The 56,619-nt window shown below is 65.5% G+C and carries 52 protein-coding genes, 2 tRNA genes and 1 riboswitch (1 of these 55 only partly in view); of the genes, 22 read left to right on the top strand and 32 right to left on the bottom strand.

Annotation, left to right across the window (positions count from 1 at the left end; genetic code table 11):
- From C7402_RS37745 to C7402_RS37730, 4 genes are all read left to right on the top strand, one after another.
- Positions 1–375: the end of an ABC transporter permease gene (locus C7402_RS37745; RefSeq protein WP_116614170.1), read on the top strand. The gene continues 579 nt to the left of window position 1, outside the view; the window shows 375 of its 954 coding nt (coding positions 580–954); its start codon lies off the left edge, out of view; the stop codon is at positions 373–375.
- Positions 372–1,412 carry an ABC transporter ATP-binding protein gene (locus C7402_RS37740; protein ID WP_116614169.1) on the top strand — a complete coding sequence of 347 codons (1,041 nt, stop codon included), beginning with the start codon at positions 372–374 and terminating at the stop codon, positions 1,410–1,412. The genes C7402_RS37745 and C7402_RS37740 overlap by 4 nt, the downstream gene beginning before the upstream one ends.
- A 22-nt stretch (positions 1,413–1,434) precedes the next feature.
- Positions 1,435–2,262: a phosphodiesterase gene (locus C7402_RS37735; protein ID WP_116614168.1), complete on the top strand. Its 828-nt coding sequence runs from the start codon at positions 1,435–1,437 to the stop codon at positions 2,260–2,262.
- A 125-nt stretch (positions 2,263–2,387) separates the two neighbouring features.
- On the top strand, positions 2,388–3,602 hold the full coding sequence (locus tag C7402_RS37730) for an MFS transporter (RefSeq protein ID WP_116614204.1): 1,215 nt from the start codon (positions 2,388–2,390) through the stop codon (positions 3,600–3,602).
- Between the two features lie 50 nt (positions 3,603–3,652).
- Here C7402_RS37730 and C7402_RS37725 read toward each other — a convergent pair whose 3' ends face one another.
- Positions 3,653–4,195 (bottom strand): ferritin-like domain-containing protein, encoded by a 543-nt coding sequence (locus C7402_RS37725; RefSeq protein ID WP_112176769.1) that lies wholly within the window; start codon positions 4,193–4,195, stop codon positions 3,653–3,655.
- Positions 4,196–4,249: 54 nt separating this feature from the next.
- Positions 4,250–4,411: a DUF1328 family protein gene (locus C7402_RS37720; protein ID WP_116614167.1), complete on the bottom strand. Its 162-nt coding sequence runs from the start codon at positions 4,409–4,411 to the stop codon at positions 4,250–4,252.
- Between the two features lie 150 nt (positions 4,412–4,561).
- Here C7402_RS37720 and C7402_RS37715 point away from each other — a divergent pair, with 150 nt between their 5' ends.
- A complete protein-coding gene (locus C7402_RS37715) occupies positions 4,562–4,699 on the top strand; it encodes an entericidin A/B family lipoprotein (RefSeq protein ID WP_112176816.1) in 138 nt (45 codons plus the stop codon).
- Positions 4,700–4,829: 130 nt separating this feature from the next.
- On the opposite strand, the gene C7402_RS37710 is transcribed toward C7402_RS37715, so the two are convergent.
- Positions 4,830–5,807, bottom strand: a complete 978-nt coding sequence (locus C7402_RS37710; protein ID WP_116614203.1) for an EamA family transporter — start codon at positions 5,805–5,807, stop codon at positions 4,830–4,832.
- Between the two features lie 614 nt (positions 5,808–6,421).
- Here C7402_RS37710 and C7402_RS37705 point away from each other — a divergent pair.
- The 5 genes from C7402_RS37705 (at position 6,422) to C7402_RS37685 (ending at position 12,114) form a co-directional block, all read left to right on the top strand.
- Entirely contained in the window at positions 6,422–6,829 is a 408-nt protein-coding gene (locus tag C7402_RS37705; RefSeq protein ID WP_112176767.1) for a GreA/GreB family elongation factor, read from the top strand.
- An 86-nt stretch (positions 6,830–6,915) separates the two neighbouring features.
- A riboswitch (TPP riboswitch) is annotated at positions 6,916–7,045 on the top strand.
- 100 nt (positions 7,046–7,145) lie between these two features.
- Complete coding sequence (gene thiC, locus C7402_RS37700) at positions 7,146–9,077, top strand: phosphomethylpyrimidine synthase ThiC (protein ID WP_112176766.1); 1,932 nt, start codon at positions 7,146–7,148, stop codon at positions 9,075–9,077.
- 189 nt (positions 9,078–9,266) lie between these two features.
- The gene (locus tag C7402_RS37695) at positions 9,267–9,488 is read left to right on the top strand and encodes a glycine zipper 2TM domain-containing protein (protein WP_116614166.1); all 222 of its coding nucleotides are present in this window, start codon (positions 9,267–9,269) and stop codon (positions 9,486–9,488) included.
- Positions 9,489–9,840: 352 nt separating this feature from the next.
- Entirely contained in the window at positions 9,841–10,263 is a 423-nt protein-coding gene (locus C7402_RS37690; RefSeq protein WP_112176764.1) for a hypothetical protein, read from the top strand.
- Positions 10,264–10,512: 249 nt separating this feature from the next.
- Positions 10,513–12,114, top strand: a complete 1,602-nt coding sequence (locus tag C7402_RS37685) for an L-lactate permease (RefSeq protein ID WP_116614165.1) — start codon at positions 10,513–10,515, stop codon at positions 12,112–12,114.
- Between the two features lie 125 nt (positions 12,115–12,239).
- Here the strand turns inward: C7402_RS37685 and bamC are convergent, their stop codons facing one another.
- Positions 12,240–13,487 (bottom strand): outer membrane protein assembly factor BamC, encoded by a 1,248-nt coding sequence (bamC, locus tag C7402_RS37680; protein ID WP_112176762.1) that lies wholly within the window; start codon positions 13,485–13,487, stop codon positions 12,240–12,242.
- Positions 13,488–13,866: 379 nt separating this feature from the next.
- On the opposite strand from bamC, the gene C7402_RS37675 reads away from it, so the two are divergent.
- Positions 13,867–14,340, top strand: coding sequence for a DUF2844 domain-containing protein (locus C7402_RS37675; RefSeq protein WP_112176761.1), 474 nt, complete (start codon positions 13,867–13,869; stop codon positions 14,338–14,340).
- Entirely contained in the window at positions 14,337–15,653 is a 1,317-nt protein-coding gene (locus C7402_RS37670; RefSeq protein ID WP_116614164.1) for a DUF3443 domain-containing protein, read from the top strand. Before C7402_RS37675 ends, C7402_RS37670 begins: the two co-directional genes overlap by 4 nt.
- A 55-nt stretch (positions 15,654–15,708) precedes the next feature.
- Here C7402_RS37670 and C7402_RS37665 read toward each other — a convergent pair whose 3' ends face one another.
- Positions 15,709–16,293 carry a hypothetical protein gene (locus C7402_RS37665; protein ID WP_116614163.1) on the bottom strand — a complete coding sequence of 195 codons (585 nt, stop codon included), beginning with the start codon at positions 16,291–16,293 and terminating at the stop codon, positions 15,709–15,711.
- A 153-nt stretch (positions 16,294–16,446) separates the two neighbouring features.
- Between C7402_RS37665 and C7402_RS37660 the strand changes: the two genes are divergently transcribed.
- Positions 16,447–18,252: a VRR-NUC domain-containing protein gene (locus tag C7402_RS37660; protein ID WP_116614202.1), complete on the top strand. Its 1,806-nt coding sequence runs from the start codon at positions 16,447–16,449 to the stop codon at positions 18,250–18,252.
- Complete coding sequence (locus tag C7402_RS37655; RefSeq protein ID WP_116614162.1) at positions 18,249–20,540, top strand: ATP-dependent DNA helicase; 2,292 nt, start codon at positions 18,249–18,251, stop codon at positions 20,538–20,540. Before C7402_RS37660 ends, C7402_RS37655 begins: the two co-directional genes overlap by 4 nt.
- 82 nt (positions 20,541–20,622) lie before the next feature.
- Here the strand turns inward: C7402_RS37655 and C7402_RS37650 are convergent, their stop codons facing one another.
- Positions 20,623–23,475 (bottom strand): ATP-dependent Clp protease ATP-binding subunit, encoded by a 2,853-nt coding sequence (locus tag C7402_RS37650; protein ID WP_112176757.1) that lies wholly within the window; start codon positions 23,473–23,475, stop codon positions 20,623–20,625.
- Between C7402_RS37650 and C7402_RS46560 the strand changes: the two genes are divergently transcribed.
- Positions 23,474–23,815, top strand: coding sequence for a hypothetical protein (locus C7402_RS46560; RefSeq protein ID WP_133254625.1), 342 nt, complete (start codon positions 23,474–23,476; stop codon positions 23,813–23,815). The two genes, C7402_RS37650 and C7402_RS46560, sit on opposite strands and share 2 nt — an antisense overlap.
- Before the next feature lie 155 nt (positions 23,816–23,970).
- Here the strand turns inward: C7402_RS46560 and C7402_RS37640 are convergent, their stop codons facing one another.
- The 5 genes from C7402_RS37640 to xylA all read right to left on the bottom strand — a co-directional run bounded on the left by C7402_RS37640 (position 23,971) and on the right by xylA (position 30,972).
- Complete coding sequence (locus C7402_RS37640; protein WP_112176755.1) at positions 23,971–25,170, bottom strand: sugar ABC transporter permease; 1,200 nt, start codon at positions 25,168–25,170, stop codon at positions 23,971–23,973.
- Complete coding sequence (gene xylG / locus C7402_RS37635; protein WP_482811993.1) at positions 25,167–26,708, bottom strand: D-xylose ABC transporter ATP-binding protein; 1,542 nt, start codon at positions 26,706–26,708, stop codon at positions 25,167–25,169. Before xylG ends, C7402_RS37640 begins: the two co-directional genes overlap by 4 nt.
- An 80-nt stretch (positions 26,709–26,788) precedes the next feature.
- The gene (gene xylF, locus C7402_RS37630) at positions 26,789–27,817 is read right to left on the bottom strand and encodes a D-xylose ABC transporter substrate-binding protein (RefSeq protein WP_116614159.1); all 1,029 of its coding nucleotides are present in this window, start codon (positions 27,815–27,817) and stop codon (positions 26,789–26,791) included.
- A gap of 230 nt (positions 27,818–28,047) precedes the next feature.
- Positions 28,048–29,538 carry a xylulokinase gene (gene xylB / locus C7402_RS37625; protein WP_116614158.1) on the bottom strand — a complete coding sequence of 497 codons (1,491 nt, stop codon included), beginning with the start codon at positions 29,536–29,538 and terminating at the stop codon, positions 28,048–28,050.
- Positions 29,539–29,649: 111 nt separating this feature from the next.
- Entirely contained in the window at positions 29,650–30,972 is a 1,323-nt protein-coding gene (xylA, locus tag C7402_RS37620) for a xylose isomerase (protein ID WP_116614201.1), read from the bottom strand.
- A gap of 309 nt (positions 30,973–31,281) precedes the next feature.
- Here xylA and C7402_RS37615 point away from each other — a divergent pair, with 309 nt between their 5' ends.
- Both C7402_RS37615 and C7402_RS37610 read left to right on the top strand, forming a co-directional pair.
- The gene (locus C7402_RS37615; protein ID WP_116614200.1) at positions 31,282–32,496 is read left to right on the top strand and encodes a XylR family transcriptional regulator; all 1,215 of its coding nucleotides are present in this window, start codon (positions 31,282–31,284) and stop codon (positions 32,494–32,496) included.
- A gap of 61 nt (positions 32,497–32,557) precedes the next feature.
- A complete protein-coding gene (locus C7402_RS37610; protein ID WP_116614157.1) occupies positions 32,558–33,655 on the top strand; it encodes an aldose epimerase family protein in 1,098 nt (365 codons plus the stop codon).
- A 25-nt stretch (positions 33,656–33,680) separates the two neighbouring features.
- On the opposite strand, the gene C7402_RS37605 is transcribed toward C7402_RS37610, so the two are convergent.
- From C7402_RS37605 to C7402_RS37595, 3 genes are all read right to left on the bottom strand, one after another.
- Positions 33,681–34,541, bottom strand: a complete 861-nt coding sequence (locus tag C7402_RS37605) for a 3-hydroxybutyryl-CoA dehydrogenase (protein ID WP_112176749.1) — start codon at positions 34,539–34,541, stop codon at positions 33,681–33,683.
- A gap of 199 nt (positions 34,542–34,740) precedes the next feature.
- The gene (locus C7402_RS37600) at positions 34,741–35,073 is read right to left on the bottom strand and encodes a DUF190 domain-containing protein (protein WP_112176748.1); all 333 of its coding nucleotides are present in this window, start codon (positions 35,071–35,073) and stop codon (positions 34,741–34,743) included.
- An 85-nt stretch (positions 35,074–35,158) separates the two neighbouring features.
- Positions 35,159–35,728, bottom strand: coding sequence for an acyloxyacyl hydrolase (locus C7402_RS37595; protein ID WP_224040185.1), 570 nt, complete (start codon positions 35,726–35,728; stop codon positions 35,159–35,161).
- A 493-nt stretch (positions 35,729–36,221) separates the two neighbouring features.
- Here C7402_RS37595 and C7402_RS37590 point away from each other — a divergent pair, with 493 nt between their 5' ends.
- On the top strand, positions 36,222–37,625 hold the full coding sequence (locus C7402_RS37590) for an MFS transporter (RefSeq protein WP_116614156.1): 1,404 nt from the start codon (positions 36,222–36,224) through the stop codon (positions 37,623–37,625).
- A 78-nt stretch (positions 37,626–37,703) separates the two neighbouring features.
- Here the strand turns inward: C7402_RS37590 and C7402_RS37585 are convergent, their stop codons facing one another.
- Positions 37,704–38,642, bottom strand: a complete 939-nt coding sequence (locus tag C7402_RS37585; protein WP_116614155.1) for a DMT family transporter — start codon at positions 38,640–38,642, stop codon at positions 37,704–37,706.
- Between the two features lie 258 nt (positions 38,643–38,900).
- Between C7402_RS37585 and C7402_RS37580 the strand changes: the two genes are divergently transcribed.
- Together C7402_RS37580 and C7402_RS37575 are read left to right on the top strand one after the other, a co-directional pair.
- Positions 38,901–39,227, top strand: coding sequence for a type II toxin-antitoxin system RelE/ParE family toxin (locus C7402_RS37580; RefSeq protein ID WP_116614154.1), 327 nt, complete (start codon positions 38,901–38,903; stop codon positions 39,225–39,227).
- 70 nt (positions 39,228–39,297) lie between these two features.
- Entirely contained in the window at positions 39,298–39,552 is a 255-nt protein-coding gene (locus C7402_RS37575) for a helix-turn-helix domain-containing protein (RefSeq protein ID WP_224040201.1), read from the top strand.
- A gap of 91 nt (positions 39,553–39,643) precedes the next feature.
- Here the strand turns inward: C7402_RS37575 and C7402_RS37570 are convergent.
- From C7402_RS37570 to C7402_RS37495, 15 genes are all read right to left on the bottom strand, one after another.
- Positions 39,644–39,720, bottom strand: a tRNA-Pro gene (locus C7402_RS37570).
- Positions 39,721–39,858: 138 nt separating this feature from the next.
- Positions 39,859–40,257, bottom strand: coding sequence for a MerR family transcriptional regulator (locus C7402_RS37565; protein WP_112176811.1), 399 nt, complete (start codon positions 40,255–40,257; stop codon positions 39,859–39,861).
- Between the two features lie 128 nt (positions 40,258–40,385).
- Positions 40,386–40,796, bottom strand: coding sequence for an integration host factor subunit alpha (locus C7402_RS37560; RefSeq protein ID WP_028204248.1), 411 nt, complete (start codon positions 40,794–40,796; stop codon positions 40,386–40,388).
- 91 nt (positions 40,797–40,887) lie between these two features.
- Positions 40,888–43,344 carry a phenylalanine--tRNA ligase subunit beta gene (gene pheT / locus C7402_RS37555; protein WP_112176745.1) on the bottom strand — a complete coding sequence of 819 codons (2,457 nt, stop codon included), beginning with the start codon at positions 43,342–43,344 and terminating at the stop codon, positions 40,888–40,890.
- A 109-nt stretch (positions 43,345–43,453) separates the two neighbouring features.
- Entirely contained in the window at positions 43,454–44,467 is a 1,014-nt protein-coding gene (gene pheS / locus C7402_RS37550; RefSeq protein ID WP_165842092.1) for a phenylalanine--tRNA ligase subunit alpha, read from the bottom strand.
- Positions 44,468–44,702: 235 nt separating this feature from the next.
- Positions 44,703–45,062, bottom strand: coding sequence for a 50S ribosomal protein L20 (gene rplT, locus C7402_RS37545; RefSeq protein ID WP_004192938.1), 360 nt, complete (start codon positions 45,060–45,062; stop codon positions 44,703–44,705).
- A gap of 30 nt (positions 45,063–45,092) precedes the next feature.
- Positions 45,093–45,290: a 50S ribosomal protein L35 gene (rpmI, locus tag C7402_RS37540; RefSeq protein ID WP_004191477.1), complete on the bottom strand. Its 198-nt coding sequence runs from the start codon at positions 45,288–45,290 to the stop codon at positions 45,093–45,095.
- 293 nt (positions 45,291–45,583) lie between these two features.
- Positions 45,584–46,105, bottom strand: coding sequence for a translation initiation factor IF-3 (infC, locus tag C7402_RS37535; RefSeq protein ID WP_083245567.1), 522 nt, complete (start codon positions 46,103–46,105; stop codon positions 45,584–45,586).
- A 50-nt stretch (positions 46,106–46,155) separates the two neighbouring features.
- Positions 46,156–48,063 (bottom strand): threonine--tRNA ligase, encoded by a 1,908-nt coding sequence (thrS, locus tag C7402_RS37530; RefSeq protein WP_116614152.1) that lies wholly within the window; start codon positions 48,061–48,063, stop codon positions 46,156–46,158.
- Positions 48,064–48,358: 295 nt separating this feature from the next.
- Positions 48,359–48,435, bottom strand: a tRNA-Val gene (locus tag C7402_RS37520).
- Positions 48,436–48,508: 73 nt separating this feature from the next.
- Entirely contained in the window at positions 48,509–50,758 is a 2,250-nt protein-coding gene (locus C7402_RS37515; RefSeq protein WP_116614151.1) for a RelA/SpoT family protein, read from the bottom strand.
- A 96-nt stretch (positions 50,759–50,854) separates the two neighbouring features.
- Entirely contained in the window at positions 50,855–51,208 is a 354-nt protein-coding gene (locus tag C7402_RS37510) for a RidA family protein (protein ID WP_112176741.1), read from the bottom strand.
- A gap of 88 nt (positions 51,209–51,296) precedes the next feature.
- The gene (locus tag C7402_RS37505) at positions 51,297–52,190 is read right to left on the bottom strand and encodes an alpha/beta fold hydrolase (protein WP_116614150.1); all 894 of its coding nucleotides are present in this window, start codon (positions 52,188–52,190) and stop codon (positions 51,297–51,299) included.
- Between the two features lie 286 nt (positions 52,191–52,476).
- Positions 52,477–53,118 carry a CoA transferase subunit B gene (locus C7402_RS37500; protein WP_112176739.1) on the bottom strand — a complete coding sequence of 214 codons (642 nt, stop codon included), beginning with the start codon at positions 53,116–53,118 and terminating at the stop codon, positions 52,477–52,479.
- Positions 53,119–53,133: 15 nt separating this feature from the next.
- Complete coding sequence (locus C7402_RS37495) at positions 53,134–53,853, bottom strand: CoA transferase subunit A (protein WP_116614149.1); 720 nt, start codon at positions 53,851–53,853, stop codon at positions 53,134–53,136.
- A gap of 248 nt (positions 53,854–54,101) precedes the next feature.
- Here C7402_RS37495 and C7402_RS37490 point away from each other — a divergent pair, with 248 nt between their 5' ends.
- Positions 54,102–54,674 (top strand): PAS and helix-turn-helix domain-containing protein, encoded by a 573-nt coding sequence (locus tag C7402_RS37490; protein WP_112176737.1) that lies wholly within the window; start codon positions 54,102–54,104, stop codon positions 54,672–54,674.
- A 72-nt stretch (positions 54,675–54,746) separates the two neighbouring features.
- On the opposite strand, the gene C7402_RS37485 is transcribed toward C7402_RS37490, so the two are convergent.
- Positions 54,747–55,187 carry an acyl-CoA thioesterase gene (locus C7402_RS37485; protein WP_112176736.1) on the bottom strand — a complete coding sequence of 147 codons (441 nt, stop codon included), beginning with the start codon at positions 55,185–55,187 and terminating at the stop codon, positions 54,747–54,749.
- Between the two features lie 63 nt (positions 55,188–55,250).
- Complete coding sequence (locus C7402_RS37480) at positions 55,251–56,030, bottom strand: SDR family oxidoreductase (protein WP_112176735.1); 780 nt, start codon at positions 56,028–56,030, stop codon at positions 55,251–55,253.
- A 176-nt stretch (positions 56,031–56,206) separates the two neighbouring features.
- On the opposite strand from C7402_RS37480, the gene C7402_RS37475 reads away from it, so the two are divergent.
- Positions 56,207–56,619 (top strand): NAD(P)/FAD-dependent oxidoreductase (locus tag C7402_RS37475; RefSeq protein WP_133254624.1); only part of this gene is annotated, 413 nt, incomplete at its 3' end.

Below are 56,619 nucleotides of genomic sequence, written 5' to 3'. Positions count from 1 at the left end.
GCGGCGAGCCTCGGCGCGAGCTTCTGGCAGCGCTTCACGACGATCGTGCTGCCCAACGCGCGGCCCGGCATCGTGGCGGGCGCGCTCGCGGTGCTCACGCTCTCGATCGGTGAATTCAACCTCACGTGGATGCTGCACACGCCCGACACCAAGACCCTGCCCGTGGGCCTCGCGGATACGTATGCGTCGCTGCGCATCGAGGTAGGCAGCGCCTACACGATCCTGTTCTTCCTCATGACAATGCCCTTGCTCGTGGCGATGCAGTGGCTCGGCGTGGACGTGCCCGGCACGCAAGGCAAACGGCGCATTGCGGGAACCGCCGCGAACGTGAACGTGAACGCGAGCGCAGCGAAGAAAAACAAGGATTCCGAATGAAACTCGAATCGATACCGATTACCCTCACGCGCTGCGCCAAGACGTTTCGCGGCACGCGCGTGCTCGAACCGCTCGACCTCACGATCGGCGCGGGCGAAACGCTCGTGCTGCTCGGCCCTTCCGGTTGCGGCAAGACCACCACGCTGCGCATGATCGCGGGTCTGGAAACGCCCGACGCGGGCGGCCGCGTGGCCTTCGGCGACGAAGACGTGACGGCGCTGCCCATCGAGCGTCGCAAGGTCGGCATGGTGTTCCAGAACTACGCGCTCTTTCCGAATCTCGACGTGCGCGGCAACATCGGCTACGGCCTGAAGATCCAGCGCGTTCCCACGGCTGACGCGCGCGCGCGCGTGGACGAGCTGCTCGCGATGATGCGGCTCGAAGCGCACGCCGCGAAGCCCATCGGCCAGCTTTCGGGCGGCCAGCGCCAGCGCGTCGCGCTCGCGCGCGCCCTCGCGCCCCGCCCGCGCGTGCTGCTGCTCGACGAGCCGCTGACCGCGCTCGATGCGCGCCTGCGCGACACCTTGCGCGGCGAGATGAACGCGCTGCTGCGCGAACTCGGCGTGACGACCGTGTACGTCACGCACGATCAGGCCGAGGCGATGGAGTTGGGCGACCGCATCGTCGTGATGAGCGCGGGCCGCATCGAGCAGATCGGCACGCCGCGCGAGATCTATTACCAGCCCGCGAGCCGCGCGGTCGCGCAATTCGTCGGCACGCTCAACCGCATCGCGGGACAATGGCAAGACGGCATCCTGCGCACGAGCGGCGGCGCCGTTGCGGCCGGCACGCAGCCGACGGCGGGCGCCGCCGAACTCTTTTTCCGCCCCGAAGACGCCATGCTCGCCGATCCCGCCGCCGCGCAACTGCGCGGCGTGATCGAGCAGACGACCTTCCTCGGCGAGCGCACGCGCCTCACGATCGGCGGCGCCGCCCCCGATGCCCTGCTCGTCGACGTGGCGGGCCGCATCGAGCTCGCGCGCGGCACGCCGGTCGGCATCTCGATCGCCCCCGAAGCGCTCATCGCGCTTGCGTAAATCTTACACAACGAGGTTCCCCATGCTGCTCGCCCAGATCAGCGATCTGCACATCAAGCAACCGGGCGCGCTCGCCTATCGCCGCGTCGACACGGCCGCGGGCCTCCAGCGCACCATCGCGCGCCTGAACGCGCTCGCCCCGCGCCCCGACGCGGTACTCGTGACCGGCGACCTCGTCGATCGCGGTTCGGTCGAGGAATACCGGCACCTCAAGGCGCTGCTCGATACGCTGGAGATTCCGTATTGGCTCCTGATCGGCAACCACGACGCGCGCGAGCCGCTGCGCGACGTGTTCGCCGAGCGGCCCGAATTGCGCGAGGGCGGCGCGTTCGTCCACTACGCGCTGGACCTCGGCGCGCTGCGCGTGATCGCGCTCGACTCGATGGAGCCGGGGCAAAGCGCCGGCACGCTCTGCGAAGCGCGCCTTGCGTGGCTCGCGAAGGCGCTCGACGACGCGCGCGGCAAGCCCGTGATTGTCGCGCTGCATCATCCGCCGTTCGACTGCGGCATCGGCCACATGGATGCGATCCGTCTCGACGCCCGCGCCGCGCAGGCGCTCGAAGCGCTCATCGCGCAGCACCCGAACGTCGAGCGCGTGCTGTGCGGCCACGTGCACCGGCCCATGTTCGTGCGCTTTGGCGGCACGATCGCCTCGGCCGTGCCCGCGCCCGCGCACCAGGTGACGCTCGACCTCGCGCCCGGCGCGCCCTCCACCTTCACGCTGGAGCCGCCCGCGTTCGCGCTGCACCGCTACGATCCGCACGGCGGGATCGTGACGCACCACGGCTACGTGGAGACGTTCGACGGGCCTTATCCGTTCTACGAACCCTCGGGCGAGTTGATCGACTGAAGCGCTCCCCTGACCGGCGTCGAAACCGGTCGCGGGGCGCCCAGCGCGATCGCGCGCGCTCCGGTATGATCGGCACGCTCGAAGCCTGCCTTTCCGTCCCTCCGGGCGCCGCCCGCATCACGCACATGTCCACACCCGATTCCGCAAGCGCTGGCGCAGGCCAGTCGCTGCCCGGCCTGCTGCTCCTGCTCGCAACCATTGCGGGCGTCACGGTCGCGAACATCTACTTCAACCAGCCGCTGCTCGACGACTTCCGCAAGAGCTTCCCCGCCGGCGCCGCCTGGATCGGCGCGGTGCCCGCCGCGACCCAACTGGGCTACGCGGCCGGCATGCTGCTGCTCGCGCCGCTCGGCGACCGCTACGACCGCCGCCGCATCATCCTGCTGCAAACCGCGGGCGTGTGCGTCGCCCTGCTCGTCGCGGCCACGGCGCCGACGCTCGGCGTGCTGGTGGGCGCGAGCCTCGCGATCGGCGTGCTCGCGACCATCGCGCAGCAGGCCGTGCCGTTCGCCGCCGAGCTCGCGCCGCCCGAGGCGCGCGGCCACGCGGTGGGCACGGTGATGAGCGGCCTGCTGCTCGGCATCCTGCTCGCGCGCACGGCGGCCGGTTTCGTCGGACAGTATTTTGGCTGGCGCACGGTATTTGGCGCGTCGATCATCGCGCTGCTCGCGCTCGCGGTCGTGATCGTGAAGAAGCTGCCGAAAAGCCAGCCCACTTCCACGCTCGGCTACGGCAAGCTGCTCGGCTCGATGTGGCATCTCGTGGTGGAGTTGCGCGGGCTGCGCGAGGCCTCCGCCACGGGCGCGTGCCTGTTCGCCGCGTTCAGCCTCTTCTGGCCCGTGCTCACGCTGCTGCTCGCGGGCGAGCCGTTCCATCTCGGGCCGCAGGCCGCGGGTCTGTTCGGCATCGTCGGCGCGGCAGGCGCGCTCGCCGCGCCGATCGCCGGGCGCTCGGCCGACAAGCGCGGGCCGCGCGCGGTCATCACCATGTCGATCGCGCTGATGGCGATCGCCTTCGCGATCTTCGCGTTCTCGGGCACGAGCCTCATTGGCCTCGCGATCGGCGTGGTCGTGCTCGACGTAGGCGTGCAGGCCGCGCAGATCTCGAACCAGTCGCGCATCTACGCGCTGCGCCCCGAAGCGCGCAGCCGCGTGAACACCGTCTTCATGGTGTGCTACTTCATCGGCGGCGCCACCGGCTCGGCCGTGGGCGTCGCCGCGTGGCACGCCTTCGGCTGGATCGGCGTGTGTGTGGCCGGCCTCGCATTCACCGCGCTCGCGGGCGTGATTCACTACGCGACACGCCCGCGCGTGGGCGCGGGCGCACAGGCGTCGTCCTGATGCGGGCGGCGTGAATATCGCGGGTTGCTTGCGCGCGTGATTTACGCGCGTTATTTACGGGCGTAGAGCAAGTCGGTCATGTCGTCGGCGTGCTCCTCCTCCACCGCGAGAATCTCCTCGAAAATGCGCCGCGTGGTGGTGTCTCCGTGGCCGAGATAATTGACGATCGCGCGATAGCTCTCGATCGCGATGCGCTCGGCGATCAGGTTCTCGCGAATCATGTCCTTCAGGTCCGCCCCTTCCTTGTACTCCGAGTGCGAGCGGGCGATCAGCGTGGCGGGCGAGAAGTCGGGCTCGCCGCCCAGCTGCACGATACGCGCGGCGAGCATGTCGGCGTGCTGCTGCTCCTCGTTCGCGTGCTGGAGAAATTCGGCCGCGACCGACTCCGATTCGATGCCCTTCGCCATGAAGTAGTGCCGCTTGTAGCGCAGCACGCATACCAGTTCCGTGGCGAGCGAATCGTTGAGCATCTTGAGCACGGTCTCGCGGTTCGCGGGGTAGTCCGGCGTGACCGGCCCCTGGTCGAGATTGCGGCGCGCCTCTTCGCGCACGCGCTTGAGGTCGAAATCAAACGAAGCGTGTGTCTTCGACATCTGGCTCTCCTTCGAACATGACATGCAGGAATGGGACGGGAGGGTTCGCGCGCGTCATGCGCGCAAGACGCCGAGCAGCAGCGTGACCACGAAGACCACCAGGAAGAGATAGAACAGGATCCTGGCGATTTCGGCCGCGCCCGCGGCGATGCCCGTGAAGCCGAACACCGCAGCGATGATCGCGATGATGAAAAACACGATGGCGTAATGGAGCATGGCGTCGTCCTCCTTGTGGGCGGATGTGCAGCGCTTGCGCCACCGCTTGCGCAATCGCCGGGCCCAAGGCGCGCGACGCGAGGCGGAACGAATGACCGGGCACGCAACGTGCTGAGTCACGGTTCCTTTGACACCGTGGAGGACTACCTCATGAAACGCCTGATTGCCCTCTTTCTCGTTACCGCCTCGGTTGCCGGTCTCTCGGCGTGCAACACAATGGCGGGCGCCGGCGAGGACGTTTCCGCAGGCGGCCACGCCCTCACGAATTCCGCGGAAAAGGCGAAGTAGTGAGCAGCGGCCGCTGAACGCGCCGCAACGGCCACCGCTCGCCCGCGCGTGAGCGCGATCGAGCGGTGGCTTGCGGTGTGATGGAGGGACGAGCGCCGGCGCACAGGCGCGCGCTCGAGCCCGCGTGAAATCAGGACGGGCGGCGCCGGTCGTCGAACACAAACGACAGCCCGACGCTGCCGAGAATCAGCACGGTCGCGACAACCGTGGCGCGCGTGACCGGCTCGCCCAGCAACAGCGCGCCGAGCGCGACGGCGACCACGGGATTCACATACATGCAACTGCTCGCAAGGAGCGGACTGGTGTGGCGAATCAGGTAGCCGTAGGCGACATACGCCGCCATCGTGCCGATGAAGAGCAGATAGAGAAACGCGGTAAGCGGCAGGGCATGCAGCGTCCCCATGCGCTCGCCGCTAATCCACGCGACCGCCGTCGAGATGGCGCCGCCAAGACCGATCTGCAACGCCGTCGCGATGAACAGGTCAGTAGGCAACGCCAGCCGGCCGGCCAGGTGCGCGCCGATCGCCCAGAAGAGCGCGCCGCACAGGATCGCGAGACTGCCGCCCGCCGAGTCCGCACCCGCGCCGCCGTGGCTCAGTATGGCGATGCCCACGAGCCCGAGCGCGACCGCGGCCCATTCGGCCTTCGCGACGCGCCGCCCGGTGACCGCCGAGATCACGGTGGCGAAAAGCGGCACCGTGGCGACCATCACGGCCGCCGTGCCGGTGCCCACGGTGCGCATGCCGTAGGCGAGCATGCCGCTTGAAAGACCGACCAGCAGCGTACCCACCACGCCCGCGTTGCGCACCTCGATGAGCGTCGGCATGACGGGCCGCCGACGCATCGCGAAGACAAACAGCCCGATGCCGGCAAGCAGGTTGCGCAAGCCCGAGAGCAGGAGCGGCGGGAACGAATCGAGCGCGACCTTCACGCCCAGATAGGTCGAGCCCCACACGAAATAGACGACGGCAAGCGAGAGCGCGACGCGTCCGCTGCGCGACTGCGGCAGGCGCACGGCGCGCGCGAGTCGCCAAAGCGCCGCCCCGGCGAGCAACGCCCCGCTGGCGAGATTGCGGGCGGATGAACGTGAAAACAAACGCGCAAGCATCGTCATGTCGCCGCGGTGGGTGATGGGACGGACCGCGGGCGCCCCGGCGGCAAGGCGGCGGGACGGGTCAAGCTCGACGGCATGGTGCAGGCGCGAAAAAAGGACGGAGTACGAAAGACACCCGGGCGGGCGCTCCGCATTATGCAACAACGTCTGACGTTTCGGAGGCTTTCAGAGTGCTTTACACGTGGGACTGTTGTTGCGGCGCGAAAGCGGCCAAAGGGGCGGATCGGGCAGGTCCGAAACGTGCGACTTCTCGTATGGCGCCGCGCTTCTGAGTTCGTGCTAGCATATGTAGATATCTTTCTTTTAGCTTTCAATTTCGGCCATGCGTTCGTTCGTTTCGCGCCCCAGACTCGCCCTGCCGGCGCGCCCCTCGCGCGGCGCGCCGGTGCGCGCGCGCGCCGCGCGCATGCGAACGGCCACGCGAACTTTCGCTCCCCGTCCTCTCGCCCCGCTCCCCGCCGCCCGGCGTCCGCACTGAACCCGCCTCCCCTGTTGAACCGGAGCCGTTCGGTCGGGCTCCGGGCCGATCCGTTGCGCCCTTGTTCCGCTGTCGCCCTCCAGGCCTCGCCTTTACATCGCTCCCTTTCTGGATCGCAAGGAGAACCCTCATGTCGAAGAAAATCCGTTATCTGACCGAGCTGGACCTCGCCCGCCTCGAAAAAGCCGCCGCCGAACCGGGCGCCGCGCCCGCGCGCCAAATCATGCTCGACGAGCTGCTCGAAAATACCGTGATCGTGGAGCCGCGCGAAGTCGCGGCCAATGTCGTCACGATGAATTCGCAGGTCACGCTCGTGAACGAGCGCAACGGCGAAACGCTCACGTACACGGTGGCCTACCCGCACGACGCCAACCTCGACGCGGGCCGCCTCAACGTGTTCTCACCCGCGGGCCTCGCGTTACTCGGCGCGAAGCGCGGCAACGCCGTGCGATTCACCACGCCGGGCGGCGCGGTGGAGACGCTGAAGATCGAGCGCATCCTGTTCCAGCCCGAAGCGTCGAACGATTTCACGCTGTAAGGGGCGAATGCGCCGCGCGCCGCGTTTAGCGCATCCCGCGCGACAAGGCACTTGCCAGATCGTCGCAGCGCGGTGTATCGTTTGGCCTGCTTACGCGGGGGTCCTGCGTCATGCGCCGCTTCGATCGAAAGTCGTGCAGCGTATTTCGCGGGTGAGAAATACCCTTTGAACCTGATCTGGATAATGCCAGCGCAGGGAAGCGTCCGGACTTCGCAGCATCACCGCCTCACCTCGTCACAGCGAAGTCCGTCCACGTTCCGTCTCATCTCCTGCTAAGCCGCTGTTCCCACTTTGCTTTGCATGGAGAGAGAGACGCATGAACGCGAATCCGAAGTTCATTTCCGCCAACGCGCACGTCGACGAAGCCGCGATCGCGCCGCTGCCCAATTCCCGCAAGATCTATGTGACCGGTTCGCAGCCCGACATCCGTGTGCCGATGCGCGAGATCACGCAGTCGGATACGCCCACGGGCTTCGGTGGCGAGAAGAACCCGCCGATCTACGTCTACGACACCTCGGGTCCGTACACCGATCCGGAAGCCAGGATCGACATTCGCGCGGGCCTGCCCGCTCTGCGCCAGGGCTGGATCGAAAAGCGCGGCGACACCGAAGCGCTGCCGGGCCTCTCCTCCGAATACGGCCGCGAGCGCGCCGCCGATGCGGCCACGGCCGAGCTGCGCTTCCCCGGTCTGCACCGCACGCCGCGCCGCGCCAAGTCCGGCAAGAACGTCACGCAGATGCACTACGCGCGTCAGGGCATCATCACGCCCGAGATGGAATACATCGCGATTCGCGAGAACCAGCGCCGCGCCGAGTATCTGGAAAGCCTCAAGTCGAGCGGCCCGAACGGCGCGAAGCTCGCCGCCATGATGGGCCGCCAGCATCCGGGCCAGGCGTTCGGCGCGGCAGCCTTCGGTGCGAATGCGCTCAAGGAAATCACGCCCGAATTCGTGCGCGAGGAAATCGCGCGCGGCCGCGCGATCATCCCCGCGAACATCAATCACCCGGAAAGCGAGCCGATGATCATCGGCCGCAACTTCCTCGTGAAGATCAACGCGAACATCGGCAATTCGGCGGTCACCTCCTCCATCGGCGAGGAAGTCGACAAAATGACGTGGGCGATCCGCTGGGGCGGCGACACGGTCATGGATCTCTCGACCGGCAAGCACATTCACGAAACGCGCGAGTGGATCATCCGCAACTCGCCGGTGCCCATCGGCACGGTGCCGATTTACCAGGCGCTCGAAAAGGTCAACGGCAAAGCCGAAGACCTCACGTGGGAAATGTTCCGCGACACGCTGATCGAACAGGCCGAGCAAGGCGTGGACTACTTCACGATCCACGCGGGCGTGCGTCTGCAATATGTGCCGCTCACGGCCAACCGCATGACGGGCATCGTCTCGCGCGGCGGTTCGATCATGGCCAAGTGGTGCCTCGCGCATCACAAGGAGTCCTTCATTTATGAGCATTTCGAAGAGATCTGCGAAATCATGAAGGAATACGACGTGAGCTTCTCGCTTGGCGACGGCCTGCGTCCCGGCTCGATCTACGACGCCAACGACGAAGCCCAGCTCGGCGAACTCAAGACGCTCGGCGAGCTCACGCAGATCGCATGGAAGCACGACGTGCAGGTGATGATCGAAGGTCCGGGCCACGTGCCGATGCAGCTCATCAAGGAGAACATGGACCTGCAACTGGAATGGTGCGACGAAGCGCCCTTCTACACGCTCGGGCCGCTCACCACCGACATCGCGCCGGGCTACGATCACATCACCTCGGGCATTGGCGCCGCGATGATCGGCTGGTTCGGCACGGCCATGCTCTGCTACGTCACGCCGAAGGAACACCTGGGCCTGCCGAACAAGGACGACGTGAAGGAAGGCATCATCACGTACAAGCTCGCGGCGCACGCGGCCGATCTGGCCAAGGGCCATCCGGGCGCGCAGGTGCGCGATAACGCATTGTCGAAGGCGCGCTTCGAGTTCCGCTGGGAAGACCAGTTCAACATCGGCCTCGATCCGGACAAGGCGCGCGAGTTCCACGACGAAACGCTGCCCAAGGACTCGGCCAAGGTCGCGCACTTCTGCTCGATGTGCGGCCCGCACTTCTGCTCGATGAAGATCACCCAGGACGTGCGCGACTTCGCCGCGAAGCAAGGCGTGAGCGACGACGAAGCCCTGAAGAAGGGCATGGAAGTGAAGGCCGTCGAGTTCGTCAAGCAAGGCGCGGAGATCTATCAGCGTCAGTAAGCCGGTCGGCGCCAACCCGGTGCAGGCGGGCGCTCGCCGTCCGCCGAAACATTTTCTAACGACTCCCACAACTCTCTGACAAGCGCACACACCCGGATACGGGTCGTGTGCCTACGATGGGGGTACTGGAGGTGCGACGTGCGAGCAACCCGCATGCCGCACCGCACACTCAATTTGGGGAGTCGAACAATGAGAACCTTCAAACGAACCCGCACGCTGCTCACGGTGACGACGCTCGTCGCCGTGCTGGGCAGTCTCTCGGCTTGCGACAACATGTCGAGGCGCGACCGCGACACGGTGATCGGCGCAGGCGTTGGCGGCGTCGCGGGCGCGGCGATCGGCGGCAATGCGCTTTCCACGCTCGGTGGCGCGGCGGTGGGCGGCGTTGTCGGCAATCAGGTCGGCAAGTAAGCCGGGCATCGGCTGACCGGGATTCATCGCACCAGGATTCACAGAACCAATACGCCGATACGCATCGACGATGCGGCCGCGTCATCCACGCACTTGGCTGCACGATCGAAGCGACGGTACAGAACACAAACGATACGACAGGCAACACGCCCGCCGGGCGTGCATCAGGGAAGGATGCGCGGCGCAGTTCCTCACAAGGGCTGCGCCGCGTTTGCTTGGCGCGCCCGGTACGAAACATTCCGTTATCGGGACGCAACACAAAACACGCGCGCACAGCGTAAGCTCAAACGATCACGGCCCGATCCAGACGCGATGCATCTGCGCGGCCGTTCGCCCAATCGCGGAGCCCGCCATGAAATGCCCGTCCGTGCCAGTGATCGCCGCCGCGTGCTCGCTCCTCACGCTTTCCGGCTGCTACTACTATTACCCCTACGGTTACGGCCCTTACTACACGGGCGTGGTGCCTGCGGCGAACACCCAGCAGGAAACCGCGGTCATGCAAACCGCGCCTAACCCCGCGCCCGCCGCCGTGGCCGATGCGCAATATCCGGGGCCGCTCTATCCGTCGCCGCCTGTTGCAATCGCCGCGCCCGCGTGGCCTGCTTATCCGGCCTATGCCGCGTACCCCGCTTATCCCGCTTACCAGGCTTACCCGGCCTATTCGGCCTACCCCGCGTATTACCCTTATCCCGCATACGGCTGGGGCTGGGGCGCGCCTGCCATCTCGTTCGGCTTCGGCTACTGGGGCGGAGGCGGCGGGCACTGGCATCACTGATTCCCCGGCAACGCCGCCTCATTTCCCGCTATCGCACCCGCTTTCGCCGCACTGCAAAACGGTGCCGGACCGTACTTTCCCTCCTTGACGCTCGCGCCCGGTTTTCTATTCTCCAAGTGGGCTACCGGCGTTTGAAGCACAGCCTTAATAAGCCCGCCTGCCGGACGAAGCACGCCTCAGCCAACGACGCGCCCCGGCGCTCCGAGCCGCACCGCTGCGCCGATAACAAACCAGCACAAAGGAGACGTCATGTTCCACCAGTTGTTGACCCCAATCGGCAATTCGCTGCTGTTTTCGTTCCTCGTAGCCGTGCTGCCTATCGTCACCGTGCTCGCCCTGCTGGGCTGGGCGCGCCGGCCCGCCTGGCAGGCTTCGCTCGCGGGCCTCGTGGTCGGCCTGATCGTCGCGATCGCCGGCTGGCAATTCCCGGTCAATCTTGCGATCAGTTCGGTGCTCGCCGGCGTGGTGTTCGCGCTGTGGCCCGTCATGTGGATCGTCGTCACGGCCATCCTGCTCTACAACATCGCGTTGCGCTCGGGCCGCTTCGCGGCCTTTCGCATGTGGCTGCTCGAGAACCTGCCCAACGACCGGCGCATCGTGCTCGTCGTAGTCGGCTTCTCGTTCGGCGCGCTGTTCGAAGGCATTTCCGGCTTCGGCACGCCGATTGCCATCACGAGCTCGCTGCTCATCATGCTCGGCTTCCCGACGCTCGAAGCCCTCACCTTCACGCTCATCTTCAACACCGCGCCGGTGGCCTTCGGCGCGCTCGGCGTGCCGATCACCGTGCTCGGCGCGGTCACGCATCTGCCCGCCGACGTGCTCGGCCAGATGGTCGGCCGCCAGTTGCCGTTCTTCGCGCTGCTGCTGCCGTTCTACGTCATCGCGATCTATGCGGGCGTGGGCGGCATGCTGCGCATCTGGCCGGTGCTGCTCGTCTCGGGCGGCAGCTTCGCGATCACCCAGTTCGTGACCTCGAACTTCATCAACTACAGCCTCACCGACGTGCTCTCGTCGCTCGTTTCGCTCATCCTCACCATCGTGTTCCTGCGCGTGTGGAAGCCCGCGCCCGACCCGCGCTTCGCCATCAAGGTCGATCGCACGAAAGAAACGCGCGGCGCGGTAACGGGGGCGCAGGGCTGGTATCCGTGGATCATCGTCGCGGCGGTCGTGATCATCTGGACGGTCGCGAAAATCTTCACGATCGGCGACATGAAAGTGCCTTGGCCGGGTCTCGACAAGGCCGTCTTCATCACGCTGTACAAGACGCCCTACGGCGCGATCTGGGACTTCCAGCCGCTCGCCACCGGCACGGCCATTCTCGTGGCCGCGATCATCACCGCGTTCGTCGTGCGGCTGAAGCCCGCCGACTTTGGCGGCGCGATCGTCGATACATGGGTGCAGACGCGCATCGCCATCCTGACCGTTGCGACCATCGTCGGCCTCGCGTTCCTCATGAACTACTCGGGGCTCACCTACACGCTGGGCCTCGGCGTTGCTTCAGTGGGTGCGTTCTTCCCGCTCGTCTCGGCTTTCCTCGGCTGGGTGGCGGTGTTCCTCTCGGGCAGCGATACCTCGGGCAACGCGCTGTTCGGCAACCTGCAAGTGGTGGCCGCGCAGCAACTCAACCTCAACCCCGTGCTGATGGCGGCGACCAACTCCTCGGGCGGCGTGATGGGCAAGATGATCTCGCCGCAGAACATCGCGACGGGCGTCGCCACCACCGACCTCAAGGGCAAGGAAGGCCACGTGTTCGCGAAGACCTTCAAGCACTCCATTCTGCTGACGGTGCTGCTGGGCATCCTCGTGTGGCTCCAGCAGAACGTGCTGACGTGGATGATTCCGCCGCACTGAACGCGCGGCGAATGTCCCGGGCGCACCAGCGCACCCGGTGTGTGCGCATGAAAAAACCCGCCGGCGCCGTGAAGCGCGGGCGGGTTTTTTGCGCGTGCCGGCGCATGCCGGCGCGAGCGCGACGCTTAGTGCAGTTCGCCGACCACGAGATTCATGATCTCGCGCGCCGGGCGCGACGAGTCGATCTGGCCGTTGTCGTCCACGATCGCCACGCGCGTCTGGCTCTCGGTCACGGCGCGCACGTTGAGCTTGTACTGCTTCGCGACCTTTTCCTTGCGGCCGTGGAAGATCTGGTTCCAGAAGCCCTGTTCGTCGGACGACATGTCCTTCGGATCGACGTAGCGCACGTAGTACATGCCCTTCGAGCGGTCGCGGTCGTCCACCGTGAAGTTCGCGCGGTCGAGCGCGATGCCCACGCGCACCCACGCGCGGTCATACGGCTCGCCGAGCGTGAGCTCCGTTGAGCTGTACTGGCCCGAGGTGCCTTCCGCGCCCGCCTTCGAATCCGACCCGCTGCCCGACTGCTGGCCGACTGCCGCGACGTTCTGCGCGGCGACGGCGGCGGCTGCTGCATCCGGAGCCTTCGACTTCGCGTCGGTGCCCTTGCTGTTCGCCTTGGCGTCGGCTTCGGCCGCGACTTGCGCGTCGGGCACGCCCGGCTTCGCGTTCGCGAGCGTCATCATGAGGCGCTTGAGGTACTCGGCCTCGAGTGCGGGATCGTTGGGCTTGGGCACCCACTTGCTGGTGTCGTTGTTCGTGCCCGTGAGCTGCTCGCTCAGGCCCTTCTGGCTGATGAACACGTAGGTGCCGCCCGCGGGCGACGTTTCGAGACGCGTGCGGTACTTGTTGCGCTCGGCCGTCACGTACGAGTTGCCCGTGGCCCACGAGAGCGTGTTGCGGATGAGACCGTCGCTGATCTTCGGGTGCGTTTCGTTCCAGTCCGTTTCCATCACGCCCTTGTTGCGCTGGTCGACCACCAGCAGGAAGCCCTGCTCCTGCCAGAAGCGGCGTACCTGCGCCCAGACCTGGTCGGGCGTGCGGCTGTCGATGACGAGCCAGCTTTCCGTACCGTCACGCTGGATATGCATGCCCGGCACCTGCGGGAGCACCTGGGTCTGATCGGACGGCGCGGCTTCGGCCTGAGTCTGCTTGAGCGCGGACAGCGAGGTCTCGCCGCCCTGCGGCGCCAGCGAACGCTGGTCGGACGCTTCGTCGAGCATGTTCGGCGGCACGGCAAGCGAGGACTGCTTCGCCTTTGCGTCACTACGGTAATCGATCTTGCCTGGCGTCGGCGAGCTACATCCGGCGACCAGCCCGCCCGCCATCAAGAGCACAAGCGCGCGCGCGGCAAGACGTTGATGAAAATCACTCATGTTCGGGTAATCCCTTCGGCTACGCCACGGCCAGTTTCCGTGGATCAACCAGCCATTTTACCGGGCCGACGGCCCGCTGTGCAAAAACCGCGTCCTGACTCCGTTTCCATTCGCTACGAAGATCGCCGCCAGGCGGCTGCGCGGCCCCTTCGGCTCCTCCAGAGAAACATTCATCAACATTTGAATCGTCGACATCCGTGCCCGTTCGTATGCGTATTTTTCTTTTGGATCAATACATTAGCTACTGATCGCGGCGAAACGCCACGTTGCGCCCGACAGCCCTGACGGCGCGAGCCTCTTGCGAAAACGACCCCGGTGCTAATTTCCCTCTGCAAATCTCAAAAAAAGAAGTTCACAAAGAGCAGGACCGGAGAGCGTCATGAAAACTTGCAGCCTCATCCAGGCGGGCCGCGCCGCGGCCTGCGCCTGCGCGCTCAGTTGCCTGAGCCTCGCCGCCGCGCCGGCGCATGCCGCGCTCGGCGACGCCCCCACGGTGCCTCCCGGCGCCAGCAGCCATCCCCTGGCGGGCGGCGCCGCCCGTGTCGTCAGCTACGTCGACGACGGCGGCGCCACTGTCAACGAGTACGTGGCGAGCGCCAGCGGCACCGTGTTCGCCTACACATGGCAAGGGCCGACGCAGCCCAACCTGGAGGCGCTGCTGGGCCGCTACGCGGCCGACTGGCGCAGCGCCGCGGCCGCCCAGCACGCCGCGGGCCGCGACGATCTGCACGGCGCGCGCGTGGTCGGCGCACAGGTCGTGGTCGAGACGGGGGGCCACATGCGCGCGTATGCAGGCCGCGCCTGGCTGCCCGCCGCGCTGCCCGAGGGCGTCGCCGAAGGAGACCTGCAATGAGCGCCCTTCCGCAACGCCTTTCGCGCGTGTCCGCTTTCGCGGGATTCGCCGCCTTCGCGCTTTGCGCGGTGCTCGCCGCCTGCGGCGGTGGCGGCGGTGGCGGCACGGCTGCCGCGAGCCCCACCTCGCCCGTGGCCGCGAGCGCCCCGGCCGCCGCCAGTGCGGCAAGCCCGGTGAGCGCATCCGCGCCCGCCAGCACCACCGGCACCGTGCCGCAATCGAACACGCCCAACGTGCTGGCCGTGACGGTCGGCCCCACGCCCACCTCGACGCGCAACATGCTCATGACGAGCGTCACGCTCTGCGTGCCGGGCACCGCCAATTGCGCGACCATCGACAACGTGCAGGTCGACACCGGCTCTCAGGGCCTGCGCGTGCTGGCCTCGGCGCTGCCCGCGGGCTTCGCGCTGCCGGCCGTCACGACCGGCGGGGGCGGCGCGAGCGGCGCCATCGCGGGCGAATGCGCGGCGTTCGGCACGGGCTATACATGGGGGGCGGTGCGCAGCGCCGATGTGAAGCTCGCGGGCGAAGTCGCCGCGTCGCTCCCGATCCAGGTGATCGCCGACGCGGCGGTGCCCGCCACGCCATCGGGCTGCACGGGCTTCGGACTCGCGATGAACAGCCCCGCCACGCTGCGCGCGAACGGCATTCTCGGCGTGGGCCCGTTCAGCGCTGATTGCGGGGTGAGCTGCGTGAACGCCGCGCTCGCCGGCTGGTACTACGCGTGCCCGGCGAGCGGCTGCATGGCCAGCGCGCAACCGCTCGCGCAGCAGGTTGGCAATCCGGTCGCCGCCTTCGCCACCGATAACAACGGCGTCCTGATCGACCTGCCCGCCGTGGCGGACAGCGGTGCGTCGTCGGTGAGCGGCTCGCTTGTCTTCGGCATCGGCTCGCAGGCGAACAACGCGCTCGGCGGCGCGACCGTGCTGCGCGCGAACACCGGCACGGGCTACGTGAAGACGACGACGTCGGACGGCACCGTCTATTCGCAAAGCTATATCGACAGCGGCTCGAACGCGCTCTACTTCAACAACTCGACGCTCACGCGCTGCGGCCTCTGGTATTGCCCGAGTTCGCCCGCGAGCCTCGGCGCAACGATCAGCGGCCTCGACGGCCTGGGCGCTTCAGTGAACGTTACCGTCTCGAGTTCGACGACGCTCCTCGCGAGCGGCAACTGGGCGTTCAATGACCTCGCGGGCTATAACGCCCACGCGTTCGGCTGGGGACTGCCGTTTTTCTTCGGGCGGCGCGTATTCACGGCGATCGAGGCCCAGGTCACGCCTGCGGGGACCGGGCCGTACTTTGCGTTCTGAAGGACAGTGGCGGGGATAGCGGCAACGGCACAGCGAGCGCCCCGCCCGAGTCGGCTTACTCGCTGTCGTCGTCCGGAGCGGGCGTGGTCTTCGCGAGCACCGGCGGCGCCAGCCAGCGGAACGTCGAGAGACCCGTTTCGTTGAAGGTGCACTCCGCGGCGGCGGCGGGCCGCACGGCCTTCTTGATGCCGAGCTTTGCGGCAAGCGCCCCGATCGGCGTGGTCGGCGCGGCTTCGGTGCTCTGGGTGGCAACCGGTGCCGTGGGAACCGCCATCATGCCGGGCACCACCGTGGCCACATTCGCCGGCGCCGCGAGTGCGTTCGACTCAGGCGAGCCCGAGTTCTGCGCCGACGCCGCGCGCGCCGCTGCCGACGCGGGCTGCGCAGCCCGCGCCGCCTGCGCGGACGATGCCGGCTCGGCAGGCGCCATGCCGTGATCGAGTTGCCCTTCGATCACGACGCGCGCGCCGCGATAGGTCGTCGCGCTATGCGTGACCTTCAGCTCGCCGAACGTGGTGTCGGCCAGCCGGTTACGCATCTCCTCTTCGCAGGCGCCGGTATTGCGGTATTGCGCCGCGCATCCCGCGAGCAGGGTGACCGCGGCGGCGAGGCCGGCGAAGCATGCGTTCCGTTTGTTCATCGCTCTTCCGTTTTTCAGGCTGCGGCAATTGTAGCGTACGGGCCGGGGAATCCCTTAGGCCACTCGCGTGAACGGCGCTAACCGGTCTACTGAGCCCGGCAAGCCCCCGCGAGCCTGCTATCATCGCCGCTGTATATCCGTACAGTGCCACGCGTGCTTCCCGACTCTCCCGATCCGTTCTACTACCTCGCGAACTTCGAGCGCGCGCTCGCGTGGCTCGACGCCCGCTGCGCCGACCTGTTCGGCGAGGCCGAGCGCCGTTTCGTCGACGATTTCGCCCGCCTGCCGCAGCCCGCGCGCGCACTTTTCGTGCGCATGCTCATGCGCCTCGGCCCGCACTTTCGCGCGAGCCGCCTTCAATACGACGAAATCGGCTGCCCGCGCGCGGCCGCCGCGCCGCTCGTCGCGGCGGGCTGGCTCGACGGCGCGCCCACGCTCGAGCTCGGGGCGCTCGCGCCGCTCGTGACGAAGGCCGAGCTTCAGGCGCTCGCGTCAAGCCTCGGCATCACGTTCGAAGCGCGCGCCACCCGCGCCGCCACGCTCGAGACGCTGCACGCCGCCGCGCCCGAGCCGCGCGCGTGGCATGCCTGGTTCCCGGCTTCGCCCGATACCGTGCTGCTGTTCGCCGCCGCGCCGCTTTGCGAGCGCCTGCGCCTCATGTTTTTCGGCAACCTGCATCAGGACTGGACGGAGTTCGTGCTCGCCGACCTCGGCGTGTATCGCTACGAGAGCGTGCCGCTGGACGACGCCTCGCGCGCGTTCCAGCGCCGCGACGATATCGACGCGTATCTCGCGCTGCGCGACTGCCGCGAGGCGCTGGACAGCGCGCTCCGCGACGCCGCCAGCAACGCGGCAGCGCCGGCCGATGCCGATGCGGCCATCGCCACGACGCTCGCCACGCTCGACGGCCTCGCTGCGCGCACTCATGCCAACCCCTGGCTGCGCGCACGCCACGACAAGCTGCGTCACGCCGTGGGGCTCGCCGCCGAGCGCGTGGGCGCGGCCGAACTGGCCTGGCGCGCGTATCTCGACTGCGGCCATCCCGAGTCGCGTTACCGGCGCGTGCGCGTGCTCGAACAACTGGCGCGACGCGACGAAGCGCTCGCGCTCGCTCAAGCCATTGCCGCCGCACCCGCGAACGAGGAAGAAGCCCAGCGGGCGACTCGCACGCTCGGGCGTCTCGCGCGCACACGTGCCAGGTCGAAGGCCACGCCATCGGCCGCCGCCGCGCCGGCATTCGCGCAACGCGAACTCACGCTGCCCCGCGCACCCATGGGCCTGCGCGTCGAGGAAGCCGCGCGCCTCGCGCTCGCCACGACGGACGCGCCCGTGTTCTACGTCGAGAACACGCTGATCAACGCCCTCTTCGGCCTGCTCTGCTGGCCCGCGCTGTTCGCGCCGCTGCCGGGCGCGTTCTTCCATCCGTTCCAGCGCGGCCCCGCCGATCTGCACGCCGCCGATTTCGTCACACGCCGCGCCACGCAGTTCGAAGCCTGCCTCGGCGAACTCGATACGCAGGCGTACCGCGAATCGATCGTGCGGCGCTATGCGGAGAAAGCCGGCATCCAGTCGCCGTTCGTCGCGTGGCCCGCGCTGAGTGACGACTTGCTTGCGCTCGCGCTCGACTGCTTTCCGGCTGCGCACCTGCGCCTGTGGTTCGAGCGGCTGCTGCGCGAGCCCGTGGCGAACCGCTCGGGCCTGCCCGATCTCGTGCGTTTCTGGCCACAGGAGCGGCGCTATGAGCTGATCGAAGTGAAAGGCCCTGGCGACCGGCTACAGGACAACCAGCGCCGCTGGCTCGCGTATTGCGCGACGCATGACATGCCGGTCTCGGTGCTGCAAGTACGCTGGCCCGGCGAATCCGCCGAATCGGACGAATCGGACGAATCGGACCAGAGCGACAAGACCGACGAAAGCGGCGGCGCGAGCGCCACCGCGCAGGCGTCGAACACGCCATGAGCTACACCGTCGCCGTGCGCACGCTGTGCGAATTCACCGCGAAGCGCGGCGACCTCGATCTGCGCTTCACGCCCTCGCCCGACGCCGCCGACGGCCGCGCGGGCCACGCCGCCATCGCTGCGCGCCGCCCGCCCGGCTACGAAACCGAAATCGCGCTCAGCGGCACGTTCGCAACGCTCACCGTGCGCGGCCGCGCCGACGGCTACGATCCCGCGCGCCGCAGGCTCGAAGAGTTCAAGACCTATCGCGGCGACCTCGATGCGATGCGCGAGAACCAGCGCGCGCTGCACTGGGCGCAACTACGCGTTTATGGCGCGCTCATGTGCGAAAAGCTCGGCGTCGATGCGCTCGAACTCGCGCTCGTTTACTACGACATCGGCTCGGGCCGCGAGACGGCGCTCGTCGAAACAGCCAGCGCCGCGGACTTGCGCGCCGCATTCGAGGCACAATGCCACCGCTTCGTCGCGTGGGCCGAGCAGGAAACCGCGCACCGCGCCGCGCGCGACGCCGCGCTCACCACGTTGCGCCTGCCGCATCCGGCGTTTCGCCACGGCCAGCGCGATCTTGCCGAGGCGGTCTGGCGCGCGGCAACGCAAGGACGCTGCCTGCTCGCCCAGGCGCCCACGGGCATCGGCAAGACCATCGGCACGCTCTTTCCCCAACTGAAAGCGTGCCCGCGCTCGGCGATCGACAAGGTGGTGTTTCTGAGCGCGAAAAGCTCGGGGCGGCAACTGGCGCTCGACGCCCTCGCCACGCTCGCGGGAATTCGCGAGGAACCGCACGCGTCACCGCAATCTGAGCGCCTGCCCCTGCGCGTGCTCGAACTCGTCGCGCGCGAGAAGGCTTGCGAGCATCCCGAAGCGGCGTGCCACGGCGAATCGTGCCCGCTCGCGCGCGGCTTCTACGACCGGCTGCCCGCGGCGCGCGCGGCTGCGCTCGAACGCGTGCGGCTCGATCGCGCCACGTTGCGCGACGTGGCAAGCGAGCATGCCGTCTGCCCCTACTACCTCGGCCAGGAACTCGCGCGCTGGAGCGACGTGATCGTCGGCGACTACAACTACTGGTTCGACACGAGCGCGATGCTGTTCATGCTCGCCGCGCACAACCAGTGGCGTGCGAGCGTGCTCGTGGACGAGGCGCACAATCTGCCCGAGCGCGCCCGCGCGATGTACTCGGCCGAACTCGTGCAAACGCGCATCGACACCGTACGCCGCAACGCGAGCGCGCCGCTCAAGCGCGCGCTCGCCCGCCTGCAAAAGCACTGGAACGCACAGAACGCCCTGCAACCGGACGCCTGGCGCGCAAGCGACACGCTGCCCGACGGACTCGTGACGGCGCTGGGCGACGTGATCGGCGCGATGGGCGACCAGCTCGCCGAGCCCGCGCTCGTGCGCGACCCCGAGCTGGAACGCTTCTATTTCGACGCCCTGCATTTCACGCGCATCGCCGAGCGCTTCGATACCCATTCGCTCTTCGATGTGACGCCTGTGCCGGGACAACCCGCGCGCCGCCCGCGCTCGACGCTCGCGATCCGCAACATCGTGCCGGCGGACGCATTGCGCGCGCGCATTGGCGCGACGCACAGCATCACGCTCTTTTCGGCGACGCTCTCGCCCACGCATTACTACACCGACATGCTCGGCTTGCCCGCCAACACGGTGAGCATCGATATCGACACGCCGTTTCGCGCCGAGCAGCTCGACGTCCACATCGCCCGCCATATCTCGACGCGCTACAAGGACCGCGAGCGTTCGCTCGAAGCGCTTGTGGCACGCGTGGCCTCGCAATACGCCGAGCGCCCCGGCAACTATCTGTGCTTTTTCAGCAGCTACGACTATCTCCAGCAAGCCGCCGATGCGTTCATGCTGCGCCACCCGCAGGTGGAAGTCTGGCTGCAATCGCGCACGATGGACGAAGCGGGCCAGCAAGCCTTCGTCGCGCGCTTCGCGCAGGGCGGCTGCGGCATTGGCTTCGCCGTGCTCGGCGGCGCGTTCGGCGAAGGCATCGATCTGCCCGGCACGCGCCTTATCGGCACGTTCATCGCGACCCTCGGCATGCCGCAGGTGAACCCCGTGAACGAAGCCATGCGCGCGCGCATGCAAGCGCTTTACGGCGCGGGTTTCGACTACACCTATCTGATTCCTGGCCTGCGCAAGGTCGTGCAGGCCGCGGGCCGCGTGATCCGCACGGAGGACGATCGCGGCGTCGTGCATCTGCTCGACGACCGCTTCGGCCAGCCCGGCGTGCGCGCGCTGCTGCCCGCGTGGTGGCGCATTGCCGCCGGTTGATCAAGAGTCCGAATCATTTTGCAATGAAAAAACGGCTGGCGCGACGAACAGCGCCAGCCGCATCAGCCGTGCCACGAACGCGTCAGGCCGGCTTCGCCTTGCCCGCACCCTTGCTGTTCTTCTTTGGCGGCGGAGGCGGATCGCCTTCCAGGTCGTCGGCGGCCAGCTCGGAGGCGACCTCGTCAACGGGCGGCGTATCGGCTTTCTTCGCCTTCTTCGCGGGCTTGCCCTCCTTCACGTCGGGCGGCACCGCGATCTTGTTGACCGTCACCTCGTCGTTGGTCTTGTCGTAGCCGATCTCGACGGTGTCTCCCGACTGCAACGCGTCGCCGAGTATCTCTTTCGCGAGGCGCGTCTCCACTTCCTGGCGAATCTGCCGCTTGAGCTCGCGCGCGCCGAACTCGGGCTGATAACCCGCTTCCACGAGATGATCGACAAGCGCATCGCCCATACGGAGCGTGATGCCCTGCGCGGCCGCCGTGCGCGTGACACGGTCGAGCTGGATCTGCACGATCGCCCGGATGTTGTCGCGCGAGAGGGCATGAAACACGATGATCTCGTCGATCCGGTTGAGGAACTCGGGCCGGAAATGCCCCTTGAGCACCTTCATGAGTTCCGCACGAATCGTCTTTTCGTCGAGCCGCGACTTCTCGGGGCGCTCGAGGTTGTCCATGATGATGGACGCGCCCAGGTTGCTCGTGGCGATCAGGATCGTGTTGCTGAAGTCCACCACGCGTCCCTTGCCGTCGGTCAGGCGACCGTCGTCGAACACTTGCAGCAGGACGTTGTAGACATCGGCGTGCGCCTTCTCGATCTCGTCGAGCAGGATCACGCTATAGGGGCGGCGGCGCACGCGCTCGGTGAGCTGGCCGCCTTCGTCATAGCCGACGTATCCCGGCGGCGCGCCGATCAGGCGAGCCACCGTATGACGCTCCATGTACTCGCTCATGTCGATGCGGATAATGGCCTGCTCGTCGCCGAACACGGTTTCCGCCAGCGCCTTCGCAAGCTCCGTCTTGCCGACGCCCGTGGGCCCGAGGAACAGGAAGGTCGCGATCGGCCGGTTCGACTGGCCGAGACCCGCGCGCGACAGACGCACGGCGTCGCTGACCGCCACCACCGCATCTTCCTGACCCACCACACGCTCGCGCAACGTCTCCTCCATCTTGAGCAGCTTCTGGCGCTCCTCCTGCGTGAGGTCGGCAACCGGAATGCCGGTGAGACGCGAGACGACCTCGGCAATGGAAGCCACCGTCACTTCCAGCGTTTCCGAACCCGTCTTGCGTTGCCAGGCCTCGGTGAGTTCGTCGAGCTTTTCCTGCTTCTCCTTGATGCGTTCTTCGAAGCCCTTGGCTTCGTCAAAGCGCTTGCGCGAGGCCGCATAGTCCTGCTCGCGCTTGAGCTGCACGATCTCCGCTTCGAGCTCCTGAATGTCGGCGGGCCGCGAGGTGGCACCGATGCGCACGCGCGCAGCCGCCTGATCGATCAGGTCGATCGCCTTGTCGGGCAAGAAGCGCGACGTGATGTAGCGATCGGACAATTCGGCGGCAGCCACGAAGGCGTCGTCGGCGAAGGTCACCTGGTGGTGGGCTTCGAGCTTGTCGCGCAGCCCGCGCAGGATCACGATGGTCTGCTCGACCGTGGGCTCCGGCACCAGCACGGGCTGAAAGCGCCGTTCGAGCGCCGCGTCCTTCTCGATGTACTTCTGATACTCGTTGAGCGTGGTCGCGCCAATGAGGCTCAACTCGCCGCGCGCGAGCGCGGGCTTGAGCACGTTCGCGATATCGAGCCCGCCTTCGCCACCGCCCTGCCCCGCGCCGACGATCGTATGCAACTCGTCGATGAAAAGAATCAGTTCGTCGTGCTTCGCCGTGACCTCGTCGATCAACTGCTTCGCGCGCTCCTCGAACTCGCCGCGATACTTCGCGCCCGCGACCATCGAGTTGATGTTCACTTCGACCAGGCGCTTGCCGCGCAGCACTTCGGGCACGTCGCCGTTGACGATACGCTGCGCGAGCCCTTCCACGATGGCGGTTTTGCCCACGCCCGGCTCGCCGATCAGCACCGGGTTGTTCTTCTTGCGCCGCGCGAGCACCTCGATCGTGCTCTCGATTTCCTGTGCGCGGCCGAGCACGGGGTCGAGCTTGCCTTGCCGCGCCATGGCCGTGAGGTCGCGGCCGAACTTGTCGAGCGTCGGCGTGCCCGTGGGCGCATCGACGCGGCCATCCTCCGCGCCCTTGCCCACCACCTTCACGACCTTCTGGCGCAGCGCCTCGGGCGTCACGCCGTACTTCTTGAGCAGCGCGCCCGCAATGCTGTCCGGCACCGCCGCGAGACCGATCAGCAGATGCTCGGGGCCGACATACGAGTGGCCGAGATCGCGCGACGCCTGGAACGCGAACTGAAACGCCTTCTTCAGCCGCGGCGAGATCGTCATCTTGTCGATGGGCGAATCGGGCGAGGCCGAGCCCTTTTGAGCATGCTGGTCGATATAGCCTTTGATGTCCTGCGGCGAGAGCTTCAACTCCTTCAGGAGTGCTGCGCAAACGTCGGTGTCCGCGAGCACGTAGAGCAGATGCTCCGTGTCGAGTTCGTTACGTTGCAGTTCGTGGGCTTTTTCCGCGGCGCGCTGGAGGATTTCGAGCGTCTGCTCGCTGAACGCGTCGGTGGCGTCCACGGATTCGCGCGGCACCTCGGCAGCGAGGCCCGGGCCTTCGTCGTCGTCATGCTCGCCCTCGCCGCCCATGCCGCCGAAAAAACGCGACAGGCCGCTGCCGCCCAGCAGCGAATCGAACGGGTTGAGCATGCTTTGGTGACGCATCAACTGGCGGTAGTCGTAGTCGCATATCGACATCGACTTGCGCTGGCCGTTCTGGACGACGGTGACGCGTGCGACCGCGGGACGGGTATTACAGATTTCGCAGAGGGTGGGCATGGTCGGCTTATCTCCGGAGGATCGCCATCACGCCGCGCAACGAAGCATGCCACGAGCACGCGCACGGCGCGATGTGCCACGCGCCGGCCGCGCGAACAGGCACGGGCAACGGCTGCGCCGGCAGAGCGGGAAAGCGGCGGCCGCGCACGATGCTTTCGGCGCGGCGCTGCGACGAACGATGACCGTGCGGGCGGCACAACACTCGCGCATCGCCTGCGCGAACCACCCCGCATCGGTGGAAATGATTGTGGCAGGATTCGCCGGCCCACGCATCGAGCGTGCAATGCGGCGCATACGCGCGCGGATCGCGCACGCAGCGAAGAAAAAGGGCGGGACGTGAGTCCCGCCCCGAGAACGCGCTGTGGGCGCGCGAGGAGAGCAACTACGCGTGACGACCAACCTTGCGTGAAGCGACGCAATGTCACACGCGGTGCAAGAACACGGTCATCTATCTGACGACGAATGCAGGTTTGCAATCGTCGCGACACGGCACGCTCAACGGCGGTTCGATCCCGACACCACATCGATCCACACGGCGAGCACGAGAATGCCGCCCTTCACGATCATCTGCCAGTAGGCGTCGACGTCGAGCATCGACATGCCGTTATCGAGGCTCGCCATCACGAGTGCGCCGATCAGCGCGCCATACACGGTGCCGGAACCGCCGCGCATCGAAGTGCCGCCGATGAAGCACGCCGCAATCGCGTCGAGCTCGCCCATCGTGCCCGCCGAAGGCGAACCGGCGGCAAGACGTGCCGTGTTGACGATGCCCGCGAATGCGCACATGAGGCCCATCAGCGCGAAGATCGCAAGCTTCACGCGGTTCGTGTTGACGCCTGAAAGACGTGTCGCCTCGAGGTTCGAGCCCACTGCGTAGATACGGCGACCGAACACCGTTTGCGTGGCGATCCATGTGAAGATACCGAGCAGCGCGAGCAGCAACAACACGGGCACGGGTATGCCGCCATAGCTGTCGAGCATCAGCACGAACGCCAGCAGGATCGCTCCCGCACCCACGATCTTCACGCCGTCCTGCCAAAGCGGCACCACGCTCAACTGATAACGCCTGCGGTTCGCGCGCTGGCGCACCGTGAGCACCGCGAGCAGCACGAACATCGCGAGCGCAAGCACGTCGCCCGCCACGCGCGGCAAATAGCCCTGCCCAAGGAACACGAAGTGATCGGACACCGGCGCGATGGTCGAGCCGCCCGTGATGCCGAGCAGCACGCCGCGAAACGCGAGCATGCCGCCCAGCCCCACGATGAACGACGGCACGCGCCGATAGGTCGACCACCAGCCGTTGAAGAGACCCACGAGCACGCCGAGCGCGAGCACCACCGGCACGGTCACGCCGATGGGCCAGCCCCGGTTCACGTCGAGAATCGCGGCCACGCCGCCTAGCAGGCCGAGCAGCGACCCGACGGAAAGATCGATCTCGCCCGCGATGATGACGAACACCATGCCGCAAGCGAGCATGCCCGTGATCGACATCTGCCGCAGCAGGTTCGACACATTGCGTGGCGTGACGAACGCGCCATGCGTGAGCATCGAAAAGAACAACCAGATCACCGCCACCGCGAGCAGCAACGCGAGGATCTTGTAGCGTGCGAAGAGTTGCTGGAAACGTAGCGCGAAGCCATTGCCGCCTGGCTGCTGGTTTTCGCGCGCGCCCTGGGTCGTGACGTCCGGTGTCATGCTGCACTCGCTCTTTCGGGTTGGGCGCGCGCGCTCTGGATCGCCGCGCCGAGAATGTCTTCCTGCGTAAGGCCAACGTTCGCGAAGTCGCCGCGCAACTCGCCCTCGCCGATCACGAGCACGCGGTCGCTGATGCCGAGCACTTCGGGCAACTCCGACGACACCATCACGATCGCCACGCCACGTTTGGCCAGCTGGAAGATCAGCTTGTAGATTTCATACTTCGCGCCCACGTCCACGCCGCGCGTCGGTTCGTCGAGAATCAGCACCTTCGGGTCGGTGAGCAGCATCTTGGTGAGCACCGCCTTCTGCTGATTGCCGCCCGACAGGCTCGCGATCGACAGCATGGGATTCGCCGCGCGCACCGAAAGCCGCTGCATCTCCGTGCGGATCGTGTCGAGCTCGGCGGCCGTGTCGATGCGGCCGTGCTTCGAAAAGCGTTGCAGCACCGAAAGCGTGATGTTGTGGCCCACGCCCAGTTGCGGCACGATGCCGTGGCGCTTGCGATCCTCGGGCACCATGGCGATACCGGCGTGGATCGCGTCGAGCGGCGAGCGGATTTTCAACGGCTTGCCTTCGAGCCGCACCGTGGCCGTGCAGGCGCCTGCATACGCGCCGAAAATCGCCTGCATCGTCTCTGTTCGGCCCGCGCCCACGAGACCCGCCACGCCCACGATTTCACCGCGTCGCACCGCAAACGACACATCGTCCACGCGCTTGCGGCGCGGATTCGTCACGTCGTAGCACGTCACGTTGCGCGCCTCGAACACGACGTCGCCGATATCGTGCGGCTCGCGCGGAAAGAGATTGCGGATCTCGCGCCCCACCATCATCGCGATGATGCGGTCGGTGTCGAGCGTCGCCATCGGCTCGGTGGCCACGTGGCGGCCGTCGCGAATCACGGTGACGGTGTCGCACACGGCCTCGACCTCGTCGAGCTTGTGCGAGATATACACGCACGCCACGCCGCGCCGCTTCAGGTCGCGCACGATGTCGAGCAGAATCTTGGTTTCCGCCGCCGTGAGCGACGACGAGGGCTCGTCGAGTATCAGCAGCTTCGCGCGCTTGTTCAGCGCCTTCGCGATCTCGATGAGCTGCTGGTGGCCGCCGCCGTAGTTCATCACCGGCTGCGCCACGTTGATGGCGTCGATGTTCAACTCGCGCAGCAGTTCGTCGGCGCGTTGGTACATCGCCGCGTAATTCATGCGCCCGCCCCGCAGCGTGATTTCGTTGCCGAGGAAAATGTTCTCGGCCACCGACAGCTCGGGCACGAGCATCAGTTCCTGATGGATGATGACGATGCCCGCACGCTCGGTGTCGCGCACGCTCTGCGCTTCGAGCGGCGCGCCCTCCCAGCGGATCTCGCCGCTCCAGGTGCCGTGCGGGTACACGCCCGAGAGCACTTTCATGAGCGTGGATTTGCCGGCGCCGTTCTCGCCGCACAGCCCCACGCATTCGCCCGGCCGCACCGTGAGGTCGATTCCGTCGAGCGCCTTCACGCCCGCAAAGGACTTGACGATGCCGCGCATCGTCAGCAAGGGTTCACTCATACGCTGGTTCACTCGCTGCGATGGCCCGCGCGCCGCCGTGGCGCGCGCGGGCCGTCTGGCCAAGGACGTTACTGGCTCGCCAGTTGCGCCTGCGTATAGAAGCCGTCCTTCACGACGACGTCGACATTGCCCTTCGTGAGCAGCGTGGGTTGCAGCAGCACCGTGTCGACCTTCTTCTTGCCGTTGTCGTACTGCGCGTTGTAGGCGGGCTTCTGTCCCTTCGCGAGATCGACGGCGAGCTTCGCAGCTTCACCCGCGATGAGCTTGAGCGGCTTGTAGACCGTCATGGTCTGGGTGCCCGCCACCACACGCTTGACCGCCGCGAGATCCGCGTCCTGGCCCGACACCGGCACCTTGCCCGCGAGATGCTGTGCGGCGAGCGCCTGGATCGCGCCGCCCGCCGTGCCGTCGTTCGAGGCGACCACGGCGTCGATCTTGTTGTTGTTCGCGGTGAGCGCGTCTTCCATGATGCGCAGGGCCGTGGAAGCGCTCCACTCCGGCACCCACTGCTGACCGACCACCTTGATATCGCCGCGATCGATCGCCGGCTTCAAGACCTTCAGTTGTCCTTCGCGCAGCATTTTCGCGTTGTTGTCGGTGGGCGCGCCGCCCAGCAGGAAGTAATTGCCCTTGGGCTGTGCGTCGTACACGCCCTTCGCCTGAAGCTCGCCGACCTTTTCGTTGTCGAACGAAATGTAGGCGTCGATATCGGCGTCGAGAATCAGGCGGTCATACGAGACGACCTTGATGCCCGCCTTCTTCGCTTCGGCCACCACATTGCCGAGCGTTTTCGAATTGAACGGCACGATCACGATCACATCCACGCCGCGTGAGATAAGGTTTTCGATCTGCGAGATCTGGCGCTCCTCGCTCGCGTCGGCGGACTGCACCGAGACTTTCGCGCCCAGCTTTTCCGCCGCCGCGACGAAATAGTCACGGTCGCGCGACCAGCGTTCCACGCGCAGGTCGTCGATGCAGAAGCCGATTTCGGGATGATCCTTGCTTGCGTGCGCGAGCGGCGCGGCAAGCGAGAGACTCGCAAGCACGGCGCCACAAATGAGCGAGCCTAGAACCGAACGACGTTTGGCGATTTTCATGTCTCCACACTCCTCTTGATTGCCGCTGCACGGTCATGCGCTGGCGCTGCCGGCGCGGCGACGGGTTGCCAGATCGTTATTGCCTGGACGTTATTACCTGAGCCTTACTGCCTCTACCTGGATAGCTCCGGGGCGCACGCCAAGCAGCATAGCGCGCGGTATAACTATAGGACTGCCAATCGACTGCGTGGCTACGCCGGCCGCGCAGCTTTTTCTTCACCCGCGCCTTTTCAGGCGTCGGTTGCGAAAACCGGTTCTAGCGCACGGTAGAGCGCACGAAAGGTCGGACGGCGCGCATCGCGATACCACGCGTGACGCGCGGCGTGCGGCTCGCGTACCGCGAGCACGGGCGGTTGCGGGCACACCTCGTCGAGCGAGGCGCCGGGTTCGAGCGCAAGATGCGCGAGCCGGGCGGCGCCAAGCGCCGGGCCGACCTCGCCGCCCGCGCGCAACGTGAGCGCGCGGCCGCTGATATCGGCGAGCATTTGCGTCCACCAGGCGCTGCGCGAGCCGCCGCCGATCACGGTGATCGTCTCGGGCACGAGCCCCGCCGCATGCAGCGCGTCCATGCCGTCGAGCAGCGCGAAGCCCACGCCTTCGAGCGTCGCATTCGCGAGATCGGCGCGAGAAGTCTGTGGCGTCATGCCGTAAAACACGCCCTTTGCGTTGACGTTGTTGTGCGGCGTGCGCTCACCGCTCAGATACGGGAGGAACCAGGGCCGGCGCGCATCGAGATCGGCGTTCGAATTGGCTTCGGCGTCGGCAAGCAATGCGGCGACGCTTTCGTAATGCGTGAGCCGCGCCGTAAAGTCGAGGCAACTCGCGGCGTTGAGCATCACGGACATCAAGTGCCACGTGTGCGGCAATGCATGGCAGAAACTGTGCACGGCGGAATCGGGATTGGCGAGAAAGCCGTCCGAGACCGCGAAATACACGCCCGAGGTGCCGAGCGAAAGCATCGCGTCGCCCGGCCTCACGATGCCCACGCCCACTGCACCCGCCGCGTTGTCGCCGCCGCCCGCCACGACCGGAATTTCACGCAGACCGAATTCCCGCGCGAGTTCCGGGCGCAGCGTGCCGGTCACCTGATTGCCTTCGTGCACGTCCGGCATCTGCTCGCGCGTGAGGCCGCACGCCGCGAGCAGCGTGTCGCTGTAGTCGCGCCGGGCAATGTCGAGCCACAGCGTGCCTGCGGCGTCCGACGGGTCCGTCGCGAATACGCCAGTGAGCAACCAGCGCAAATAGTCCTTGGGCAGCAACACATGCGCGATGCGCGCGAAAATGTCCGGCTCGTGCTTGCGCACCCATAGCAGCTTCGGCGCGGTGAAGCCCGGCATCGCGAGATTGCCCGCAACCGCATGCAGTTGCGGCGCGGCGCGCTCCAGCTCGATACATTCGGCATCCGAACGACCGTCGTTCCACAGAATCGCGGGGCGCAGCACTTCGCCTTGCGCGTCGAGCAGCGTCGCGCCGTGCATCTGTCCGGTGAGTCCCAGCGCCTCGATACGCGCAGCGTCGATACCGCGAGCGCGCGCCTCTTCGATGAGCGCGCGCAGTGCGCCACGCGTGGCGAGCCACCAGTCTTGCGGCGCCTGTTCGGACCAGCGTGGCTGCGGCCGGCTCACCGTGAGCGGCGCGCTCGCGCTGGCGAGCACGTCGCCCGCACGGTCGAGCAGCACGGCCTTCACGCCCGACGTGCCGAGGTCGATACCGATGAACATGTCTCCTTCCTTCTTTTTTGCGCCAGTTTGCCTTCAACGCAAACTGGCGCAATTGCGAATTTGACGGCGCGCGCTAATGTTTTTTCGCGGCTTGCACGCGCCGTGGCGCGCCTAGCGCTGACCGTAGATCGCCTGATTCACGACGTTTTCGAGCCGCTCCTGCTGGCCGCTCACGTGCTGCGGATTCATGCCGTGCGCAAGCGCGTCGGCGGCGAGCGACGAAAGCGAATAGCCGCCCGAGAGAATCTTGCGCCCGAACTCGCTGTCCCAGCCCGCGTAGCGCTGGCTGCGGAACTGCTCAAGCCGGTCGTTTTCCACGAGCACGGCCGCGCGCTCCAGCGCGAGCGCGAGCACGTCGATCGCGCCGACGTGGCCGTAGAACAAGTCTTCAGGATCGACGCTCGGGCGGCGCACTTTCGCGTCGAAGTTCATGCCGCCCGTGGTGAAGCCGCCGTGGCGCAGGATCTCGTAGAACGCGAGCGTGAGTTCTTCGACACTGTTGGGAAACTGATCGGTGTCCCAACCGTTTTGCGGGTCGCCGCGATTTGCGTCGACGCTGCCGAAGATGCCCAGCGCGTAGGCCGTCGCAATCTCGTGATGGAACGAGTGACCCGCGAGCGTCGCGTGATTCGCCTCGATATTCACGCGGATCTCATTCTGCAAGCCGTATTGCGTGAGGAAACCGTGCACCGTCGCCACGTCGTAGTCGTATTGGTGCTTGGTCGGCTCCTGCGGCTTGGGCTCGATCAGCAGCGTGCCCGTGAAGCCCGTGCGCTGCTTGTGCTCGACCACCATCGAAAGAAAGCGCGCGAACTGATCGCGCTCGCGCTTGAGGTCGGTGTTGAGCAGCGTCTCGTAGCCCTCGCGACCGCCCCACAGCACGTAGTTTTCACCGCCGAGCTTGCGCGTGGCGTCGAGCGCATGGCAGACCTGAGTTGCGGCATAGGCGAAAACTTCGGGGTTGGGATTCGTCGCCGCCCCGCCCGCATAGCGCGGATTGGAAAAGAGGTTCGCAGTGCCCCAGAGCAGCTTCACGCCGCTTGCCTGCTGGCGCTCGCCGAGGTAGTCGACCACGCGTTTGAAATTCTCCGTGTAGTCCTTCAGGTTCTTGCCCTCGGGCGCGACATCGGTGTCGTGGAACGTATAGTAAGGTGTACCGAGTTTCGTGAAAAATTCGAACGCGGCGTCGGCCTTCTGGCGCGCGCGCTCCATGGCGTCGCCCGGCTGCTGCCACGGCCGGTGAAACGCCGCCTGGCCGAAAATATCGTTGCCGGGCCAGACGAACGAATGCCAGTAGCACACGGCGATGCGCAGGTGCTCTTCGAGCGTCTTGCCGAGCACCTTCTTCGTCCGATCGTAGTGATGGTACGCAAGCGGGTTGTCCGATTGCGGGCCTTCGTATCGAATTGCGGGGATGGATTCGAAATACGACATGATGTCTCCAAGGTTGTTGCGGCGCAGCGGCGCGGCGCACACCGGTCTGTGTGACGCCATACTGCCCGTTGTGCGCAAAGCGCGGCAATTGCGAAATTGCGTGAGACCTTTAATGTTTCCTGCCGACGCACGCAACCGTTACGCCCGCAAGCCCGCATGTGGGCCTAAAATGACCCGACGCTTAAAACGACGCGCCACTGGCGTGAGAGACATCGTAGCGCGGCGCCTGGCGGCATGCACCGCGCCCGAACCGGAGACATGGCAGCGAACGCGCGCGCACCGCGCCCGCCCGAACGCCGCCGAAACGATATGACCCGCGCCCCCGCTTCCCAGACGCCTCACCGCATTGCGCTGCTCTTCAACGCCAACAAGGTCTACGACCGCGAGATCATTGCCGGCATCGGCCACTATTTGCGCTCCACACGCGTGGCGTGGGACCTCTTTCTGGAAGAAGACTTCCGCTGCCGCCTCGCCGGCATCGAGCGCTTCGACGGCGACGGCATCATCGCCGACTTCGACGACCCCGCCGTGGCCGACGCGCTGCGCGGCTGCCCGCTGCCGGTGGTGGCCGTGGGCTCGTCGTTCGAGGACGCGACGCAGTACCCGGCCGAACTGCCCTATATCGCGACCGACAACCGCAAGCTCGTCTCACTCGCGTTGACGCACCTGATCGGCGCAGGCTTGCCCAATCTCGCCATGTACAGCTTGCCTGTCGCACAGGAAAACCGCTGGGCGCAGGAGCGCGAACTGGCGTTCCAGGCGCTCGCGCGTGAGGAAGGCATGGAGGCGCCGGTGTACCGCGGGCTGGCCACGAGCGCGGTCGCGTGGAACCAGGCCGTCGAACAATTGAGCGTCTGGCTGCATAGCCTGCCCAAGCCGGTGGGCGTGATCGCCGTGACCGACGCGCGGGCGCGGCATTTGCTTCAGGCTTGCCTCATCCACGGCATCGCGGTGCCCGAGCAGGTGGCGATCATCGGTATCGACAACGACCCGCTCACCCGCACGCTCACACGCATTCCGCTTTCGTCAGTGATCCAGGGGACCGAGGAAATGGGCAAGACGGCCGCGCACCTGCTGCACCAGATGCTACGCGGTGCACGTTTTCCGGGACAACGCATTCTGGTTCCGCCCGTCGGCATCAATGTGCTCGAATCGACCCGCCATGAACCGCTGTCGAGCCCGCATGTCATGCGTGCGCGCCACTTCATCCGCCAGTACGCCTGCCAGGGGATCAAGACCGAGCAGGTGGCCGACTATGTGGGCGTGTCGCGCTCGTCGCTGGAAGAATATTTCCGGCGTGAACTCCAGTGCACGGTCCACCAGGAGATCCTGCGCCACAAGCTCGACGCGGCGAAGGCCATGCTCGCGAGCCGCGACGCCGCGAGCGCCGAGGTGGCGATCCGCTGCGGATTCACGTCGTTGCAGTACATGTATGCGGTGTTCCGGCGCGAACTGGGCTGCACGCCGCGCGAATATCAGGACCGCGTGGCGAACGCATCCGGCGCGCGCGTGTCCACACCTTGAAGGCGGCATTGTCCGCCCGGTCATTCAGGCTACCTTTACTGCTCACTTTCCACTTCACCTCATGAACAGTCTTGCCCAACTGACTTCCGGGCCGTGGGGCGCACTGCCCGGCGGCGACGCCGTCCGGCTCTACACGCTGCGCAACGCGCAAGGCATGAAGGTGACGGTCAGCGACCTCGGCGCGACGCTCGTCTCATGGCTCGCGCCGGACCGCGCGGGCCGCCTCGCGGACATCCTGCTCGGTCACGACACGCCCGCCGCCTACCTCGAAGCGACCACCTACATGGGAGGGCTGGTCGGCCGCTGGGCCAACCGCATCGCCGGGGCGCGCTTCACGCTCGCCGGCATCGACTATGCACTCGATCGCAACGAGAACGGCAATCTGCTGCATGGCGGCGCGAACGGCTTTCACCGGCAGCTCTGGCAGGTGGAAGACGACCGCGGCTCGCTGCTGCTGCGCCTCGACTCGCCCGAAGGCGACGGCGGTTTTCCCGGCAATGTCGGCGTGCAGGTGCGCTATACGCTCGACGACGACGGCACGCTCACGATCGAATACGAGGGCGTGAGCGACGCGCCCACGCCGCTCAATCTCACGAGCCACGGCTACTTCAATCTGACGGGCGAGCCGGGCGCCGATATTCGCGGCCACGTGCTCACGATCGATGCGGACGCGTTCCTCGAAGTCGATCTTCAGATGATTCCCGTGCGCATCGCCGACGTCTCGGGCAGCGCGTTCGATTTCCGCCACGGCGCGCCGCTCGGCGCGCGGCTCGACTGGCCGCACGCGCAGCTCTCCCGCGCGCACGGATTCGACCACTGCTACGTGCTGCGCGCGCCGGAAAACACGGCGGGCACACTGCACGCGGCGACGGGCCGCTGGCCGCTGCGCACCGTGGCGCGCGTCTACGAGCCGGGCAGCGGGCGCGAGCTCGCGGTCTCGACCGACCAGCGCGGCTTGCAGCTTTATACGGGGAACTATCTGGAAGGACAGCCGGCGCGCCGGGGCGCGCCGTGCGTGCGCTACGCGGGGCTGTGTCTGGAAGCGGGCGGTTTCCCGAACCAGATCAACATGGAAGCGCCCGCGTGCGAAGAGGTGGTGCTACAGCCTGGCAAACCGTACCGCCAGGTCACGCAGTATCAGGTGAGCGTACTCGCCTGAAGCCGGGTGCAAGCGCCGGCGTGGATCAGGACACCTTGTCGTACTGATACACGCCGCGGCCGGTCTTGCGGCCGAGCTGACCCGCCGCGACCTTTTCACGCAGCAGCGGACAGGCACGATACTTCGAGTCGCCGAAGTCCTTGAGGAACACGTCCATCACCGACAGGCACACGTCGAGGCCGATCAGGTCCGCCAGCGCGAGCGGGCCGATCGGATGATTGGCGCCAAGCTTCATGCCCGCGTCGATTTCCTCGGCGCTCGCAATGCCTTCCGCGAGCACGAAAAACGCTTCGTTGATCATCGGCACCAGAATGCGGTTCACGACGAAGCCCGGGGCGTTCTTCACGGCGATCGGCGTCTTTTCGAGGCGCACCGCCATCTCGCGCACCGACTCGGCCACCTGCGGGCTCGTTTGCAGGCCGCGAATCACTTCGACGAGCGGCATCATCGGCACGGGATTGAAGAAGTGCATGCCGATGAAGCGCGACGGGTCGGCGAGCGTCGTGGCGAGCGCCGTGATCGAGATCGACGAGGTGTTCGAAGCGATGATCGCGTCGGGGCGGGCCGCGGCCTCGATCTGCTTGAGGATGCGCGTCTTGAGCTCGGCGTTCTCGGTCGCCGCCTCGATCACGAGATCGACGCCGGACAGGCGCTGGTAATCGGTGGACGTCTCGATGCGCGCGAGCGCGGCATCGCGCACGCCGGCATCGAGCTTGCCCTTCGAGACGAGCCGCTCGAGGCTGTGCGTGAGCGCGGCGACGCCCTTGGCGAGCGCCGCGTCGGTCACGTCGATCATCACCGCCTTGAGCCCCGCCACCGCCACCGCCTGAGCAATGCCGTTGCCCATCGTGCCCGCGCCCACGATCCCTACAGATTCGATTGCCATCCTTCGCTCCTCACTCCTTGTCTGCGACGCCGGCGTGTCGCCTATGGAAAATGCCGGTCATGCGGCGCGTGGTGCACCGCACCAAAGCCCACAGTGTAACGGGTTGGGAGAAACGACCGGAACTCACTTGACAGGGGGGCGTGCACGATACTGCCGCCGCCGCAAAGCGCGCGGCGCCGAAGCCTGGGAGCGCAAACGCTCAGGCGCCGGCGAGGCGGCCGTACTCGATCGCGCTGCGGGTATAGAAAAGCTCGATGCCGCCCGCTTCCAGCGTGACGAGGAGCGCGTCGATGCTGGGCTCGTCGGCGACGATCAGCACTACGGCCGGTTCGTCGGCCAGATCGAAGAAGTGAGCGGCGTGCAGCTTGCCGTGGGCATCGAGACCTTCATAGCCTTCCAGCACGGTGATGCCGAAACAGCCCTGGGCGCGCGCGATGTCGATGATCCACGAGACCGCGGACTTGTGGCCCTTCTTGTGCTTGCGGCTCGTGTAGAGCGTGAGTTGACTGCCTGCGGGCACGGGAACCTCCATGCAGCCGCTCGTGCGGCGAATGGCCGCCGCGCAACAGGCGGCATACGAAAAAATTCTAGCACGCACCCGTGCGGGCGCTGCCGCGCTAGAAGTTGTACTGGAAATAGATCTGGCTGAAGTTCAGGCCGGGGTCCGGCTGCTCGATGTCCGCATTCGAAATGTGCTCGAAGCGAAATCCCAACTGATAGTTGCCGTGCTCGCCGAACTGCGCGCCCACGCCCACCACGTCGGCGAACTGGAACGACGACGACATCGTGCGAAACGGCGTCTGGCGCACGTGCGAGAGGAAACGGATGCCGATGCCCGCCTCGAAAAAGGGCTTGAACCAGCCGGTATCCTTGATGATGCGAAAAACCGGCGTCAAACCGAATTCCCAGGTGTTGGCATAGATGGCGTTGGGGTCGTCGAGCTTCCAGTACGCGACGTGCGCCTCGCCCACCAGCGTGAAGTGATAGCCGCCGAAGTGCCACCATTGCAGACCCGGATCCCACACGAGGCCGAGGTCGAGCTTCTTCACGTCGTTATCCGCAACGCCCGCGCCGAACTGGATGCCGAACGTATTCTCCGCATGGGCGCTGACCGCGGCGAACGCGCAGCACGCGGCGGCCGCCCCGCTCACGATCCGGCCCCGCCAGGCCGACTTTCCTGGTCTCACGTTTGCCCCGACTCGAACGATCCGGCACGACGCGCTGGATAAAGCCTATCGACTACGGCAGTGCGAATGACAGCCAAAAGCACACATGTTCACTAATGACCGGCGCACCTATCAGTCGGGAGTGTAGCCTCGAAAAACGAAGGTGCCCGTTACCGCGCCCACACAATCCTGGCGGGAGCCAGGCATGCCCGGAGCGCATGCGCGCTTCTTGACCCATCGCTTTCTTTCTAACGACTGCATGGGATAAATGGGGAGCACCGGCCATTCTGCGGAGGAATTTCCGGCAATTGGCATAGGCCGCTGTTAGTGGCATCGCCGCTATTGCCGCGAGTGCTGCCATCGCACTGTTGAGACGTTCAATCGTGCGTTGTACCCAAATTGAGGACAGACAACGCCCAGGGCCCTCGCATAATCCGCCTAAATTGTGATCCGCGGCAAACAACAAAGGTATAACCCTTGCCCCGCTCACGTCCCGGTGCTTCGGAGGAGACCCATGAGCCCAATCCCGCAAGGGCACGCGTCGCGCGTGCCGCAATCGTGCGCGCAAGCGCAGTCCAGCCATGCAGCCGCCACCGAGCAGGTCACGCGCAAAGTCTCGCGTCATCTGCTCGGCTTCCTGTTCCTGCTGTTCGTCGTCTCGTTCCTCGACCGCATCAACATCGGCTTCGCGGGATTGACGATGATGAAGGACCTCGGCCTGTCGAGCACGCAGTTCGGCTTCGCCACCACCCTCTTCTACGTGGCTTATATCGCGTGCGGCATTCCGGGCAATCTCATGCTCGCACGCGTGGGCGCACGCCGCTGGATCAGCTTCATCATGATCGCGTGGGGCCTCGCCTCCACCGCGACGATGTTCGCCTCCAACGCCACCACGCTCTACTGGCTGCGCATGCTGGTCGGCGTGACCGAGGCGGGCTTTCTGCCCGGCATGCTGCTCTATCTCACCTGCTGGTTCCCGAGCGCGTGGCGCGCACGCGCCAACGCGCTCTTCATGATCGCCATGCCCGTGACGGCCGCGCTCGGCTCCGCGGTCTCCGGCTACATCCTCAAGCTCGACGGCCACGCAGGGCTCGCGGGCTGGCAATGGCTCTTCGTGCTCGAAGGTATGCCGGCGGCGCTGCTCGGCTGCGTGGCGTTCTTCTATCTCGACGACACGCCGCGCGCCGCGCGCTGGCTCAGCGCCGAAGAGAAAAGCACGCTCGAAGCCGCGCTGGCCGAACCGGGCGAAATGCACGCCATGCACGCAGCGCATACGACGCCCGGCACCCAGCCGACGCAGCCGCCCGGCCTCTGGCAGCAACTGCGCTCGCCCGTAGTGCTGCGTTTCGCAGCGGCGTACTTCTGCCTCGTCAACACGCTCGCGATGGTCGCCGTATGGGCGCCGCTGATCGTGAAGGGCTTCAGCGCCGGTGCGAGCAACGTGACGGTGGGCCTCGTCGCGACGATTCCGCAGCTCGTGACCATCGTCGCGATGATTGCCTGGGGCCGCCGCTCCGACCGCCTCCAGGAGCGCAAATGGCACCTCGCCGCGCCGATGCTGCTCTCCGGCCTCGGTTGCGTGCTGACCGCGCAAGGCGGCGCACCGCTCGTGCAGTTGCTGGGCGTATGCCTGGCCTCGGCGGGCTCCTATACGGCGATGTCGATCTTCTGGACCACGCCCGACCAGGCGTTCACGCCGCAGGCACGCGCGATTGGCATTGCTGTGATCAACGCGATCGGCAATATCAGTTCGGCGGCGAATCCGCTCGTAGTGGGCTGGCTCAAGGATGCGACGCACAGCTACGCCGCAGGGCTCATCTATTCCGCCGTGCTACTCGTGCTCGGGGCCGTGATCGTCGCGACGCTGCCGCTCGGACGCGAGAAGGAAGTGAAGGCCGTGCCGCGCGCGGCAGGCTGAGGGCAAACCCCGCGCGATGGCGCGGGGTGCCTGACGTGAAGCGCTGACTGTCGGCCCGCCTTGCGCGGGCCGAATCGTTTAGCGCTCCGCGCCTGCGCCGCTGCGGCGCGTCGTGAAGCCAGGCAAACGCTTCACAAAACCGGTGGCCAGCGCGGTGCCCACCAGAATCGCGGCGCACGCCTCGACCATCCCCATCGAGACGCGCTCACCGAGAAAGAGCGCGCCCCACAGAATGCCGAAGATCGGAATCACGAACGTCACCGTGATTGCGCGCGCCGGGCCGATGGCTGCGATCAGCCGGAAAAACAGCAGATACGCCACGCCCGTACACGCCACGCCAAGCCCCAGCACCGCCGCCCACGAATGCAGAGAAATGGGCGCGGCCGGCCAGGTCGCCACGGCGAACGGTGCGAGCACGAGGCTTGCGCCCGTCATCGTGCCGGCGGCCACCGTGAGCGGATCGACGCCCGTGAGGTGACGCTTCGTGTAGCTCGCGGCAACGCCGTAGAGCGCCGCCGCGACCAGTGCCGCGAGTGCGGCGAGCGCCGCGCTCGTCGACGACGCGCCATCGCCCGCGTGCGTCGAGATCTGATCCCAAACCAGCGCCAGCACGCCCGCGAAACCGATCACAAGTCCGACGACGCGCAGACCGCTCAGCCGGTCCTTGAGCCAGAAGTACGCAACCACGGCGCCCCACAGCGGCGTGGTTGCGTTGATGACGGACGTGACGCCGGCCGACAGCGTGAGCTCGGCCCATGCGAACAGACAGAAAGGCGCGGCCGAATTAAGGATGCCGACGACGAAGAGCGGCCAGGCGCGCTCGCGCAGCGAGCCGATCGCCTCACGCGCGGGACGTCGCGAGAACAGCACGATGAGCAGAAACAGCGCGCCGATGCCGACGCGCAGCGCCATCAGCGGCGCCACGCCGAAGTCGGTCACGCCGACACGGATAAACAGAAACGACCCACCCCACAGGGCGGCGAGGACGATGAGTTGCGCGAGTTCGATGGGATTCATGGTTTGAGGTGCTGGGTGAGCACGGCATTGCGCGCGCGGGAGTACGCGTATCGTAAGGCGAGTGAAGCTCGCCGTATAACGAAGGATTCTCACCGATATGTGAGAAAAATTGACAGCCGGATCTTGCGGTGTCATCGATCCGCGCGCTTGAGCCCTATTCGCACGCAATTGATCAAATCCTGCGCGCGCTCATGGTTCACGATGTCGTGCTCTGGCAAACTTGCTCGAATTTCGCAAATTTGCTAATATTTCCCGGGCATGTGGACGATTACGTACTACAGCGAAGCGACTCGGCAACAAGTCGCCAGGCTCCCAGCGGGCATTCTGGCCAGTTATCTCAGACTCGCGGCGGCGATGCAGGCCCATGGCGTCGATTTGCGCATGCCACACTCACGCGCAATGGGTAACGGACTGTTCGAGCTGAGACCCCGTGGGCCCGAAGGTATTGGGCGCGTGTTCTACTGCACCCAAGTCGGCCACCGGATCGTCGTTCTGCACTCATTCGTCAAAAAGGCGCGCGAAACGCCGGAGGCCGAATTGCGCATTGCCCGCAAACGCATGAAGGAGGTTCAAGGAAATGGCTAAGGCCAGGCCGGGTCGCGAGGCCACCGGACAATTCAAGCCGGTACCGCATGACGAGGCGTTCGTGAAGAAGATGTTGACGAACCCTGAAGTCAAAGCAGCGTACGAAGCTCTCGATGAAGAGTTCTCGGCGCTGGATGCCCTGCTCACCGCACGCAAAGAGGCCGGCCTCACCCAGGCACAGGTCGCTCAACGCATGGGCACGACAACTTCAGCCGTTTCCCGCCTGGAGGCATCGCTCGCGAGCGAGAAGCATTCGCCGTCGTTCTCTACGCTGCGCAAGTACGCTGCGGCCTGCGGCAAGAGTCTGCGGATCTCGCTCGTGTAACTTCCAGGTGGGTACGCGGAGCGTGCCACCGATTTTTCTCGCACAAAAGACAAAGCCCGCGCAATCTTTCGATTACGCGGGCTCTATTTTCTGGTCGGGGCGAGAGGATTTGAACCTCCGACCACCTGCACCCCATGCAGGTACGCTACCAGGCTGCGCTACGCCCCGAGAGCTAGAAAGTATAACAGAGGCTTTCTCTAATTAGAACCACTTCGCGAGTAAATCTTGAACAATCCGCATGACTGATTCGCATGAGCGCGAACGGCCCGTTCGAACAACCCGCATGCAGGCGTTCAGAACGACGCCTCACCGACCCAGCGCATCGAGCACATGCAGCAGCTCCTTGCGCAACTGATCGACATCAACCAGCGCCATCGTGCCTTCAACAACGGGCTCACCCGATGCTTCGGATTGCGCGCCCTCGCTGACCATCGCACCATGCGAATCAAGACGATTGCGCGCACCGTTGATCGTGAACCCCTGCTCGTAAAGCAGCTCGCGTATGCGCCTGATCAGCAAGACCTCGTGATGCTGGTAATAGCGGCGATTGCCTCGCCGCTTCACCGGCTTCAACTGCGTGAACTCCTGCTCCCAATAGCGCAGCACATGGGGCTTCACGCCACACAGTTCGCTCACCTCGCCAATGGTGAAGTAACGCTTGGCCGGTATCGGAGGCAAGACGACCTTTTCGCTTGTCGATGTCATCGCCGGGTTGCCGTCGTGGTGGTTGCGCAATTAGGCGTTGCCGCCTGGGTCCTTGTAGCCCGCTCATTCCGCTCAATCCATACACGCCCGCCATCTTGCCACCAGCGCGGGCGCGCTAACTCAAAGCGTCAACGCGGGAAGCTCGCCTCGGCGCCGCTCTCCACGAGCGCCTTCAGCTTCTGACTCGCATGGAACGTCACGACGCGGCGCGCGGCGATAGGAATCGCCTCGCCCGTCTTCGGATTGCGGCCAGGACGTTGCGGCTTGTCGCGCAACTGGAAATTGCCGAAGCCCGACAGCTTCACGCTGTCGCCGCTTTCAAGCGCGTCGCGAATCACTTCGAAGAAGGCTTCGACCATGTCCTTCGCTTCGCGCTTGTTGAGACCGACGTTGTCGAACAGCAGCTCAGCGAGTTCGGCTTTCGTCAGCGTGGGCGTGTCGTTCGTGGCGCTTGCCGACGAGGCAGGAATGTCGCGAATCATGGCGCTACGCTGTGCCGCGAGAAGGGCTTCGAAATCACTCGAGTTCATTTCGTTCATCTATCTATGAAATGGCGCGCTTCCGGTTGCAAGAACGTCTTGCAACCTCGCAAACCGGAAGCCGATGTCGGTAGGTGATGAGCCGTGGAGCTTATCCGCGCAACCGGGCGCCATGCACTCGAGCCAGGCGATCCACCAGGGACTTGATGGCCGCATCGACCGTTTCGTCCTGAAGGGTTCCGCCAGTATCTTGCAGGGTCACCCGGAAGGCAAGGCTTTTCTCGTCCGCGCCAAGTCCGGAAGTATTTGATTTTGCACGAAATTCATCGAACAACGCAACCCTCTGCACAATCCGGCAAGGCTCGTCTTGCATGCCCTTCTGGAACTCGTCGAGCAGCGCTTGCACTTCAATCTTTTGATCTACGACAAGAGCAATGTCACGACGGACAGGCGGGAATTTCGAGACGTCGCCAGGCGCTGCCAGCTCGCGCGCCATCAGCGCCTCGGCTTCAACCTCGAAGAGGATCGGTGCGTGCGGCAGATCGTACTTCTGCATCCAGCGCGGATGCAGCTCGCCGATCCAGCCCACGGCACGGCCATCGACTTCGATGCGCGCGCTACGTCCCGGATGCAGCGCAGGATGCTCGGCCTTCACGAAACGCGGCGCTTTTGCCACGCCAAGACCCGCGAACAGCGCTTCGAGATCGCCCTTCATGTCGAAGAAGTCCACGCCGCGCGTCTGCGCGCCCCACTGCTCTTCGAGCGCGGGACCGTAGGCGAGCGCACCGATCATCTTCGGTTGTGCGAAGCCTTCCACCGTCATCTCGCCTGCCTTGATCGACGGATCGTTCAGGAACACGCGGCCCGACTCGAACACGCGCACGCGGTCAGCGCGGCGGTTGAGGTTGTGGCGCAGCACGTTGATGAGGCTGCCGAACAGCGTCGTGCGCATGACCGAAAGCTGGCTTGCGATCGGGTTGAGCAGCTTCACGGGATTCGCATTGCCCGCGAAGTCCTGCTCCCACTCGGCGTCGACGAAGCTGAAGTTGATCGTCTCGGCGTAGTCGCGCGCGGCGAGCGCGTGGCGGATCGCGTGGATCGAGCGGCGCGTTTCGTTCGTCGCGCGCATTTCGCTGCGCGCAACCGGCGGCAGCGCCGGAATCTTCTCGACGCCGTAAATACGCGCGACTTCCTCGATCAGGTCTTCCTCGATCTCGATGTCGAAGCGGTACGGCGGCGGCGTCACGCTGAAGCTCTCGTCGCCCGCATTGTCAACGCTACGTTCGAACGTGAGGCCGAGGCGCGTGAAGATTTGCGCGATCTCGTCGGCGCTGATCTTCACGCCGATGATGCGGTTCGCGCGCGCGACGCGCATCTTCACCGCTTCGCGCTTGGGCACGTTCACGGTTTGATCGTCGATCGGGCCGGCTGCGCCGCCGCAGATGTCGATGATCAGTTGCGTGATGCGCTCGATGTGCTCGACGGTCGTCGACCAGTCCACGCCGCGCTCGAAACGATGGCCTGCATCGGTCGAGAAGTTGTAGCGGCGCGAGCGGCCACGAATGCTGTCCGGCCACCAGAATGCGGCTTCGAGATAGATGTTCGTGGTGTCGAGCGTCACTGCCGTGCTGTCGCCGCCCATGATGCCCGCGAGGCTTTCGATCTCGCGGTCGTCGGCGATCACGCCGACGGTTTCATCGACTTCGACGGTGTTGCCGTTGAGCAGCTTGAGCGTTTCGCCCTTCTTGCCCCAGCGCACGTCCATCGAGCCGTGGATCTTGTCGAGATCGAACACGTGCGACGGGCGGCCGAGTTCGAGCATCACGTAGTTCGAAATATCGACGAGCGCCGAGATGCTGCGCTGGCCCGAACGCTCGAGGCGCTCGACCATCCACATCGGCGTCTTCGCGTGCGCGTTCACGCCGCGAATCACGCGGCCCGAGAATCGCCCGCACAAATCGGGCGCCGAGATCTTCACGGGCAGCTTCTCATCGAGCTTGACTTCGACCTTCGGGTACACGGGCGCTTCGAGCGGCGCGCCGGTGATCGCGGCCGTTTCGCGCGCGATGCCGTACACCGAAAGGCAATCGGCCTTGTTCGGCGTGAGCTTGATTTCGAAGATGGTGTCGTCGAGATTCAGCGCTTCGCGGATGTCCTGACCGATCGGCGTGTCTTCCGGCAGGATCATCAGACCGCTATGGTCTTCCGAGAGCTTCAACTCGCGCGCCGAGCACAGCATGCCCTGGCTTTCCACGCCGCGCAGCTTCGAGAGCTTGATCGCGAAGGGCTTGCCGCCCTCTTCGGCAGGCGGCAGTTCCGCGCCCACGAGCGCCACGGGCACCTTGATGCCGGGCGCGACATTGGGCGCGCCGCACACGATTTGCAGCGTCGCGCCGGTGCCGGCATCGACCTGCGTGACGTTGAGCTTGTCCGCGTCCGGGTGCTTCACGACTTCGAGCACGCGGCCCACGACGATCTTCGTGGTGGGCGGCGCGGCCGGGCTCAGGCCTTCGACTTCGAGGCCGGCCATGGTGAGTGCGTGGGCGAGTTCATCGGTCGTGAGCTTCGGATCGACAAAGCTTCTCAGCCAGGATTCGGGGAATAGCATTTGGTTTTACGTTCCAGACAGATTGTGACCGTCGCGAAGGCGGGTTCCCGCGCACCTTTTTTCAGGTGCAGCGTCCGCCTCGCGCACTGCTAACGCGTGCGTCGCCGTTTCAGGCGAACTGACGCAGGAAGCGCAGATCGCCTTCGAAGAACAGGCGCAGGTCCTGCACGCCATAACGCAGCATCGTCAGGCGTTCGAGGCCGCTGCCGAACGCAAAGCCGATATAGCGCTCCGGGTCCAGACCCATGTTGCGGATCACGGTCGGATGCACCTGGCCCGAGCCCGAGATTTCGAGCCACTTGCCGGCGTTCTTGCCGTGCTCGAACATCATGTCGATTTCGGCCGACGGTTCCGTGAACGGGAAGTACGACGGGCGGAAACGCACCTGGATGTCGTCGCGCTCGAAGAACTTCTTGAGGAAGTCGGTGTAGACACCCTTCAGGTCTGCGAAGCTGATGTTCTCTTCGATCCACAGGCCTTCGACCTGGTTGAACATCGGCGAGTGCGTGGCGTCGCTGTCCACGCGATACGTGCGGCCCGGCACGATCACCTTGATGGGCGGCGTGTGCGCGCGCGCGTAGCGCACCTGCATCGGACTCGTGTGCGTGCGCAACAAAAGCTGACGGCCATCGGCGTCCTTGCCGTCCACGTAGAACGTGTCCTGCATGGAGCGCGCCGGATGGTTTTCCGGGCTGTTGAGCGAGGTGAAGTTGTACCAGTCGGTTTCGATCTCGGGACCGTCGGCCACGTCGAAGCCGATCGAGCCGAAGATCTGCTCGACGCGTTCCCACGTCTGCATCACGGGGTGCAGGCTACCCGTGCCCGTGCCGCGGCCCGGCAGCGTGACGTCGATCGCCTCGGCGGCGAGACGCTGGTTGAGCAGCGCGTCGGCGAGCGCCTGGCGGCGCGCGTTAAGCGCGGCTTCCACCTGCTGCTTGACGGCGTTGATGCGCGCGCCCTCGGTCTTGCGCGTTTCCGGGTCGAGCTTGCCGAGGCCCTTGAGCAGTTCGGTCAGCGCGCCGGACTTGCCGAGAAAGCGGGCCTTTTCGTTTTCAAGCGTGTTGACGTCGGGGGCGCCAGCGAACGCGCGTTGCGCGTCGGCGACAATCTGGTCCAGATCCATTGATCCCATCTTTTCAGCGTCAGAGTTTGAGACTTGGAGCCTCTCCGCGCTCGCGGCACGCCATGGTGACACCTGGCAATGACCGCGCGAAGACACTCCATGAAGCGGCGCAAGAAGCGTAATTACCAACAAAAACGGGGCTCGGTGAGGAGCCCCGTTTTTGTTGCAGCATCACCGAAACGACCGGAATGTCTGCTGCAACGAACCTGCGCAATACCTAATTCAGTGACTGAAATCAGGCAGCGACGGCGGCCTTCACCTGCTTGACGATCGCAGCAAATGCAGCCTTGTCGAACACAGCCATGTCAGCCAGAACCTTACGGTCGAGTTCGATCGAAGCCTTCTTCAGGCCGTTGATGAACACGCTGTAGGTCATGTCGTGCTGACGCACCGCCGCGTTGATACGCGTGATCCACAGTGCGCGGAACACACGCTTCTTGTTGCGGCGATCGCGGTAGGCGTACTGGCCTGCGCGCATGACCGCCTGCTTGGCGATGCGATAGACGTTATTGCGACGGCCGCGGTAACCCTTGGCCAGGTTGATGATCTTCTTGTGGCGGGCCCGTGCGGTAACCCCACGTTTGACTCGAGGCATGTTTCGCTCCTATGAGTTATCGGTTGAGGATTACGCGAACGGCAGCATTGCGCGCACGGAGTTCAGATCGGAATCATGAACGGCCGTTGCACCACGCAGATGACGCTTGTTCTTGGTGGTCTTCTTGGTCAGGATGTGACGCTTGAAGGCTTGACCGCGCTTGACGGTACCGCCCGGACGAACCACGAAGCGCTTTGCAGCGCTCTTCTTGGTCTTCATCTTCGGCATGACAGACAACTCCATTATTTGATGGACATGGGTGTGCGGTTGGCACGGTGTTCACACACCTGGCCGGGACTCCGCCCTTCGAAACCCACTCCACTTGTTTTGGCGACTGGCTGGCTTTTGAAAAACAAGCTTGCCGCCGCTTTCAGGAAAAACGCCCGTTTGCCGCACTTCACGTGCAGCGCGCGGGCGCCGTTCCGGAACCTGCTTCCCGCCTTCTCCATGCACTCACGGAAAAGACGTCTTTCAAAACTTCATTTGGCCGCCACGCAGGTCGAACCGCGCGGCACGCCGGATTACTTCTTCTTCTTCGGCGAGAGCACCATGATCATCTGGCGCCCTTCCATCTTCGGCATCTGCTCGACCTGACCGACTTCTTCGAGGTCGGTGCGCAGGCGCTCGAGCATGCGCATGCCGATTTCCTGGTGGGCCATTTCGCGGCCGCGGAAACGCAACGTGATCTTCGTCTTGTCGCCGTCATCGAGGAAGCGGATCAGATTGCGCAGCTTGACGTTGTAATCGCCGTCGTCGGTACCCGGGCGGAACTTGACTTCCTTGACCTGGATGACCTTCTGCTTAAGCTTGGCTTCGTGCTGCTTCTTCGATTCCTGGTACTTGAACTTGCCGTAGTCCATCAAGCGGCACACGGGCGGCACCGCCTGGGGGGCAATTTCAACCAGATCGACGTCCTGCTGTTCCGACATGCGGAACGCATCGGCCAGCTTTACGATGCCGAGCGGCTCGTTCTCGATTCCGACGAGACGCACCTCGGGTGCAGTGATTTCACCGTTGATGCGATGCGACTTATCCGTAGCGATGTTACGTTTCCTCTAAAAATTAAAAAAACGAGCCGCGCTGCCGCAGTGGCTTACTTGAACGTCTTGACGTCTTCCGCAAGACGCGCAGTAAAGGCTTCGACGGGCATGACACCCAGATCGACGCCGCCACGGGCACGCACGGCTACCGTTTGTGCTTCACGCTCCTTGTCGCCGACGACAAGCAGGTACGGGACCTTCTCAAGCGTGTGCTCGCGTATTTTATAGCTAATTTTCTCGTTGCGCAAATCGGCCGTCACTCTAAGCCCTTGTTTTTGCAACGATTGGGCCACATTCGCGGCGTATTCGGCCTGATTTCCCGCGATATTCATCACAACGGCCTGCACCGGAGCGAGCCACGGCGGCATCGCGCCGGCATGGTGCTCGATCAGAATGCCGAGAAAACGCTCCATCGAACCGAGGATGGCGCGGTGCAGCATGATCGGGCGGCGGCGGCTGTTGTCCTCGGCCACGTACTCGGCGCCAAGGCGCTCCGGCAGCACCATGTCGAGCTGCAACGTGCCGCACTGCCACGAGCGGCCAAGCGCGTCCTTGATGTGGTACTCGACCTTCGGGCCGTAGAAGGCGCCCTCGCCCGGCAACTCTTCCCATTGCAGACCGCAGGCCGTGAGCGCCTCGCGCAGACCCTGCTCGGCGCGATCCCACGTCTCATCCGTCCCCGCGCGCGAATCCGGGCGCAGCGAGAGCTTGATGTCGATGTGATCGAACCCGAAATCCTTGTAGATGCTCATCGCCAGCGTGTTGAAGGCGATCGACTCGCTGATGATCTGGTCTTCGGTACAGAAGATGTGAGCATCGTCCTGAACGAAGCCGCGCACGCGCATGAGGCCGTGCAGCGCGCCAGACGCCTCGTTGCGGTGGCACGAACCGAATTCCGCGTAACGCAGGGGCAGATCGCGGTACGAGCGCAGGCCGTGGTTGAACACCTGGACGTGGCCCGGGCAGTTCATCGGCTTGATCGCGTAGTCGCGCTTTTCCGACTCCGTCGTGAACATGTTTTCACGATAGTTCTGCCAGTGACCCGACGCTTCCCAGAGCGAGCGGTCCATGATCATCGGCGTCTTGATCTCGTCGTAGCCGGCCACGCGCAGACGGCCGCGCATGTATTGCTCGACCTGCTGCCAGAGCGTCCAGCCCTTCGGGTGCCAGAACACCATGCCCGGCGACTCGTCCTGCATGTGGAACAGGTCGAGTTGCTTGCCAAGCTTGCGGTGGTCGCGCTTTTCGGCCTCTTCGAGCATGTGCAGGTACTGATCCTGGTCTTCCTTCTTCGTCCAGGCCGTGCCGTAAATGCGCTGAAGCTGCTCGTTCTTCGCGTCGCCGCGCCAGTAGGCGCCTGCGACCTTCATCAGCTTGAAGACCTTGAGCTTGCCCGTGGACGGCACGTGCGGGCCGCGGCACAGATCCGTGAAGCCACCATGCGAGTACAGCTTGATTTCTTCCGCGCCCGGAATCGACTCGATGATCTCGGCCTTGTACTTCTCGCCGATGCTCTTGAAGTAGTCGACCGCCTCACCGCGCGTCACGACACGGCGCGACACCGGCTCGTCCTTCTTCGCGAGTTCCTGCATGCGGTTTTCGATCTTTTCGAGATCTTCGGGCGTGAAGGGACGGTTGTAGGCGAAGTCGTAGTAGAAGCCGTTGTCGATGACCGGCCCGATGGTGACCTGCGCTTCGGGAAACAGCTCCTTGACCGCGTACGCCAGCAAGTGCGCCGTGGAGTGACGGATGATGTCGAGACCGTCGGCGTCCTTGTCCGTGACGATGGCGAGCGATGCGTCGCGATCGATCAGCGTCGACGTATCGACCAGTTCGCCGTCGAGCTTGCCGCCCAGCGCCGCCTTGGCGAGACCGGGACCGATCGAAGCCGCCACTTCGGCGACCGTGACGGGATGATCGTACTGTCGAACCGAACCGTCGGGCAGACGTATCGCAACCATTCTTTTCTCCAAAAGTGCCATGCGGGCACGTCGAATTTCTTGTGAGGACAGACCCGCGCAGAATCTCGCGGCGAAAAAAAAATGCGGCCCCGCTTTCGAGGGGCCGCATTCACTTTTCAAACCAGACAGCAGAGGCGAAAGAGGTCCTCGACTAGCGTCGCTCCGAAGTTGTTTCGGTAAACGTTCGCGGTGTCATAACCGTATTCGCCTTTTGGCGCTTCCTTTAAGGATCCAGCGCTTACTGCTCACTGCATTTTTAAGCTCCCGGCAGCCTGCACCAGGAACCCGATTTCGTTGGTAGGCTCGATTGGACTCGAACCAACGACCCCCACCATGTCAAGGTGGTGCTCTAACCAGCTGAGCTACGAGCCTGAAGAAGAAAGATTATATGAAGTGTTCACAGACTTGGCAAGTCTTTTTTGCAGCGCGGCAATGAAAAGCCGCCCTAGCCCCTGCGCGACGCACGCAACACGCCAACCACCTCGCCCAGCAGCACGCAGGCGCGCTGGATTTGCGCGGAGTTCGACACTTCGACCGTGAACTGCATGAATGCCGCATTGCGGCGCGATTGCGTCTTCACGCCGATCACGTTCATCTTCTCGCGCGCGAACACTTCGGAGATGTCGCGCAGCAAGCCCTGGCGGTCGGTGGCCTCGATCGAGATATCGACGGGATAGACCGACTGGCCGCGCCCGCCCATCACGTCGGCGGACCACGTGGTGTGCAGCACGCGCTCGGGCGCGCGGCTCGCCATGCGCAGGAAGGTCGGGCAGTCGCTGCGATGGATCGACATGCCCTTGCCGCGCGTGACGAAACCGCTGATGTCGTCGGGCGGCGCGGGGCGGCAGCAGCGCGCGAGCTGCGTGAGCAGCGCGTCCACGCCCACCACCAGCACGCCCGACGACCCGCCGTGCGCCACGTTCGCGCCGCTCGCGCGCTTGGTGAGTTGCTCGGGCGTCTCCTCTTCGGGCTCGGCCGGGGGCGCGTCGTGCAGCGCGTGCTCGACGTTGCGCAGACTGAACTCTTCCTTGCCGACCACGCTGAACAGATCGTCGGTCGACTTGAAGCCGAGCTTCGCCGCGAGCTGATCGAGATTGACGGACGTGCGGCCCTCACGCTGCAACGTCTTTTCCACCATCGCGCGGCCGTTGGCGATATTTTCCTGCGCCTCGATCGAGTTGAACCACGCGCGCACCTTCTGGCGCGCGCGCGGGCTATGCAGATAGCCGAGCTGCGGATTGAGCCAGTCGCGCGAAGGTCCGCCCTCCTTCACCGAGACGATTTCGACCGTCTGGCCGTTGCGAAGCTGCGTGTTGAGCGGCACCATCGCGCCGTCCACGCGCGCCCCGCGGCAGCGGTGGCCGAGCTCGCTGTGCAGGTGGTAGGCGAAGTCGAGCGGCGTCGCGCCCTGCGGCAGCGCGATCACGCGCGCCTGGGGCGTCAGGACGTAGATGTGGTCGTCGTCGAGCGTGGCCTGGCGCAACTGCTCCCACGGCTGGCGCCCGTCCGACACGTCGTCCTTCCAGGCGAGCAACTGGCGCAGCCATGCGATCTTCTCGTCGTAGCTGCTGCTCGCGCTGAACTGCCCGCCATAGCCCTTCGAGCCGGCTTCCTTGTAGCGCCAGTGCGCGGCCACGCCGTATTCGGCAAATTGATGCATCTCCTGCGTGCGGATCTGCACTTCGAACGCGCGACCGTCGTCGCCGACCACCACCGTGTGCAGCGAGCGGTAACCGTTGGCCTTGGGGCGCGAGATATAGTCATCGAATTCCCGCGGCACCGGCTGCCAGAGGTTGTGCACGATGCCGAGCACCGTGTAGCAATCCTTGATGTCGGGCACGATCACGCGAAACGCGCGCACGTCGTAAAGCTCGGAGAAGTCGATCTCCTTGCCGCGCATCTTCTTCCAGATGCTGTAGATGTGCTTGGGCCGCCCGCTCACTTCGGCCGGGATGTGCGCCGCCGCGAGTTCCTGTTGCAGCCGCGCGATCGCCTCGGACACATAGCTCTCGCGCTCCACGCGCTTTTCGTCGAGCAGCTTCGCGATGCGCTTGTAGGTGACCGGCTCCTGGAAGCGGAACGCCAGGTCTTCGAGCTCCCACTTCAGTTGCCAGATGCCGAGGCGGTTGGCGAGCGGCGCATAGATTTCGAGCGTCTCGTGCGCGATTTCCGGCGCCGGCGTGACTTTCGCCGCCGCGTAGTAGCGCAGCGACTGCAAGCGCGACGCCAGCCGGATCAGCACCACGCGAATGTCCTGCGCGAACGCCAGCAGCATTTTGCGCAGCGACTCGACCTGCGCGCGCCGCGCCGCCTGGGCGTCGCGCCCTTCGCGCCCCGACTCCGGCATGGCCTGCTGCGCCGCGCGCAGGCTCACGCTGCCAAGCCGCAAGAGCTTGCGCACGTCGAACACGAGCTTCGCGACCTCCGCGCCGAAGCGCGCCTCGAGCATGGCTTCCGGATCGTCCAGATGCGGCGCGAGATTGAAGAGCGCCGCGGCGAGCACCGCGGGCGGGTCGACGTTGAGCCGGCCCATGATGGACGCCGTGCCCTGCGCGTGCTCGATGAGCGGCTCGCCGGTGGACAGGCGTGCGTCGCCCGCGTGCTCGCGCACAAACGCAAGCGCGTCGTCGAGCGACGGCAGCGCAACGGAATCGGCGGGAAGCGCGGGAGCGGGAGGTACGGTGTCGCTACTCATGAGGCGATGCCCGCCGGCAAACCGGACGGGCGACAACGGAACGGATCAAATAAACAGAGAGTCTGCGCGGGTTGCGTGGATCGCGCCGGAGCGCACTCAATCGCGCTGCGCGGCCACCACGACGATCTCGACCAGACACTCCGGATTCGCGAGCTTGGCTTCCACCGTCGCGCGCGGCGGCGTCGCGCCCTGCGCGACCCACTTGTCCCACTCGGCATTCATGCCGGGGAAATCCTTCATCTCGGCGATATAGATCTGCACCGAGAGCAGCAGCGACTTGTCGCTGTTCGCTTCGCCCAGCAGGCGGTCGATGTGGCCGAGCACTTCGCGCGTCTGGCCGGCGATGTCCTGCTTCGTGTCCTCGGCGATCTGGCCCGCGAGGTAGACGGTGCCGTTGTGGATAGCGGTTTCCGAAAGACGCGGGCCAACGTGGTGACGAATGACTGCCATGAAAATTCCTGTCTGGGAGTGGAAAACGCGGGCCGGTGCAACCCGGTACGCACGAACGCCCACCGGTTACACGCCGACCAATCTCATATTATGACCCGCGAAGGGCCTCGCCGTCGAAGAAACGGCGCGCGATCGCAATCTGGTCCGCCGAGAGGAACGCGGGTGCGTGCCCCACGCCTTCGATTTCGACGCTCGACACGTTGCGCCCCGTTTCGACCATCTTCGCGACCGTTTCGCGCGAAAGCAGGTCCGAAAGCGCGCCGCGCACGACCAGCACCGGCCCTTCGAACGCCGCAAGCGAGCGCCACAGGAACTTCTCGCCCTCCTCGCTCTGTTCCGGCGTGAGTGTCTTGAAGGGCTCCGCAACGCGCGGGTCATAGCGATAGCGCCACTGGCCCTCCACCTCGTGCAGCAACGGCGTATTGATCTCGCGCCAGTCCTCGGCGCTCAGCGGGCCAAACGAGGCCGCGAGCAGCGCCGCATTGTCGATGCCTTCCTGAAGCGTGGCGAAACGCTCGTCGCGCCCGACATACTGGCCGATGCGCTCGAGCGACGAAGGCTCGATATGCGGACCGACATCGTTGAGCAGCAAGCGGCGAATGGGCGCGCCCGGCAACCCCGCGAGCGCCATGCCGATCAGGCCGCCCATTGAGGTGCCGAACCAGTCCACCTGCTCCGCGCCCGTGCGCGCGATCAGCGTGACCATGTCCGACACGTACTGCGCGACGCCATAACCGCGCGCATCGAGCAGCCAGGACGACAACCCGCGCCCGGCCACGTCCGGACACACGACACGATACTCGCCCGCCATCGCGGCGGCGAAACGGTCGAAGTCGCGGCCCGAGCGCGTGAGCCCGTGCACGCACACGAGCACGCGCGGATTGGCGGGGTCGCCCCATTCCGTGTACGCGATGCGGTGCAGGCCCGTGGGGCTGATGCACTGGACGGACTGCTGGCGCGGCGCGGCGGTCGATTCGGTCATCGCAGGATCCTCGCTGAAAGGCGCTTCAAGGCGTTCGGCCGATTGTAAACGGCTTTGCCCCGCGGCATGGGCGGCATAGCCGCACGCGAAAATCTCGCAGAAGGACTGGCGGCCGGAGTCGAAGCGCCGCCTGGCCGCGCTTCGACCGGCGCGCCTTCGGCCATCCGGCCTATGCCGTCCGGCCGAGGTTTCAAGCGAGCGTGCTCGCGCAACAATTCAGGCACCGCAAATGAAACGGGCGGGACCGAAGTCCCGCCCGCCGCGAATCATGCCAATGCAACGACGCTTACTTCACCGCGCTCACATCGAGCGGCGCGCCGGTCTTCGCCTGGATCTCGTCCACCGTCACACCCGGTGCGAGCTCGGTCACCTTCAGACCGGCGTCGCTCACTTCCATCACGCCGAGGTCGGTAATGATCAGGTCGACGACGCCCACGCCCGTGAGCGGCAGCGAGCACGCTTCGAGAATCTTGTGCTGGTCGCCCTTGGCCACATGCTCCATCAGCACGACCACGCGACCTACGCCCGCCACGAGGTCCATCGCGCCGCCCATGCCCTTGATCATCTTGCCGGGGATCATCCAGTTGGCGAGGTCGCCCTTCTCGCTCACCTGCATCGCACCAAGAATGGCGAGGTTGATATGGCCGCCGCGAATCATCGCGAACGAGTCCGCCGACGAGAAAATCGACGAGCCCGGCAGCGTCGTCACCGTCTGCTTGCCGGCGTTGATCATGTCGGCGTCCACTTCGTCCTCGGTCGGGAACGGGCCGATGCCGAGCAGGCCGTTTTCCGACTGAAGCCACACTTCCATGCCGGTGGGCACATGGTTGGCCACGAGCGTCGGCAGGCCGATGCCGAGGTTCACGTAGAAGCCGTCCTGAAGTTCTTTCGCCGCGCGGGCGGCCATTTCGTCACGATTCCATGCCATGGTCGGTCTCCTTCCTCAGTTGCCCGCAGGGTTGCCCGACGCTGCGCGCACGGTGCGTTGTTCGATGCGTTTTTCCGGGTGCGCGTTGAGCACGATGCGCTGCACGAAGATGCCCGGCGTATGGATCGTGTCCGGATCGAGTTCGCCGTTCTCGACGATCTCCTCCACTTCCACGACCGTGATCTTGCCCGCCATCGCGCACATCGGGTTGAAGTTGCGCGCCGTGCGGCGATAGACCAGGTTGCCCGACTTGTCGGCCTTCCAGGCCTTCACGAGCGCCACGTCGGCGGTGAGCGAATGCTCCATGACGTAGTGCTTGTCGCCGAACTGGCGCGTTTCCTTACCTTCGGCGATCAGCGTGCCGTAGCCGGTGTTCGTGAAGAACGCCGGAATGCCCGCGCCGCCCGCGCGCAGCTTTTCCGCCAGCGTGCCCTGCGGCGTGAATTCGAGCTCGAGTTCGCCCGAGAGGTACTGGCGCTCGAATTCCTTGTTCTCGCCCACGTAGGACGAGATCATCTTCTTGATCTGGCGCGTTTCCAGCAGCAGGCCAAGGCCGAAGCCGTCCACGCCCGCGTTATTGCTGATGCAGGTAATGCCCTTCACGCCCGTCTCGCGCAGGGCGCCGATCAGTGCTTCGGGAATGCCGCACAGCCCGAAACCGCCGACCGCGAATGTCTGGCCGTCCTTGACGATGCCCTCGAGCGCGGCTGCCGCGCTTTTGTAGACCTTGTTCATCAGTGTGTCCCTTCCTCGAATGGAAATTCGCCAATCCGGTTTGGCGCGCGGACGTCTGGCGCGCCCGGATGTTCAATTCTAGTCATGCCCCGGTGGCGTTGCCGTGAAGCCGGCCGCCCGGGCAATCCGTGCGCGCGGACTGAAAAACCACCGCGCGCCCGGCCCTCCGATGGGTGCAAAGCGTACGCTGGCAGCCTGTTGCGGCACAATACGCAAAACTACATAAAGCGATACCCGCATCGCCTGCCATGCCCTCTCCAATCGAACCCGCAGAACGCTCCGCCCTCGACTATCAGACCGCGTTCCATCTCGCGCCCATCGGCCTCGTGCTTTCGCGCGAACGCACGATCATGGACTGCAACGACCAGGTCGCCGCCATCTTCCGCTGCCCGCGCGAAGCGCTGATCGGCCAGTCGTTCCAGGTGCTCTACCCTTCGGCGGACGAGTTCGAGCGCATCGGCGCGCGCATCCCGCCCATCATGACCGCCCAAGGCAGCTACGCCGACGACCGCATCATGAAGCGCGCCGACGGCGAACTCTTCTGGTGTCATGTGACGGGGCGCTCGATCGACCGCGCAGCGCCCCACGCGGCGGGCGTCTGGACTTTCGAGGACCTGAGCGCGACGCGCCGGGTGGCGGTCGAACTCACGCCGCGCGAGCGCGAAATCGCCGCGCAGCTCGTCACGGGCAAGACCAGCAAGCAGATTGGGCGGATTCTGGCGATCAGCTCGCGCACCGTGGATGTGTACCGCGCGCGGCTCATGCGCAAGTACGACACCGGCAACGCCACCGAATTGCTTCAGCGGCTGCTCGGCCAGTGAATGCGCGTTTTCCCGGCCAAGCAGGCGCGCGAAAAAGCGGCCGGGCGGCCTGCTGGCGCACGGCCTGCGGGCTCAGCCCACGCGCCCGGACTTGACGAGCCCCGCGTGCTCGATCGTCGCGCGCAGCGTGTCGGGAATCGGCACCGATTTGCCGGCCGCGTAGTCGACCCATACACAGCGGGCGTTGCCACGCGCGTAGAGCGTGTCCGGCTCGTCGGCGCGGCGCAGCTCGAAACCGGTGTCGAAGCTGCTGCGGCCGGGCTGCCCCACGGTCATCGTGCAGACGATGTCCCCTGGGTAATGGAGCTGCTTGAGGAATTCCATCGAAGCGTTGACGATCACGGGCCCTTGATCGGCGCCGCCCTCGGCCACGACGCCCAGATGCTCGAACCAGGAAATCCGCACCTGCTCCATGTAGCGGAAATAGACCGTGTTGTTCACGTGTCCGAACGCGTCCATGTCGCCCCAGCGGATCGGCATGGTCATTTCAAATACCGGGTGGTAATCACTCATTGCACTTCAACTTCTGTAGGTTCGAGAAAACAAATTGCCGGCAACGGCCGGGCTCGCCGGCGCTCAGGCGAGCCCGAAACCGTCGTCGGCGGTGATGATTGCGCCGTTCATGAAGGCCGATTCGTCGGCGGCGAGCAGCAGCAGCAGGCCGTCCAGGTCCTCGGGCTTGCCCACGCGGTGGCGCGGCAGCATCGAAACGAGCTTCTGCCCCTGCTCGGTCGACCAGTGATGGTGGTTGAGCTCCGTGTCGATGTAGCCGGGGCAGATCGCGTTCACGTTGATGCCGTGGCGGCCCCATTCGAGCGCCATCGACTTCGTCATGTGCACGACCGCGGCCTTGCTGATCGCATAGAGGCCGATCTGCGGCAGCACGCGCAAGCCCGCCACCGAGGCGATGTTGATGATCCGGTACGCTGGTTTCGTACTGCCGCCGTTGCCGCGCATCATCATGCGTTTGGCAACCTCCTGGGCCACGAAGAAAGCGCCGCGCGTGTTGGTGTCGAACACGTATTCGAAGTCGGCGGGCGTCACGTCCGCGAGCTTTTGCGTCGTCGACACCCCCGAATTGTTGACGAGGATGTCGATCGTCCCCGCCTCGGTTTCCGCGTGCGCCACCGCCGAGCGGATGCTCTGATAGTCGGTCACGTCGAGCGAGACGACATGCGCGGCGCCCCCGCTGGCTTCGATTTCGGCGCGCAGCTCCTTCAGGCGCTCCACGCGGCGGCTCGCCAGCACGACCTTTGCGCCCGCCTGCGAGAGCACCTGGGCAAAGCGCTTGCCAAGCCCGCTGGAAGCCCCCGTGATCAGCGCAACCTTGCCTTCCAGATTGATCGAACGGCCCATTTCCGGTTCCTGTTCAGAGGTGAAAAAGCGCCAGAACGCAGCGTTGTACGCACGTCAAATCGGGGGTCACGGAATAGCACGATCGTGCTAATGTTAGCCCGTTGGGTTGCGGCACGGGGAACGTTACCCGACAATACGAACCCGAAAAAAGCATTCTAATGGCAAGAGGAGCATAGATGACCCCCGCAAGTCTTTTGGAGCAGTACGGTCCACGCGAGTCGATGGAATACGACGTGGTGATCGTGGGCGGCGGCCCGGCCGGGCTTTCCGCCGCAATCCGCCTGAAACAGCTGGCCGCAGAGAAAGGCGCCGAAATTGGCGTGTGCGTGCTGGAAAAAGGCTCGGAAATCGGGGCGCACATCCTCTCCGGCGCGGTCATGGATCCGCGCGCGCTCAATGAACTCATTCCCGACTGGAAAGAACAGGGCGCGCCGCTGAACGTGCCCGTAACCGAGGACAAGTTCCTTTTTCTTTCTGAAACGGGGGCTAAATCTGTGCCGAACTGGGCACTCCCCGACAACTTCAAGAATCACGGCAACTACGTCATCAGCCTCGCGAACGTCACGCGCTGGCTGGGCCAGCAGGCCGA

Source organism: Paraburkholderia unamae (assembly GCF_003096875.1).
Taxonomy (GTDB): domain Bacteria; phylum Pseudomonadota; class Gammaproteobacteria; order Burkholderiales; family Burkholderiaceae; genus Paraburkholderia; species Paraburkholderia unamae.
Note: the sequence above shows the minus strand (reverse complement) of the source record. Positions and strands in the feature narration are given on the sequence as shown.

What these genes read in the sequence shown, in the direction of transcription:
- C7402_RS37600 (WP_112176748.1), bottom strand. Translation starts at nt 35,073, where the DNA reads ATGGAGGTTCCCGTGCCCGCAGGCAGTCAACTCACGCTCTACACGAGC.
- pheT (WP_112176745.1), bottom strand. Translation starts at nt 43,344, where the DNA reads ATGCTATTCCCCGAATCCTGGCTGAGAAGCTTTGTCGATCCGAAGCTC.
- xylB (WP_116614158.1), bottom strand. Translation starts at nt 29,538, where the DNA reads ATGTTCATCGGTATCGACCTCGGCACGTCGGGCGTGAAGGCCGTGCTG.
- C7402_RS37705 (WP_112176767.1), top strand. Translation starts at nt 6,422, where the DNA reads ATGTCGAAGAAAATCCGTTATCTGACCGAGCTGGACCTCGCCCGCCTC.
- C7402_RS37640 (WP_112176755.1), bottom strand. Translation starts at nt 25,170, where the DNA reads ATGACACCGGACGTCACGACCCAGGGCGCGCGCGAAAACCAGCAGCCA.
- rplT (WP_004192938.1), bottom strand. Translation starts at nt 45,062, where the DNA reads ATGCCTCGAGTCAAACGTGGGGTTACCGCACGGGCCCGCCACAAGAAG.
- C7402_RS37490 (WP_112176737.1), top strand. Translation starts at nt 54,102, where the DNA reads ATGCCCTCTCCAATCGAACCCGCAGAACGCTCCGCCCTCGACTATCAG.
- C7402_RS46560 (WP_133254625.1), top strand. Translation starts at nt 23,474, where the DNA reads ATGGTCGGCTTATCTCCGGAGGATCGCCATCACGCCGCGCAACGAAGC.
- C7402_RS37485 (WP_112176736.1), bottom strand. Translation starts at nt 55,187, where the DNA reads ATGAGTGATTACCACCCGGTATTTGAAATGACCATGCCGATCCGCTGG.
- C7402_RS37610 (WP_116614157.1), top strand. Translation starts at nt 32,558, where the DNA reads ATGAACAGTCTTGCCCAACTGACTTCCGGGCCGTGGGGCGCACTGCCC.
- C7402_RS37565 (WP_112176811.1), bottom strand. Translation starts at nt 40,257, where the DNA reads ATGACATCGACAAGCGAAAAGGTCGTCTTGCCTCCGATACCGGCCAAG.
- C7402_RS37495 (WP_116614149.1), bottom strand. Translation starts at nt 53,853, where the DNA reads ATGAACAAGGTCTACAAAAGCGCGGCAGCCGCGCTCGAGGGCATCGTC.
- C7402_RS37690 (WP_112176764.1), top strand. Translation starts at nt 9,841, where the DNA reads ATGAAATGCCCGTCCGTGCCAGTGATCGCCGCCGCGTGCTCGCTCCTC.
- C7402_RS37655 (WP_116614162.1), top strand. Translation starts at nt 18,249, where the DNA reads ATGAGCTACACCGTCGCCGTGCGCACGCTGTGCGAATTCACCGCGAAG.
- C7402_RS37735 (WP_116614168.1), top strand. Translation starts at nt 1,435, where the DNA reads ATGCTGCTCGCCCAGATCAGCGATCTGCACATCAAGCAACCGGGCGCG.
- C7402_RS37500 (WP_112176739.1), bottom strand. Translation starts at nt 53,118, where the DNA reads ATGGCATGGAATCGTGACGAAATGGCCGCCCGCGCGGCGAAAGAACTT.
- C7402_RS37505 (WP_116614150.1), bottom strand. Translation starts at nt 52,190, where the DNA reads ATGACCGAATCGACCGCCGCGCCGCGCCAGCAGTCCGTCCAGTGCATC.
- C7402_RS37740 (WP_116614169.1), top strand. Translation starts at nt 372, where the DNA reads ATGAAACTCGAATCGATACCGATTACCCTCACGCGCTGCGCCAAGACG.
- C7402_RS37585 (WP_116614155.1), bottom strand. Translation starts at nt 38,642, where the DNA reads ATGAATCCCATCGAACTCGCGCAACTCATCGTCCTCGCCGCCCTGTGG.
- C7402_RS37730 (WP_116614204.1), top strand. Translation starts at nt 2,388, where the DNA reads ATGTCCACACCCGATTCCGCAAGCGCTGGCGCAGGCCAGTCGCTGCCC.
- thiC (WP_112176766.1), top strand. Translation starts at nt 7,146, where the DNA reads ATGAACGCGAATCCGAAGTTCATTTCCGCCAACGCGCACGTCGACGAA.
- C7402_RS37590 (WP_116614156.1), top strand. Translation starts at nt 36,222, where the DNA reads ATGAGCCCAATCCCGCAAGGGCACGCGTCGCGCGTGCCGCAATCGTGC.
- C7402_RS37515 (WP_116614151.1), bottom strand. Translation starts at nt 50,758, where the DNA reads ATGAGTAGCGACACCGTACCTCCCGCTCCCGCGCTTCCCGCCGATTCC.
- C7402_RS37675 (WP_112176761.1), top strand. Translation starts at nt 13,867, where the DNA reads ATGAAAACTTGCAGCCTCATCCAGGCGGGCCGCGCCGCGGCCTGCGCC.
- C7402_RS37605 (WP_112176749.1), bottom strand. Translation starts at nt 34,541, where the DNA reads ATGGCAATCGAATCTGTAGGGATCGTGGGCGCGGGCACGATGGGCAAC.
- C7402_RS37580 (WP_116614154.1), top strand. Translation starts at nt 38,901, where the DNA reads ATGTGGACGATTACGTACTACAGCGAAGCGACTCGGCAACAAGTCGCC.
- C7402_RS37510 (WP_112176741.1), bottom strand. Translation starts at nt 51,208, where the DNA reads ATGGCAGTCATTCGTCACCACGTTGGCCCGCGTCTTTCGGAAACCGCT.
- C7402_RS37720 (WP_116614167.1), bottom strand. Translation starts at nt 4,411, where the DNA reads ATGCTCCATTACGCCATCGTGTTTTTCATCATCGCGATCATCGCTGCG.
- C7402_RS37725 (WP_112176769.1), bottom strand. Translation starts at nt 4,195, where the DNA reads ATGTCGAAGACACACGCTTCGTTTGATTTCGACCTCAAGCGCGTGCGC.
- pheS (WP_165842092.1), bottom strand. Translation starts at nt 44,467, where the DNA reads ATGGATCTGGACCAGATTGTCGCCGACGCGCAACGCGCGTTCGCTGGC.
- C7402_RS37480 (WP_112176735.1), bottom strand. Translation starts at nt 56,030, where the DNA reads ATGGGCCGTTCGATCAATCTGGAAGGCAAGGTTGCGCTGATCACGGGG.
- C7402_RS37650 (WP_112176757.1), bottom strand. Translation starts at nt 23,475, where the DNA reads ATGCCCACCCTCTGCGAAATCTGTAATACCCGTCCCGCGGTCGCACGC.
- C7402_RS37715 (WP_112176816.1), top strand. Translation starts at nt 4,562, where the DNA reads ATGAAACGCCTGATTGCCCTCTTTCTCGTTACCGCCTCGGTTGCCGGT.
- rpmI (WP_004191477.1), bottom strand. Translation starts at nt 45,290, where the DNA reads ATGCCGAAGATGAAGACCAAGAAGAGCGCTGCAAAGCGCTTCGTGGTT.
- C7402_RS37710 (WP_116614203.1), bottom strand. Translation starts at nt 5,807, where the DNA reads ATGCTTGCGCGTTTGTTTTCACGTTCATCCGCCCGCAATCTCGCCAGC.
- thrS (WP_116614152.1), bottom strand. Translation starts at nt 48,063, where the DNA reads ATGGTTGCGATACGTCTGCCCGACGGTTCGGTTCGACAGTACGATCAT.
- C7402_RS37695 (WP_116614166.1), top strand. Translation starts at nt 9,267, where the DNA reads ATGAGAACCTTCAAACGAACCCGCACGCTGCTCACGGTGACGACGCTC.
- C7402_RS37560 (WP_028204248.1), bottom strand. Translation starts at nt 40,796, where the DNA reads ATGAACGAAATGAACTCGAGTGATTTCGAAGCCCTTCTCGCGGCACAG.
- xylA (WP_116614201.1), bottom strand. Translation starts at nt 30,972, where the DNA reads ATGTCGTATTTCGAATCCATCCCCGCAATTCGATACGAAGGCCCGCAA.
- C7402_RS37665 (WP_116614163.1), bottom strand. Translation starts at nt 16,293, where the DNA reads ATGAACAAACGGAACGCATGCTTCGCCGGCCTCGCCGCCGCGGTCACC.
- xylF (WP_116614159.1), bottom strand. Translation starts at nt 27,817, where the DNA reads ATGAAAATCGCCAAACGTCGTTCGGTTCTAGGCTCGCTCATTTGTGGC.
- bamC (WP_112176762.1), bottom strand. Translation starts at nt 13,487, where the DNA reads ATGAGTGATTTTCATCAACGTCTTGCCGCGCGCGCGCTTGTGCTCTTG.
- C7402_RS37615 (WP_116614200.1), top strand. Translation starts at nt 31,282, where the DNA reads ATGACCCGCGCCCCCGCTTCCCAGACGCCTCACCGCATTGCGCTGCTC.
- C7402_RS37670 (WP_116614164.1), top strand. Translation starts at nt 14,337, where the DNA reads ATGAGCGCCCTTCCGCAACGCCTTTCGCGCGTGTCCGCTTTCGCGGGA.
- C7402_RS37685 (WP_116614165.1), top strand. Translation starts at nt 10,513, where the DNA reads ATGTTCCACCAGTTGTTGACCCCAATCGGCAATTCGCTGCTGTTTTCG.
- C7402_RS37575 (WP_224040201.1), top strand. Translation starts at nt 39,298, where the DNA reads ATGTTGACGAACCCTGAAGTCAAAGCAGCGTACGAAGCTCTCGATGAA.